The sequence below is a fragment of the Streptomyces sp. NPDC037421 genome (assembly GCF_055602105.1).
In genome coordinates this window covers 208,900-262,258 of sequence record NZ_JBVJWV010000003.1, presented here as the reverse complement: position 1 = coordinate 262,258, position 53,359 = coordinate 208,900, and the positions used below count along the sequence as shown (strand labels likewise).

At 74.0% G+C, this 53,359-nt stretch carries 48 protein-coding genes, 3 pseudogenes and 1 riboswitch; of the genes and pseudogenes, 28 read left to right on the top strand and 23 right to left on the bottom strand.

Annotated features, from left to right (window positions below):
* Positions 1–128 precede the first annotated feature (128 nt).
* The 4 genes from ACZ7IF_RS06660 to ACZ7IF_RS06645 all read right to left on the bottom strand — a co-directional run bounded on the left by ACZ7IF_RS06660 (position 129) and on the right by ACZ7IF_RS06645 (position 4,039).
* Positions 129–353: a DUF6213 family protein gene (locus ACZ7IF_RS06660; protein ID WP_470964090.1), complete on the bottom strand. Its 225-nt coding sequence runs from the start codon at positions 351–353 to the stop codon at positions 129–131.
* Between the two features lie 70 nt (positions 354–423).
* Complete coding sequence (locus ACZ7IF_RS06655) at positions 424–2,544, bottom strand: xanthine dehydrogenase family protein molybdopterin-binding subunit (protein WP_470964087.1); 2,121 nt, start codon at positions 2,542–2,544, stop codon at positions 424–426.
* A 17-nt stretch (positions 2,545–2,561) separates the two neighbouring features.
* Entirely contained in the window at positions 2,562–3,551 is a 990-nt protein-coding gene (locus ACZ7IF_RS06650; protein ID WP_470964084.1) for an FAD binding domain-containing protein, read from the bottom strand.
* Positions 3,548–4,039 carry a (2Fe-2S)-binding protein gene (locus ACZ7IF_RS06645; RefSeq protein ID WP_470964082.1) on the bottom strand — a complete coding sequence of 164 codons (492 nt, stop codon included), beginning with the start codon at positions 4,037–4,039 and terminating at the stop codon, positions 3,548–3,550. The genes ACZ7IF_RS06650 and ACZ7IF_RS06645 overlap by 4 nt, the downstream gene beginning before the upstream one ends.
* Positions 4,040–4,196: 157 nt before the next feature.
* On the opposite strand from ACZ7IF_RS06645, the gene ACZ7IF_RS06640 reads away from it, so the two are divergent.
* Complete coding sequence (locus ACZ7IF_RS06640) at positions 4,197–4,400, top strand: CsbD family protein (RefSeq protein WP_470964079.1); 204 nt, start codon at positions 4,197–4,199, stop codon at positions 4,398–4,400.
* Between the two features lie 101 nt (positions 4,401–4,501).
* Here ACZ7IF_RS06640 and ACZ7IF_RS06635 read toward each other — a convergent pair whose 3' ends face one another.
* Genes ACZ7IF_RS06635 through ACZ7IF_RS06615 form a run of 5 tightly spaced genes read right to left on the bottom strand, consistent with a single transcriptional unit; the run spans position 4,502 to position 11,841 of the window.
* Entirely contained in the window at positions 4,502–5,746 is a 1,245-nt protein-coding gene (locus ACZ7IF_RS06635; protein WP_470964076.1) for a type III PLP-dependent enzyme, read from the bottom strand.
* A complete protein-coding gene (locus ACZ7IF_RS06630; protein WP_470964074.1) occupies positions 5,743–7,548 on the bottom strand; it encodes an IucA/IucC family protein in 1,806 nt (601 codons plus the stop codon). The genes ACZ7IF_RS06635 and ACZ7IF_RS06630 overlap by 4 nt, the downstream gene beginning before the upstream one ends.
* Positions 7,548–8,867, bottom strand: coding sequence for an MFS transporter (locus ACZ7IF_RS06625; RefSeq protein WP_470964070.1), 1,320 nt, complete (start codon positions 8,865–8,867; stop codon positions 7,548–7,550). The genes ACZ7IF_RS06630 and ACZ7IF_RS06625 overlap by 1 nt, the downstream gene beginning before the upstream one ends.
* Positions 8,864–10,648, bottom strand: a complete 1,785-nt coding sequence (locus tag ACZ7IF_RS06620) for an IucA/IucC family protein (protein ID WP_470964067.1) — start codon at positions 10,646–10,648, stop codon at positions 8,864–8,866. Before ACZ7IF_RS06620 ends, ACZ7IF_RS06625 begins: the two co-directional genes overlap by 4 nt.
* Entirely contained in the window at positions 10,645–11,841 is a 1,197-nt protein-coding gene (locus tag ACZ7IF_RS06615) for an ATP-grasp domain-containing protein (protein WP_470964064.1), read from the bottom strand. The genes ACZ7IF_RS06620 and ACZ7IF_RS06615 overlap by 4 nt, the downstream gene beginning before the upstream one ends.
* A 248-nt stretch (positions 11,842–12,089) precedes the next feature.
* On the opposite strand from ACZ7IF_RS06615, the gene ACZ7IF_RS06610 reads away from it, so the two are divergent.
* A complete protein-coding gene (locus tag ACZ7IF_RS06610) occupies positions 12,090–12,950 on the top strand; it encodes a (2Fe-2S)-binding protein (RefSeq protein WP_470964061.1) in 861 nt (286 codons plus the stop codon).
* 134 nt (positions 12,951–13,084) lie between these two features.
* Here ACZ7IF_RS06610 and ACZ7IF_RS06605 read toward each other — a convergent pair whose 3' ends face one another.
* Positions 13,085–14,101: an ABC transporter substrate-binding protein gene (locus ACZ7IF_RS06605; RefSeq protein ID WP_470964058.1), complete on the bottom strand. Its 1,017-nt coding sequence runs from the start codon at positions 14,099–14,101 to the stop codon at positions 13,085–13,087.
* A 160-nt stretch (positions 14,102–14,261) separates the two neighbouring features.
* Between ACZ7IF_RS06605 and ACZ7IF_RS06600 the strand changes: the two genes are divergently transcribed.
* Genes ACZ7IF_RS06600 through ACZ7IF_RS06590 form a run of 3 tightly spaced genes read left to right on the top strand, consistent with a single transcriptional unit; the run spans position 14,262 to position 17,276 of the window.
* Entirely contained in the window at positions 14,262–15,326 is a 1,065-nt protein-coding gene (locus ACZ7IF_RS06600; protein WP_470964055.1) for a FecCD family ABC transporter permease, read from the top strand.
* Positions 15,323–16,435: a FecCD family ABC transporter permease gene (locus ACZ7IF_RS06595; protein WP_470964052.1), complete on the top strand. Its 1,113-nt coding sequence runs from the start codon at positions 15,323–15,325 to the stop codon at positions 16,433–16,435. The genes ACZ7IF_RS06600 and ACZ7IF_RS06595 overlap by 4 nt, the downstream gene beginning before the upstream one ends.
* A 1-nt stretch (position 16,436) precedes the next feature.
* The gene (locus tag ACZ7IF_RS06590; RefSeq protein ID WP_470964049.1) at positions 16,437–17,276 is read left to right on the top strand and encodes an ABC transporter ATP-binding protein; all 840 of its coding nucleotides are present in this window, start codon (positions 16,437–16,439) and stop codon (positions 17,274–17,276) included.
* Between the two features lie 52 nt (positions 17,277–17,328).
* Here ACZ7IF_RS06590 and ACZ7IF_RS06585 read toward each other — a convergent pair whose 3' ends face one another.
* Entirely contained in the window at positions 17,329–18,354 is a 1,026-nt protein-coding gene (locus tag ACZ7IF_RS06585; RefSeq protein ID WP_470964047.1) for a phytase, read from the bottom strand.
* Between the two features lie 341 nt (positions 18,355–18,695).
* Here ACZ7IF_RS06585 and katG point away from each other — a divergent pair, with 341 nt between their 5' ends.
* Entirely contained in the window at positions 18,696–20,885 is a 2,190-nt protein-coding gene (gene katG, locus ACZ7IF_RS06580; protein ID WP_470964044.1) for a catalase/peroxidase HPI, read from the top strand.
* Between the two features lie 162 nt (positions 20,886–21,047).
* Entirely contained in the window at positions 21,048–22,196 is a 1,149-nt protein-coding gene (locus ACZ7IF_RS06575; protein ID WP_470964041.1) for a baeRF2 domain-containing protein, read from the top strand.
* A gap of 70 nt (positions 22,197–22,266) precedes the next feature.
* Here ACZ7IF_RS06575 and ACZ7IF_RS06570 read toward each other — a convergent pair whose 3' ends face one another.
* Together ACZ7IF_RS06570 and ACZ7IF_RS06565 are read right to left on the bottom strand one after the other, a co-directional pair.
* A complete protein-coding gene (locus tag ACZ7IF_RS06570; protein WP_470964038.1) occupies positions 22,267–23,985 on the bottom strand; it encodes an acyl-CoA dehydrogenase family protein in 1,719 nt (572 codons plus the stop codon).
* A gap of 49 nt (positions 23,986–24,034) precedes the next feature.
* A complete protein-coding gene (locus ACZ7IF_RS06565) occupies positions 24,035–24,604 on the bottom strand; it encodes a PadR family transcriptional regulator (RefSeq protein ID WP_470964035.1) in 570 nt (189 codons plus the stop codon).
* 110 nt (positions 24,605–24,714) lie between these two features.
* Between ACZ7IF_RS06565 and ACZ7IF_RS06560 the strand changes: the two genes are divergently transcribed.
* A complete protein-coding gene (locus ACZ7IF_RS06560; RefSeq protein WP_470964032.1) occupies positions 24,715–25,284 on the top strand; it encodes a DinB family protein in 570 nt (189 codons plus the stop codon).
* A gap of 9 nt (positions 25,285–25,293) precedes the next feature.
* Here the strand turns inward: ACZ7IF_RS06560 and ACZ7IF_RS06555 are convergent, their stop codons facing one another.
* Positions 25,294–26,253 (bottom strand): DUF1648 domain-containing protein, encoded by a 960-nt coding sequence (locus ACZ7IF_RS06555; protein ID WP_470964029.1) that lies wholly within the window; start codon positions 26,251–26,253, stop codon positions 25,294–25,296.
* Positions 26,250–26,597 (bottom strand): GntR family transcriptional regulator, encoded by a 348-nt coding sequence (locus ACZ7IF_RS06550; RefSeq protein ID WP_470964026.1) that lies wholly within the window; start codon positions 26,595–26,597, stop codon positions 26,250–26,252. The genes ACZ7IF_RS06555 and ACZ7IF_RS06550 overlap by 4 nt, the downstream gene beginning before the upstream one ends.
* A gap of 74 nt (positions 26,598–26,671) precedes the next feature.
* Between ACZ7IF_RS06550 and ACZ7IF_RS06545 the strand changes: the two genes are divergently transcribed.
* The 16 genes from ACZ7IF_RS06545 (at position 26,672) to ACZ7IF_RS06470 (ending at position 40,673) form a co-directional block, all read left to right on the top strand.
* The gene (locus ACZ7IF_RS06545; protein WP_470964023.1) at positions 26,672–27,472 is read left to right on the top strand and encodes a crotonase/enoyl-CoA hydratase family protein; all 801 of its coding nucleotides are present in this window, start codon (positions 26,672–26,674) and stop codon (positions 27,470–27,472) included.
* 164 nt (positions 27,473–27,636) lie between these two features.
* On the top strand, positions 27,637–28,584 hold the full coding sequence (locus ACZ7IF_RS06540) for an NmrA/HSCARG family protein (RefSeq protein WP_470964020.1): 948 nt from the start codon (positions 27,637–27,639) through the stop codon (positions 28,582–28,584).
* Between the two features lie 195 nt (positions 28,585–28,779).
* Positions 28,780–29,148 (top strand): STAS domain-containing protein, encoded by a 369-nt coding sequence (locus ACZ7IF_RS06535; RefSeq protein WP_470964017.1) that lies wholly within the window; start codon positions 28,780–28,782, stop codon positions 29,146–29,148.
* Between the two features lie 150 nt (positions 29,149–29,298).
* Positions 29,299–30,066 (top strand): GntR family transcriptional regulator, encoded by a 768-nt coding sequence (locus tag ACZ7IF_RS06530; protein WP_470964014.1) that lies wholly within the window; start codon positions 29,299–29,301, stop codon positions 30,064–30,066.
* Between the two features lie 71 nt (positions 30,067–30,137).
* Positions 30,138–30,365, top strand: coding sequence for a 4Fe-4S dicluster domain-containing protein (locus tag ACZ7IF_RS06525; RefSeq protein ID WP_125741086.1), 228 nt, complete (start codon positions 30,138–30,140; stop codon positions 30,363–30,365).
* A 14-nt stretch (positions 30,366–30,379) separates the two neighbouring features.
* Positions 30,380–31,744 carry an ABC transporter substrate-binding protein gene (locus ACZ7IF_RS06520; RefSeq protein WP_470964011.1) on the top strand — a complete coding sequence of 455 codons (1,365 nt, stop codon included), beginning with the start codon at positions 30,380–30,382 and terminating at the stop codon, positions 31,742–31,744.
* Complete coding sequence (locus ACZ7IF_RS06515) at positions 31,741–32,616, top strand: ABC transporter permease (RefSeq protein WP_470964008.1); 876 nt, start codon at positions 31,741–31,743, stop codon at positions 32,614–32,616. The genes ACZ7IF_RS06520 and ACZ7IF_RS06515 overlap by 4 nt, the downstream gene beginning before the upstream one ends.
* Positions 32,613–33,371: an ABC transporter ATP-binding protein gene (locus ACZ7IF_RS06510; protein ID WP_470964005.1), complete on the top strand. Its 759-nt coding sequence runs from the start codon at positions 32,613–32,615 to the stop codon at positions 33,369–33,371. The genes ACZ7IF_RS06515 and ACZ7IF_RS06510 overlap by 4 nt, the downstream gene beginning before the upstream one ends.
* 10 nt (positions 33,372–33,381) lie before the next feature.
* Positions 33,382–36,207 carry a fumarate reductase/succinate dehydrogenase flavoprotein subunit gene (locus ACZ7IF_RS06505; RefSeq protein ID WP_470964002.1) on the top strand — a complete coding sequence of 942 codons (2,826 nt, stop codon included), beginning with the start codon at positions 33,382–33,384 and terminating at the stop codon, positions 36,205–36,207.
* A 70-nt stretch (positions 36,208–36,277) separates the two neighbouring features.
* Positions 36,278–37,072 carry a VOC family protein gene (locus ACZ7IF_RS06500; protein WP_470964000.1) on the top strand — a complete coding sequence of 265 codons (795 nt, stop codon included), beginning with the start codon at positions 36,278–36,280 and terminating at the stop codon, positions 37,070–37,072.
* A gap of 203 nt (positions 37,073–37,275) precedes the next feature.
* A complete protein-coding gene (locus tag ACZ7IF_RS06495) occupies positions 37,276–37,590 on the top strand; it encodes a hypothetical protein (protein ID WP_470963998.1) in 315 nt (104 codons plus the stop codon).
* 139 nt (positions 37,591–37,729) lie between these two features.
* Complete coding sequence (locus ACZ7IF_RS06490) at positions 37,730–38,017, top strand: hypothetical protein (protein ID WP_470963996.1); 288 nt, start codon at positions 37,730–37,732, stop codon at positions 38,015–38,017.
* 102 nt (positions 38,018–38,119) lie between these two features.
* The gene (locus ACZ7IF_RS06485) at positions 38,120–38,257 is read left to right on the top strand and encodes a carotenoid oxygenase family protein (RefSeq protein WP_470963994.1); all 138 of its coding nucleotides are present in this window, start codon (positions 38,120–38,122) and stop codon (positions 38,255–38,257) included.
* 86 nt (positions 38,258–38,343) lie between these two features.
* Positions 38,344–38,697 (top strand): VOC family protein, encoded by a 354-nt coding sequence (locus ACZ7IF_RS06480; RefSeq protein WP_470963992.1) that lies wholly within the window; start codon positions 38,344–38,346, stop codon positions 38,695–38,697.
* Between the two features lie 424 nt (positions 38,698–39,121).
* A complete protein-coding gene (locus ACZ7IF_RS06475; protein WP_470963989.1) occupies positions 39,122–40,336 on the top strand; it encodes a M4 family metallopeptidase in 1,215 nt (404 codons plus the stop codon).
* Between the two features lie 34 nt (positions 40,337–40,370).
* Entirely contained in the window at positions 40,371–40,673 is a 303-nt protein-coding gene (locus tag ACZ7IF_RS06470; protein WP_470963987.1) for a protealysin inhibitor emfourin, read from the top strand.
* 1 nt (position 40,674) lies between these two features.
* On the opposite strand, the gene xdhC is transcribed toward ACZ7IF_RS06470, so the two are convergent.
* From xdhC to ACZ7IF_RS06450, 4 genes are all read right to left on the bottom strand, one after another.
* The gene (gene xdhC / locus ACZ7IF_RS06465) at positions 40,675–41,484 is read right to left on the bottom strand and encodes a xanthine dehydrogenase accessory protein XdhC (protein ID WP_470964628.1); all 810 of its coding nucleotides are present in this window, start codon (positions 41,482–41,484) and stop codon (positions 40,675–40,677) included.
* A 1-nt stretch (position 41,485) separates the two neighbouring features.
* A complete protein-coding gene (xdhB, locus tag ACZ7IF_RS06460) occupies positions 41,486–43,867 on the bottom strand; it encodes a xanthine dehydrogenase molybdopterin binding subunit (protein WP_470963984.1) in 2,382 nt (793 codons plus the stop codon).
* Positions 43,864–45,327, bottom strand: coding sequence for a xanthine dehydrogenase small subunit (locus ACZ7IF_RS06455; protein WP_470963981.1), 1,464 nt, complete (start codon positions 45,325–45,327; stop codon positions 43,864–43,866). Before ACZ7IF_RS06455 ends, xdhB begins: the two co-directional genes overlap by 4 nt.
* 392 nt (positions 45,328–45,719) lie before the next feature.
* A complete protein-coding gene (locus ACZ7IF_RS06450; protein ID WP_470963978.1) occupies positions 45,720–45,986 on the bottom strand; it encodes a hypothetical protein in 267 nt (88 codons plus the stop codon).
* Between the two features lie 218 nt (positions 45,987–46,204).
* Between ACZ7IF_RS06450 and ACZ7IF_RS06445 the strand changes: the two genes are divergently transcribed.
* Entirely contained in the window at positions 46,205–47,632 is a 1,428-nt protein-coding gene (locus tag ACZ7IF_RS06445; RefSeq protein ID WP_470963975.1) for an amidohydrolase family protein, read from the top strand.
* A 106-nt stretch (positions 47,633–47,738) separates the two neighbouring features.
* Here ACZ7IF_RS06445 and ACZ7IF_RS06440 read toward each other — a convergent pair whose 3' ends face one another.
* A complete protein-coding gene (locus tag ACZ7IF_RS06440; protein ID WP_470964625.1) occupies positions 47,739–48,971 on the bottom strand; it encodes an FAD-dependent oxidoreductase in 1,233 nt (410 codons plus the stop codon).
* Between the two features lie 388 nt (positions 48,972–49,359).
* Here ACZ7IF_RS06440 and ACZ7IF_RS06435 point away from each other — a divergent pair, with 388 nt between their 5' ends.
* Entirely contained in the window at positions 49,360–49,581 is a 222-nt protein-coding gene (locus ACZ7IF_RS06435) for a hypothetical protein (RefSeq protein ID WP_470963972.1), read from the top strand.
* A gap of 98 nt (positions 49,582–49,679) precedes the next feature.
* On the opposite strand, the gene ACZ7IF_RS06430 is transcribed toward ACZ7IF_RS06435, so the two are convergent.
* Together ACZ7IF_RS06430 and ACZ7IF_RS06425 are read right to left on the bottom strand one after the other, a co-directional pair.
* Positions 49,680–50,423 (bottom strand): DJ-1/PfpI family protein, encoded by a 744-nt coding sequence (locus ACZ7IF_RS06430; protein WP_470963969.1) that lies wholly within the window; start codon positions 50,421–50,423, stop codon positions 49,680–49,682.
* Between the two features lie 113 nt (positions 50,424–50,536).
* A pseudogene (locus tag ACZ7IF_RS06425) lies at positions 50,537–50,980 on the bottom strand (substrate-binding domain-containing protein); the annotation flags it as partial.
* 9 nt (positions 50,981–50,989) lie between these two features.
* Here ACZ7IF_RS06425 and ACZ7IF_RS06420 point away from each other — a divergent pair.
* Positions 50,990–51,223, top strand: a pseudogene (locus ACZ7IF_RS06420) (nitrilase-related carbon-nitrogen hydrolase); the annotation flags it as partial.
* Here ACZ7IF_RS06420 and tsaD read toward each other — a convergent pair.
* Entirely contained in the window at positions 51,192–52,271 is a 1,080-nt protein-coding gene (gene tsaD / locus ACZ7IF_RS06415) for a tRNA (adenosine(37)-N6)-threonylcarbamoyltransferase complex transferase subunit TsaD (protein WP_470964622.1), read from the bottom strand. The pseudogene ACZ7IF_RS06420 and the gene tsaD overlap by 32 nt on opposite strands.
* A 137-nt stretch (positions 52,272–52,408) precedes the next feature.
* Positions 52,409–52,609, top strand: a riboswitch (cobalamin riboswitch).
* A 149-nt stretch (positions 52,610–52,758) separates the two neighbouring features.
* Between tsaD and ACZ7IF_RS06410 the strand changes: the two are divergent.
* Positions 52,759–53,181 (top strand): annotated as a pseudogene (locus tag ACZ7IF_RS06410) (acyl-CoA thioesterase); the annotation flags it as partial.
* Positions 53,182–53,359: the final 178 nt, after the last annotated feature.

The following is a 53,359-nucleotide window of genomic DNA, read 5'->3' as shown; positions in this document are numbered from 1 at the left end:
ACTGGGGTGTGGGTCCAAACCCGTGCGGTTCTTTTCAAGCTGTCTTCGAAGGGACGGGGGTCCCCGCTGAGCACACGGGGTGAGTGGAAGCAGCCGCCCCCCCCCCCCCCCCCCCCCGCTCCGTACGGCTACTCCGAGGCGCAGCCGATGCACTCGACGTCGATCTGATCGGCGAGCTCGGTCAGTACGTCGGCCAGTTCGGACACCGTCTCCCCGTCGGCCGGCAGCTCGCCCGTCTCGGTGGCGTGCACCCAGTCCTCGGCCAGGCGGCGCAGCAGCGCGGTGACGTGGGCGGCGGGGATCAGCAGACCGCCGTCGTCCGCGGGGAACAGCGGTATCGAGACCTGGATCATGGGACTTCCTCCCGGACGGCTCCTTGACTGCGGCTACCCGCGCTGCGCGAGGACAACCGTGGCCGGCCGCTCAGGTGCCGCCCGGGCCGCCGCCGGCCTCCAGGGCGGCGAGGACCCGGTCGGGGGTGAGGGGCAGTTCGCGGATGCGGACGCCGGTCGCCCGGGCGAAGGCGTTGCCGATGGCGGCGGCCGCGCCGACCGTGCCGATCTCACCGATCCCCTTGCTCCCCATCGGATCGAGGTGCTTGTCGTGCTCGTCGACCCAGTACGCCTCGATGCCGGGCACGTCCGCGTGCACCGGCACGTGGTACGAGGCCAGGTCCCGCGCGGTGAAGTCGCCGTACACCGGGTCCAGCGGGGCGTGCTCGGTGAGCGCCATCCCCAGGCCCATCACCATGCCGCCGACGAACTGGGAGCGGGCCGTCAGCGGGTTGAGGATGCGGCCGGCCGCGAAGACCCCCAGCATGCGCAGCACCCGCACCTCGCCGGACACCGGGTCGACCGACACCTCGGCGAACTGGGCGCCGAAGGCGTGCCGGGCGTACGGCGAGCGCTGCTTGGCGGCGGCCGTGGTGTCGGCGGAGGCACAGAGGCCGCCCTCGGGCACCTTCCCGTCGCGGCGTCCGAGTTTCAGCGCGAGCGCGCGGCAGGCCTCGTGCACCGCCCACCCCCAGGACGCGGTGCCGGAGGAGCCGCCCGCCACCGACGCCTGGGGCAGGCCGGAGTGCCCGACCACGCTCGTCACCCGGTCCGCGGGAACGCCCAGCGCGTCCGCCGCCACCAGGGCCAGGACGGTCCGCGCCCCGGTCCCGATGTCGGTGGCGGCCACCTCCACCCGGTAGGTGCCGTCCGGGAGGGCGTGCGCCAGCGCCTGGGAGGGGGCCACGTAGACCGGGTACGTGGACGCGGCCACGCCCGCGCCGGTCAGCAGGCCGTCCCGGGCCCGGGGCCCGCGGGCCTGCGGCCAGCCGAAGCGCCGCGCGCCCTCGCGCAGGCAGGCCACCAGGTTGCGGCTGCTGTACGGGCGTCCGCTGTCCGGCTCGGCGGCGGGCTCGTTGCGCACGCGCAGCTCGACGGGGTCCACGCCGACGGCGTCGGCGAGTTCGTCCATCGCCGATTCCAGCGCGTACATGCCGGGTGTCTCCCCCGGTGCCCGCATCCACGACGGGGTGGGCACGTCGAGCGGCACCACCCGGTGCGCGGTGAGCAGGTCCGGGGCCGCGTACATGACCCGCGCGGGGACGGCCGCCTGCTCGACGAACTCGCGGATGCGCGAGGTGTGGGTGGTGATCTCGTGCGCGAGGGCCGTGAGGGTGCCGTCGGGCCGGGCGCCGAGGCGCACCCGGTGCAGGGTCGGGGCGCGGTGGCCCACCACGGCGGGCAGGTGGGCGCGGGGCAGCACGAGCTTGACGGGTCTGCCGGTGCGCCGGGCCGCCATCACGGCGAGCACCACGTGCGGGCGGGGCGTGCCCTTGCAGCCGAAGCCGCCGCCCACGTGCTCCGAGTACACGGTGATCCGCTCCTCGGGCAGGCCGAAGAGGGAGGCCAGGACGGTGCGCACGAGCCCGGCCCCCTGGCTGGAGTCGTACACCGTCAGCCGTTCCTCGTCCGCGTCCCAGACGGCGGTGGCCGCGTGCGGCTCCATCGGGTGGTTGTGCAGCGGGGGCACCGTGTACCGGCAGTCGAGGCGGACCGGCGCAGCGGTGTACGCGGCGAGCGCGTCGCCCCGCTCGCGGCGTCCTGGGTAGCCGCCGTTGACCTGCTCGGGCGCGTAGGCGCCGGGGTGCTCCTCGTACAGCCGGACGTCGGGGGCCGCGCCCTCGGCGTCGTACGTCACGGACACGGCCTCCGCGGCGGCCCGGGCGCGTTCCGGCGTGTCCGCGACGGCCAGCGCCACGTACCAGCCGTGGTGGGGCACCCGGGAGTCCTGGAGGACCCGCAGCTCGGGGTCCTCGGCGGGTCCCAGCCGGGGCGCGTCGGCGGCGGTGATGACGGCGGCCACACCGGGCAGCGCCACGGCCGCGGCCGTGTCCACGCCGACCACCCGGCCGACGGCCACGGTGGCGGGCACCGGCCAGGCGTACAGGCAGCCGGGCGGGGTGTGGTCGGCGGCGTAGCGGGCGGCGCCGGTGACCTTCTGGGTGCCTTCCCGCCGGGTCGCGGGTGAGCCGAGCACGGGGGTGCCTTCCATGGTCCGTCCCTTCCTCCTCATCGCGCGGGCCCGGCGAGCCGGCCCAGCACGTCCCGGGCGAGGTTGCGGGCGAGGAGCACCTTGAAGGCGTTGTCGCGCAGCGGACGGGCCGCTTCGAGCTCGGCGTCCACGGCCGCGCGGACGGCTTCGGGCGCGGGGCGCGCGCCCAGCAGGCGCTCCTCGGCCACCCGGGCCCGCCACGGCCGGTGCGCCAGCCCGCCGAAGGCGAGCGCGATCCGGGACACCAGGCCGTCCCGGGTCTCCAGGACCGCCGCCACGGAGGCGAGCGCGAAGGCGTACGAGGCCCGGTCCCGGGCCTTGCGGTACGCGGAGGGCGCGCCGAAGGCTCCGGGCGGCAGCAGGACCGCGGTGACGAGCTCGCCGTGCCGCAGCGTCGTGTCCCGTTCGGGCAGCTCCCCGGGCAGCCGCAGGAAGCCGTCGAGCGGCACCGTGCGGACGCCGTCGGCGCCGGTGACCTCCACCTCGGCGTCCAGCGCGCTCAGCGCCACCGCGAGGTCGGAGGGGTGGGTGGCCACGCAGAGCGGGGAGTGCCCGAGCACGGCGTGTTCGCGGTTGGCGCCGTCGAGCGCCGCGCAGCCGCTGCCGGGGTCGCGTTTGTTGCAGGGCTTGGACACGTCCTGGAAGTAGCCGCAGCGGGTGCGCTGGAGCAGGTTGCCCCCGGTCGTCGCGGCGTTGCGCAGCTGTCCCGAGGCTCCGGACAGCAGGGCCTGGGCGAGGACCGGGCAGCGGGCCCCGGCGAGGGGGTGTGCGGCGAGGTCGGTGCCGCGGACCCCGGCGCCGACGCGCACGCCTCCCGAGGCGGTGGCCTCGACCCCGGCGGGGAGCAGGCGGGCGACGTCCACGAGGGTGTCGGGCCGTTCGACGCCGAGCTTCATCAGGTCGACGAGGTTGGTGCCGCCGGCCAGGTAGGCGGAGCCGGGCCGGCCGCCGTGGGCTTCGGCCGCCTCGGCGAGGCTCGCGGGGCGGACGTAGCGGAAGGGTTTCACGTGATCACGTCCCGTACGGCGTCCACGATCCGCGGGTAGGCGCCGCAGCGGCACAGATTGCCGCTGAGGCGCTCGGCGATGGCCTCGCGGGTCGCCTCCGCGCCCTCCGCCGCCAGCTCGGCGAGCATCCCGACCGCCGAGCAGAGCTGGCCGGGCGTGCAGTAGCCGCACTGGAGGGCGTCCCGGGCGACGAAGGCCTCCTGGAGCGGGTGCGGACGGCCGTCCTGGCCCGCGAGGCCCTCGACGGTGGTGATCCGCGCACCGTCCTGGGCGACGGCCAGCAGCAGGCAGCTGTTGAGGCGCCGGCCGTCGACGAGGACGGTGCAGGCCCCGCACTGACCGTGGTCGCAGCCCTTCTTCGCGCCGGTGAGGTCCAGCCGCTCGCGCAGCGCGTCGAGCAGGGTGGTGCGGTGGTCCAGGTCGAGGGCGTGCCGTTCGCCGTTGACGTGGAGCGTGACCTGCGAGTGCGTGGCCTCCTGGCCGTCCATTGACGAAGCGCCTGCCTCTCGTCGCGGTTCTCCCCATCCCTTGGCGTCTAACCGGCCGGGGGCGCTTCGCAACGCATCGCCGACCGGTTCCACCCGATCGGATTCGGACGGCGGAACCTGGGCAGGCGCCGGGCGAGGCTCTCGAAAGGAGTTCGCCATGGCTGAGAAGGCCAAGGGAAAGATGGACCAGGCCAAGGGAAAGGCGAAGGAGGCCGTCGGCAAGGTCGCCGGCAACGACCGCCTGAAGGCCGAGGGCAAGATGGACCAGGCCAAGGGCAAGGCCGAGGAAGCGATCGGCGAGGCCGACCAGCGCCTGCGCGGAGTCGGTGACTCCCTGCGCGGCCGCCGCCACGGAACCTGACCCCTGGCGCCCCGTACGGCGTGCCCCCGGCCGGTCCTCCGGCCGGGGGCACGTGTGCCTGCGCGGGCACTCCCCCCAGGCTGCCTGTGCGGGCACTCCCCCTAGGCCAGGTCGGCCTGCTCCGCCCGGTCGGACCCCAGGAAGTGGAAGCCGGGCCTCGGGTGCATCAGGAAGTCGTGGTGCGAGATGTTCCAGGCGTAGGCGCCGGCGAGGCCGAAGGCCACTCGGTCCCCCGCGCGCAGGCCGGGTGCCGGCACGTCGCGGGCGAGCAGGTCCTTCGGAGTGCACAGCTGGCCGGTGAGGGTGACCCGCTCCGCGCCGGCGGCGGGCCGGTGCCAGGGGTGGGGCCATCCGTCCACGGGGAGGACGGTGCAGGGCTGGTCGTGGCCCTTGGTGGCGGGGGTGCGCAGGTGGTGGGTGCCGCCGCGGACCACCGCGAACTCCTCGCCGTGGCTGCGCTTGACGTCCAGGACGTCGGTGGCGTACCAGCCGCAGTACGCGGTCAGCGCCCGGCCGGGCTCGATGCGCAGGGTCAGGCCCGGGTGGGCGTCCACGAGCCGGGCCAGGCCCTGGCCGTAGGCCGCCCAGTCGAAGCGGGATTCCGGGTCCGCGTAGTCGACGCTCATGCCGCCGCCCACGTTGACCTCCGTGAGCCCGGCCCCGTGGCGGGCGGCGAGGCCGGTCGCCCAGGTGAGTACGGACTCGGCGACCGCGAGCTGCTCGGGGGCGTCGAGTCCGCTGGCCAGGTGGGCGTGGACGCCCAGCAGGCGCAGCTGCGGGTAGGTGCCGTCGGTGAGCAGGCGCACGGCCGTGTCGGCGTCGGCGGGGTCCAGGCCGAAGGGGGTGGGGCGGCCGCCCATGGCGAGGGAGCTGCCTTCGAGGGAGGCGGCGGCGAGGGGCAGGTTGAAGCGGAGCAGCACTCCCGTGGGGGCCCCGCCGGGGGTGCCGGGGGCGGTGCGGGCGACCAGGTCGGCCAGCATGTGGAGCTCGTAGATGCTCTCCACGTGGAAGCGCTCCACGCCCAGTTCGAGGGCCGTCAGGATCTCGGCGGGGGTCTTGCCGGGGCCGCCGAAGGCCAGGGGGCGGCCCGGCACCGCCTTGGCGACGTGGGCGAGTTCGCCGCCGGAGGAGACCTCGTAGCCGTCGACGTACGGTTCGAGGGCGGCGAGGATCTCCGCCTCCGGGTTGGCCTTGGCCGCGTAGTACAGCTCGACGCGCTCGGGCAGGGCGGCCCGTACGGCGGCGGCGTGCTCGCGCAGGGCCGTCAGGTCGTACAGGTAGGCGGGCAGTTCCGTGGCCGGGAGGCCGAGGGCGCGCTCGCGCACGGCTGCGGTGGGGGCGGTCAACGGGTGCTCCGGGTGTCGTCGGCGTGGGCGTCTTCGGTGTGGCCGGACAGGACCTGCGACAGCACGTCCTCGGTGAGCGGGGAGGCCAGGCGGACGTATCCCGCGTCGCGGTCGGCCTTGCGCTCCCAGCGGGTGAGCAGGTTCGCCTTGGCGGGCAGCGGCACCCCGGCGAGCAGGGCGGCGAGGCGCGGCGGGCAGCCGTACCGGTCGGCGTGCTCCTGGACGGTGGCGCGGACCCGGTTCCACAGGGCGGCTTCGGTCTGCGGGTGCAGGTCGGCGAGGGCGGCGAGCATCTCGGCGACGTGGTTGACCAGGAGGCAGTAGACGACCCGGTCCCAGCCGCGCTGGGCGTCGTACGTCATGGGGCCGGCGACCTCGGGCGGGAGGGCGGCGAGGAGGTCCGCGTGGTGCTCGGGGACGAGCTTGGTTCCTTCGAGGTCGCGGAAGAGGACCTGGGCGGGCATGCCCTCGTCGTCGACGCAGACGACGACGTTCTGCAGGTGCGGCTCCAGGACCAGTCCGTGGTCGAAGTACGCGGACAGGACGGGCGGGACGAGGAGCTTCACGTACGCGGCCCACCAGTCGAGGGCGGCCTGCGGGTCGGTGGTGTCGACGAGGCGGGAGATGTGTCCGGGCCCGGTGGGGTACTCGTCGGCGACGGCGGCGGCCAGCAGCGGGGTGGTGCCGGGCATGAGCCGGGCGAGCAGGCCCTCGCGGACGATGACGCCGAAGCCTTCGAGGAGGGCCCGGTCCGGGGTGCCGTCGGGGCCGGGCAGCGCGATGCTGCGGTAGGCGGGCTCGCGGAGCATGGCGGTGCCGGGGAAACGGGTCTCCAGCTCCTCCAGCACCGGGGCCAGCAGGCGGGTCAGGGCGACCGCGCCCGACAGTTCGTAACTCGCGTTTTTACGCAGGCAGTTGGTGATGCGGACGTTGAGGCTGAACTTCAGGAAGGTGTTCCCGTCGTACAGCGTGCGGACCGAGGCGGTGGCGGCGAAGGGCTCGCCCCCCTCGCCGAGGTCGAGGATGTCGCCGCGTTCGAGCGCCGCCCGCAGCCCGGGGTGCCCGGCGAGCATCTCGTACTGCCAGGGGTGCGCGGGCAGCAGCCGGTAGCCCTCGGGGACCTCGTCGCGGAGGGCGTCGAGCGGCCGGGTCGCGCCGTCCTGGGCGGTCTCCTCGATGACCAGGTGCTCACGCACGGCGAGGTGGCGCAGCCGGAAGGAGGCACCGGTCTCGGGGGCGTACGCGAGCCAGGAGGCGGTGTCGCCGCTGCGGGCCTTGGGGGTGGGGTGGAAGCGGTGGCCGAGGACGAGGGACTGCTCGGACTCCAGGTAGGCGGCGAGCCCGTCGCCGTCGCCGACCGCGGTGTCCGGCGCCGGCCGGCCGGCGCGTACGGCGAGGGCGGCCGACACGGCCTCGTGGCTGGAGGCGATCTGGTCGAGGAACTCCTCGTTGTGCACGTCGGTGCGCAGCGCCAGTTCGTCCTGTACGTACTCGGCGAGGCGGCGCCAGTCGACCTCGGCCCAGCCGTCCTGCTGCCGCTCGCGCACCGGTCCGGTGAAGCGGTGGGCACCCAGCAGCGAGGTGCGGCGCAGCGCGGCGCGGAGCAGCACCCCGCGGCGGGGCAGCCACAGCAGCAGGTGGCCGTCGGCGACGGCGGTCTGGTGTTCCGGTCCGGACAGCTCGCGCAGCAGGCAGTTCAGGAGGGTGTGGGCGACCGCGTCGTCGGCCGTGGGCAGCCCGGCCGGGGAGACGGCGGCACGGGTGGCGACGGGGGCGGCACCGATTGCATCGGTCAGGGACATCAACGGCTCCAGCGGGTGCGGAGAGAGCGGAGGGAACGGTGGTCCAGGGCCGGGGCGGCGGTCGCGCAGACGGTGACCACGGCCACGGCGGTGCCGGTCAGGACGGGCGCGGAGGGCCCGTACAGGCTGTTGCCGGCGGCGGCGGCGAGGCCGGCTACGACGGCTCCGGCCTTGGAGAAGAACTCGATCGAGCCGAACAGTCCGCCGGGGGCGCGGCCCCTGGCGCAGTCGGAGGCCATCACGGAGAGGCAGACCAGGCCGAGGGTGAGGCCCGCGCCCAGCAGCAGGCGGACGGCCGCCAGGGTGGCGAGCGAGTGGGCCAGGCCGTGTCCGGCGAGGCCCAGGGCTATGCAGGCGAAGCCGAGCGCCACGCCGAGGCGGGGGCGCCGGTGGAAGGCCGAGTGGACCCACATCGCGGCGGCGAGGTAGCACAGGTGGGGCAGGGCGAAGAGGATGCCGGAGACCAGCGACGAGGTGCCGGGGATCCGCTCCTCGACGAGGGAGATCAGGTACGGGAAGGAGATGACCGTGGAGAAGACGAAGGCGAACTCCAGGGCGTAGAGGCCGTGCAGGGAGGTGGTGCGCCCGCGGCCGGCCTCCTCGGCGGCTCCCGCGTGCGCCTCCCCGGTGCCGGCCCCGCGTGCGGGCTCCCCGGCTGCGGCCCCGTCGTCCGCTCCGCCGGTGACGGCACCGCGGGGCTCCGCCCGCACGCCGCGGGATTCCGGCAGCGCGGCGATCAGCGCCGCGGCCGTCAGCGGGAGGACGGCGAGCAGGGCGTACTGGCGGTGCGGGGACAGCCAGGGCGAGAGGCTGCCGACGACGATGGGGGCGAAGACCAGGGCGGCGCGTGCGGCGCCCTGCATCAGGGTCAGGGCCTTGGACAGCTGCGGGCCCTCCAGGGCGGCGCCCAGGTAGCCGTTGGAGGCGGCGAAGGTGCCGCCGAGCACCCCCTGGAGTATCAGGGCGAGGGTGAAGGCGGCGATCGAGTCGGCCCAGCCGGCCAGCAGGAAGGACACCGCCAGGCCCAGCTGGGCGCGCAGCAGGAGCCGCTTGCGGCCGAACCGGTCGGCGAGCCGCCCCCAGAAGGGGGCGCCGACGGCGGCGAAGATGGTGGGGACGATGTAGAGCACGCCGGCCCAGCTCGCGTCGCGGTCGCCGAGTTCCGGGAGGATCTCGGTGAAGAAGGGCGGCAGGCCGAGCGCGGCGAAGGAGGCCACGAAGTAGCAGCCGGCCACCGCGTGCACCTGTCTGCGGCCGAGGGCGGGGCGGTGCTCGGGCCCGGCCGGCGCCGCCTCCCGCTGGTCGGTGACGATGCTCATCGCGAACCCTCCGTCCTCAGCAGGTAGTTGGGGCCGGTGGTGTAGTGCTTGTTGATGTCGGCGGCGCCCGAGCGCTCCTTGCTGAGCAGGGTGCCGGCGGTGACCATCGCCTTGACGGGCAGCTCCGGGGCGTCCAGGACGCGGGCGCGCAGTACGGCGCCCGGTTCGCCGGGGGCGGTGCCGAGCCGGCCGGCCGCCTCGGCGAGCCGGTCGCGTACGAGGTCCAGCAGGGCCCCGGCGCCGGCGCGGCCGTGCCGGGCGAGCCCGAACGCGTAGGAACCGGCGCACAGGTGCAGGGTGATGGTGGTGAACAGGTCGGTGAGCGGCCGGTCGTCCTCGCAGAAGGCGCGGGGGTCGTCGAAGCCGAGGGGGGCGTCGGCGCCGAGGGCCGCGCGGACGCGGGCCGCGTGGACGCGCGGGCCGTCGTCGTCCTTGAACAGCAGCCGCAGGCGGGTGTCGCCGGCCGGGTCCCGGTCGAGGACGAGGGAGATGTTCTGCTGGTGCGACTCCAGGGCGGCGCCGTAGCCGAAGAGGGTGGTCTGCCAGTCGAACAGCAGCCGCAGGTAGGCGTCGAGCAGGGCGACCGGGTCGCCGCCGTAGAACCGGTCGGCGAGGTGGTCGATCAGCAGCCGGCCGCCGGGGGCTTCGGCGAGCAGCGCGGCGAGCGGGGTGACGACGGCGTTTTCCAGGCCTGCCGGGTAGCGGCGGCAGAGCGCGGCGAGGAGCTCGTGTCCGGCATGGGCGTAGACGGTCTCGTCGGCGTGCAGGATGACGCCCCGGAACCGCGGTTCGCGTGCGACGACGGCTTCCACGAGGCGCTGGCCCGCGACCCCGTCGGCGAGGAAGCCGGGCCGGATGACGCGGCGGTTGCGCAGGCCCAGGGTGGCGGTGGCCATCGGGACCTTGACGTGCAGGGTGGGGTCCTCGGTGACGGCGACCGTGCGCATGGACAGCGTGGGGACGACGTCGAGGTACGGGCGCTCGGCGAGGACGGCGCGGCCTGCCAGGCCCGCGGCGCTCAGGGCCTCGTCCAGCGGGGCGCCGACGGTGAGCGGGTGGACGGGGAGGGCGAGGTGGCTGCCGTCGAGCCCGGGCAGGCCGAGCGCGGCCGGGGTGGGCCAGACGGAGGGCAGCGCGTCCCGGCCTCCGGCCACCGTGAGGGCGTCCTGCGGGACGGCGATCCAGCGCAGCGCGAACCGCGGGTGGAACTCCGGGGCGTAGGCGCGCAGCTGCTGCTCGTCGAGGCCGGAGCGGCCGCGTGCGGTGGGGTACACCGGGTGGTCGAGGCGTGCGGCGAGGGTGTCGTGGGCGAGCCCGCCCGTGAGGCCGGTCCAGTCGGCGGGGTCGGCGCCGTGGAGGGAGGTCAGGCGGGCGGCGGCCTCGTCGGCGGTGTCGGCGTGCAGCCGCATGGTGGCGAGGGTCTGGCGGCACTCTTCGGCGAAGGCGTCGAAGCCGCCGCGGTCGACGGGGTCGGCGAGCGCGGCGAGCGCTTCGAGGACCTCGTCGTGGGTGGTCAGCTCGCGGCCGTCCGACTCGCGGACGAGCTGCGGCAGCCGGGCGGCGTACGCGCTCTGGTAGCCGTCCTCGACGACCGGGAGGAGCAGGGCGTCGCCGTCCGCGGCGGGCAGCCGCAGCCAGGGGCCGTCGGCGCGGTCGACGGGGGTGGTGCGGGTGCGCAGGCCGACGACGTCCTCCCGCAGGAGGGCGCCGAGGACGCGGAGCAGGAGCTCCGCCTCGGTGGTGCCGGCGGAGGCCGGTGCGGCGGGGGTCGTGGTGGTCACGGGGTGATCTCCCAGCGCTGGGCGGCGAGGAAGTCGGCGACGACGCGGTCGACCGTCTCCTGGTCGGTGTCACGGCCGAGGGCGCGCAGCGCGCCGATGAAGTCGCGGTTGGTGTGGTGGAGCTCGTGCCGCTCCCCCACCGCGCGCAGCGGACGGTAGGTCAGTTCGACCCCGTCCACGACGAGGTCGGCGGCCCCGGGCGCCGCCGTGAGCGTGCCGGCGCTCTTGGCGCAGGGGTTGTCGACGAGGGCGACGCCGTCCGTGCGCGCGCCCAGGTCCTCGGGGAGCGGCTCTCCGAGGTGGGTGCGGAGGACGTGTTCGAACAGCGGGATGTCCAGCAGCTGGGCCAGCATCAGGTCGGCCTGGTCCCCGATGGCCCGGTAGTTCACCTCGATGATGCGGGCGCGGCCGTCGCTGACGACGAACTCGGTGTGGCAGATGCCGAACCCGACGCCGAGGGCGTCGAGCTGGGCGAGGATCTGCTCGACGACCGGCTCGGGGTGGGCGGCGACGAAGGTGCAGCGCTCCTCGATGAAGTAGGGGGGCGGGGACAGCCGGGTCCGGAAGCCGCCCAGGACGTGGCGGATCCGGCCGTCGCCGAGGGTCTCCAGGCTGCACAGGTCGCCGGCCAGGTACTCCTCCACGACCAGCGCGGCCTCCGGCCGGCGGGCCTGGATCGTCTTGCAGCGCAGGACGAGTTCCGCGGGCCCGTCCACCAGCACCACGTCCTCGCTGGCCACGCCTTCCCGGGGCTTGACCACGCAGGGGTAGGGCACGTCCAGGGCGGTGAGGCCGGCCGGGTCCTGGCCGGGGGGCAGTTCCGTGGACCAGACCGCGTCGAGCCCGCTCGCCGCGAGGTGGCGGCGCATCTGGGCCTTGTCCTTCACGCGCAGGGCCGCCCGCCAGTCCTTGGCCGGGAGGCCGAAGTAGTCGGCCGCGAGGGCCGCCTGGGTCTGGAGGTGGTCGCTGTTGGTGAAGACCGCGTGGGGCGCGTGGTGGGTCGATATCCGGGTGATGACGGCGCGGAAGTCGCGTACGTCGCACTCCAGGACCTCCACGTCCGGCGCCACCTCGTGGTGCGCGTCGGGCCGGTCGGTGAGGAGGGTGACCTCGAGGCCGAGTCGAGCGGCGGCGGGGAGGAAACCCTCGGTGACCGAGTCCGTCGGGTTGAGTGCGAGCAGGTACAACCGCATTGGGCTGGAGCCCCTTCCGAGTCCTGAGCTGTGGGCGTGCGTGCGGTGGCTGTTTTCAGGCATGCCGATGCACCGACGGCTTCCGCATCCGGCGGCAAGGTCAGCTTAGGTTAGCCAACCCTTAGCCTCAACTTGCCCTCGGGACACAAGGCCTGACGCGACAGCCATGATCATAAGGCACTGCGTTAAGGTAAGCCTTACCTATTGCCCTCGCACCGGAGCTCCGTGCCTCACATGATCGGGAACCGATGACCGCGCTCCCCCGCACCGTGACCGCCGCCCCGGGCGCCGCCGTCCTGCTCGCACGGACCTACGGGCGCCTCGCGGACCACTGCGCGGCACTCGACCTCCGCGTGGCCGCTGCGGCCACCGCCGCCGCTGGCCCCGGACGGCGCGTCAGCGGCGCCGAAATGGCGGAGGACCCCGACGCCCTGGAGGCCTTCGTCGCGGCCGAGGCCGCCCGCATCCGGGCCGGACACGGGCACGAACCACGGCCCGACGTCGCGGCCTCGCGCGCCCTGCACGACTACCTCTGGTCCGTCGGCCTGCTGATGAGCGGCGCCTGGTACCTGGAGCGGCGCGTCCCCCGGGTCCGCCCGCGCGAGGTGCGCGCGGACCTCGCGACGGGCGCGTTCGAGGTCGTACCGGGCTCCGGGTTCGCCTGCCTGCCGGGCGACCCGGCGGCGCGGCTCGCGGGCGTACGGGTCGTGGCGGACGAGGAGGCGCTGCGCGCCGAGCTGCGCGCGGCCGTCGCCGATCACATGCGGCCGCTGCTGGCGGCCTTCGGGCCGCGGGTGCGGCGCCGGGACCGGGCCCTGTGGGGCATGGCCGTCGACGACCTCGTCTCCGGGATCTGGTACCTGGGCAGCACCCTCGGCCAGGAGGAGCGGGCCGTACGGGAGGCGACCGAGCTGCTCCCGACCGCGATCGCACCCTTCCCCGGCGGCGCCGACTTCAGGCGGCTCACGACCCGTGACGGACGTACGCACCCGACGCGCACCCGGCTCGGCTGCTGCATGTACTACACGCTGGACTCGGCCTTGGCGTGCGCGACCTGTCCCCGGACCTGCGACGCGGAGCGGATCCGCCGCATCGAGGACACCGGCTGAGGCCGCATCGAGGACACCGGCCGAGAAGGACGCCGCCGGCCGGGAACGCCGGCCCGACGGGCGGAAGCCGGACGGCCCCGGCCGCGTACCGAAGTACGCGGCCGGGGCCGTCGGCGTCAGGGGGCCGGCTCCGCCTACTTGGCGGGGTCCACCTGGAAGGCCTTCGCCAGGTCGTCGAGGACGAGGTCCGCGCCCTGGAGGGAGACCGAGGTCATCCAGGTCGCGTCGTCGACCTCGTGGACCTGGTTCTTCTGGACCGCGTTCAGGCGCTGCCACAGCGGGTTGGCCGTGAACTTCTTCTTGCGCTCCTCGCCGCCCGAGAAGCTGGTCACGAAGATGTGGTCGGCGTCGGCCTGCTGGATCTGCTCTTCGCTGATCTCGATGTTGAACTTGGCCTCGTCGCGCTGGTTCTCGGGGCGCGTGAGACCCATGTCGTTCAGGATGATGCCGCTGAAGGTCTTGGGCAGGTAGATGCGCGTCGGGCCGTCGACGAAGCGGACCACCGAGAAGGTGGGCTTGCCGTTGGCGCCGCCGCCCTTGGCGTTGATCGCGTCACCGATCTTCTTGGCGCGCGTCTGGTAGGCCGTCAGCTTGGCCTGGGCCTTCTCCTCCTGACCCAGCGCCTGTCCGAGGAAGGTGACGTTCTCCTTCCAGATCGGGCCCGTGGTCTTGACGAACACGGTCGGCGCGATCTGGCTCAGGCGGTCGTAGAAGTCGGCGTGACGGACCGTCGCCGAGACGATGAGGTCGGGCTTCAGGGCCGCGATCGCCTCGAGGTTGGGGTTGTCGAGCGGGCCGACGTCCTTGGTGTCCTTCACCGCGTCACCGAGGTAGGCCGGGAAGCCCTTCTGGTCACGGTACGCCCCGATGCCGCCCACCAGCGGCGCGTCGAGGGCCACGACGGCCTCGACGAGACTGTTGTCCAGCGCCACCACGCGCTTGGGCTTGGTCTTGACCTCGGTCTTGCCCTTGTCGTGCGTGATGGTCCGCGGGAAGCCCGCCGACTCGGCGGCGGCGGGCTTGGACCCCTCGGCGGCCGGCTTTCCGTCCTCGCTGCCGCCGCCACAGGCGGCCAGCGAGAGGGCCATGGCCGCCGTGAGGACGGCGGCGGCGATCCGGCCCGGCCGGCGACGCTGAGTGAAGCTGTTCATCGGTTCTCAGTTCTCCAGAGGAAGCGCATGCTCAAAGGTGAGGCACTCTTAGGTAAGGCTTGCCTGAGTAAATGCGTGGTGAACAGTAGCGGCTCTTCGTGTCCAAATCCAGGCGGGGCCCGAGGCGCGAATACGGTTAGGCATCCCTTACCTTGTCCTAGTGTCTCTGAAGCCCGTCACCGCCGATGCCGCCGCGGTTCCCGCCCCAGCCGTTCCGCCGCCCCGACGATTTCCGTCCCGGACCCTCGTGCTCACGGTGCTGCTCGCGCTCGTGGCCGCCATGGTGTGCGCCTCGCTGGCGATCGGAACGAAGTCCGTGCCGCTCTCCGACGTCCTGGCCGCGATGGGCGGCAGCGAGGAGGGCGACGCCGTCGTCATCCGCGAACTGCGCATGCCCAGAACCTTCCTGGGGCTGCTGGTCGGCATCGCGCTGGGCGCCGCGGGCGCGGTGGCCCAGGACATCACCCGCAACCCGCTGGGCGATCCCGGCCTCATCGGCATCAGCGCCGGCGGCTCGTTCGCGGTCGCCGCGAGCATCGGCGTCCTGGGACTGACGAGTTCGTACCAGTACATCTGGTTCGCCTTCCTCGGCGGCGCGTTGGCCGGACTCATCGCCTACGCCGTCGGCGGCACCGGCTACGGCGGTGCCACCCCCGCCAAACTCGCCCTGGCCGGCGCGGCCGTGACCGTCCTGCTCGACGCGGGCACCAACACCCTGGTGCTGATGGACGTCCGCACCCTGGACCAGTACCGGTTCTGGGCGGTGGGCTCCCTGGCCGGCCGCGACGCCCAACTGGGGACGGAACTCCTTCCGTTCGTCGTCGTCGGACTCGCCCTCGCCCTCGGCCTGAGCGGCCGGCTCAACGCCCTTGCCCTCGGCGACGACCTGGCCAGCTCCCTCGGCACGCCGGTGAGGTCCACCCGCGCCCTGGGCGCGCTGGCGGTGGTCCTGCTGACCGGTGCGGCCGTCGCCGCCGCCGGTCCGGTGACCTTCGTCGGCCTCGTCGTCCCGCACGTCGTACGGGCCTTCACCGGGCCCGACGCCCGCTGGCTGGTGCCGTGTTCGGCGCTGGGCGGCGCCTCGCTGATGCTCGCCGCGGACGTGGTGGGCCGTATGGTCGCCCGGCCCGGCGAGCTGGAGGCGGGCGTGGTGACCGCGCTGCTCGGCGCGCCGTTCCTCGCGCTGCTGGTCAAGCGCGGCAAGCTCAAGGAGCACACCCGATGAGCGCGACGAGTACGGCCGCCGGCCCGGCGGCCGGGAAGGTCCGCCCGAAGTCCGCGCGCCGGCTGAGGTTCGAGGCCGGGCCCATCGGCGTGTCCGTGCGTCCCCGGGTCGCGCTCGTCGTCGTCGCCCTCGTGGTGACCGGCTTCGCGGGCCTGATCGCCTCCGTCTCGCTGGGCACCTTCGCGATCCCGGTCGGCGACGTACTGGCCGCCGTGCTGGGTACGGGCTCCGGCTCCGCCGACCTGATCGTCCACCAGCTGCGCCTGCCGCGCGCCCTGACGGCCCTGCTGGTGGGAGCCGCGTTCGGGCTGGCCGGGGCGGTGTTCCAGGCCGTCACCCGCAACCCGCTGGCCAGCCCCGACCTGATCGGCATCGCGGCCGGCTCCGGGGCGGGCGCGGTCAGCGCCATCCTCATCGGCGGGGTCACCGCGGCGGGCGCCGGCACCTTCGCGGCGGTCCCGTTCGGGGCACTCGCGGGCGCCCTGCTGACCGCGACGGCCATCTACCTGCTGGCGTACCGGGACGGCACCATCACCGGCTACCGCTTCGTGCTCGTCGGCCTCGCCGCGAACGGCGCCCTGATGGCGCTGACCCGCTGGATGCTGGCCCGCGCCGACATCGACCAGGCCTCCCGCGCCATGGTGTGGCTGACCGGCAGCCTCAACGGGCGCGGCTACGAGCACGTCCAGTGGGCCGGTCTGGCCCTGGCCGTACTGCTGCCGCTGACGCTCGCGCTGGCCCGCCCGTACCAGCTGCTCCAGTACGACGACGACACCGCGCGGAGCCTCGGCATCCCGCTGCGGCACTCGCGGATCGTGCTGCTGGTCCTCGCCACCTGCCTGACCGCGCTCGCCGCCTCGGCGGCCGGACCGATCGCCTTCATCGCGCTGGGCGCCCCGCAGATGGCCAGGCGGCTCGCCGGCACCGCCGGGATCCCGCTGATCACCAGCGCGCTGACCGGAGCCGTCCTGCTCATCCTGGCCGACCTCGGGGCGCGCACCGCCCTCGCCCCGACCGAGCTGCCCGTCGGCGTGCTCACCGGCGCCATCGGCGCCCCGTACCTGCTGCTGCTACTCGCCCGTACCAACCGGGCCGGAAAGGGAGGCTGACATGACCGCCCCGCTGACCGAGACCCAGCCGACCGGCACCGCTCCCGCCGCGCTCACCGCGGCCGGGCTGCGGCTGGGGTACGGCGAACGGATCGTCTCCGAGGACCTCGACCTCGACATCCCGGCCGGGAAGGTCACCGCCCTGGTCGGCCCGAACGCCTGCGGGAAGTCCACCGCCCTGCGGGCCCTGGCCCGGCTGCTCAAGCCGGCCGGGGGCGCCGTCCACCTGGACGGGGAGGACATCGCGGGCCTGTCCGCACGCGAGTTCGCCCTGCGGCTCGCGCTGCTGCCGCAGACCCCCAGCGCCCCGGACGGCATCTCCGTGCGCGACCTGGTGGCCCGGGGCCGCACCCCGCACCAGCGGTGGTGGCGGCAGTGGTCCTCGTCCGACGAGGCGGCGGTGGACGCGGCCCTGGCGGCGACGGGCTCGCTGGAACTGGCGGCCCGTTCCATCGACGAGCTGTCGGGCGGCCAGCGCCAGCGCGTGTGGATCGCGATGGCGCTGGCCCAGCAGACGCCGGTACTGCTGCTGGACGAGCCGACGACCTACCTGGACCTCGCCCACCAGGTCGACGTCCTGGAACTCGTCGCGGAGCTCAACCGCGCCGAGGGCCGCACGGTGGTCATGGTCCTGCACGAGCTCAACCTGGCGTGCCGCTACGCCGGGCACCTCGTCGCGATGCGCGACGGCCGGGTCGTGGCCGCCGGACCGCCGTCGCAGATCGTCACCCCGGACCTGGTGCACGAGGTCTTCGGCCTGCGCGCGGCCGTCATCGAGTGCCCCGTCGCCGGGACGCCGCTGGTCATCCCGGAGGGCGGGCGGCGCAGCGAGATCGTCTGACCCCGCCCCCGGGGGGGGCGGGCGCCGGCGGGGACGCCGGCGCCCGCTCCGGTCAGCCGACCTGGGCGGTGACGCGCTGGAGCGGGACGAACTTGAAGTTCTGGTTCCCGCTGCTGCCGGGGGCTCCGTTGGAGCCGTCCTGGCAGACGAAGACGCCCTGCGGGAAGGCCGGGCCCAGGTTGGCCGCGGTGGCGTCGATGCCGTCGGTGTCCTCGCAGTCGTCGGCGGCGGTGCCGTTCGCGACGGAGAAGCGGCCGAGGTAGGCCCGGGTGGTGCGGTCGTAGACGGTGAAGTCGTCGCTGCCCTGGGAGGACACGTAGATCCGGTTGCCGGCGGCCGTGATGCCCTCGGTGTCGGCGGTGATGTGGCCGCCCGGGCCGGTGGAGTCGAGCTTGGTGCGGCCGGTCCCGGCGGTGGGCTCCGCGCCGTACACCCACACGCCGACGTCCTCCTCGCCGAGGTAGAGCTTGCCGGTGGTCTCGTCGGCGTAGCAGCCCTCGACGGCGGAACCCGCGTCCCACAGGCGCACGGAGGTCGCCGTCACCGCGTCCCCGTTGACGGCGAGCTCCCACTGCTCGACGCGGCCGGAGGTGGAGTTGGGGAAGGCGTACAGCTTGCCGGAGGCGGGTGAGGCGTAGAGGCAGACGCCGTGCGCGGTGACCTCGGTGGGCACGTCCTTCAGCCACTTGAGCCGCCGGGTCGCGGGGTCTATGCGGTAGACGTGCATGGCCCCGTTGCCGCCCGCGGCCTCGTCGTCCGCCGAGACGACGATGTCGCCGCGCACGTCGACGTTGTTCCCGTAGTCGCCGCTGATCCGCTGGATCCGGGCGCCGGTCATGTCGTAGACCTCCAGCGCGCCCTTCTTGTCCGTGCCGACGACCACCGACTTGGCGGGGTCGGTCGGGTGGACCCAGATCGCGGGATCGTCCGCGGCGTCGCCGCTGTGCGAGACCGGGGCGGTTTCCACGGTGGCGGTGACGGACACGGCCGCCGCGTGCGCCGGAGAGGCCGGCAGGGCCAGGACGGCCAGGACCGCGGCGGGCAGTGCGACGGCGCGGACAGAGACGGTGGAGGACACCGGATTCCCCTCGGTCGGGTGATGGACAGGGGGAGGCTAGGGAGGCCCGGCGAGCAGCGCGTGAACGGGAGTTGAACCGGCCCGCCCGTTCGCGGGCCGGGGGCGACCGCTGCGGCTCCTCCACGGCCCGCGGACGGCGGGCCGCTCTCGTCCGCCCCGCGGTCGGGACCGCGGGGCGGCAGTCGCCTTCTGCCCGGCGGCCCGTCCCCCAAACCGGTGCCCGGATCGTGCGGATGTGCCCTGCGTGTTCTCTTAGCGGTGCGGACCACAGTGCGCGACCATACGGACGCCGAGAGCAACCAGCCGCAGGTGGAGACACCGAGACAGGAAGAAGGACAGACGTGTCCGGCAGCGAAAGCGAGAACCCCGCAATCCCCTCCCCGGCCGCCGCGCCGCCGCGCCCCAGGACGAACCGGGACTGGTGGCCGAACCAGCTGGACCTCCAGGTTCTCCACCAGCACTCGCCCCGGTCCAACCCGATGGGCGAGGACTTCGACTACGCGAAGGAATTCGCGGGCCTGGACGTCGAGGCCCTCAAGCGGGACGTCTTCGAGGTGATGACGGCCTCGCAGGACTGGTGGCCCGCCGACTACGGCCACTACGGCCCGCTCTTCATCCGGATGAGCTGGCACGCGGCGGGAACGTACCGGATCGCCGACGGCCGGGGCGGCGGCGGTTCCGGCGCGCAGCGCTTCGCCCCCCTCAACAGCTGGCCGGACAACGCGAGCCTCGACAAGGCGCGCCGCCTGCTGTGGCCGGTCAAGCAGAAGTACGGCCGGAAGGTCTCCTGGGCCGACCTCCTGGTCTTCGCCGGGAACTGCGCGATGGAATCCATGGGTTTCAAGACGTTCGGATTCGGATTCGGACGGGAGGACATCTGGGAGCCGGAGGAGATCTTCTGGGGTCCCGAGGACACCTGGCTCGGGGACGAGCGCTACAGCGGTGACAGGGAACTCACCGGCCCGTTCGGCGCCGTGCAGATGGGGCTCATCTACGTCAATCCGGAGGGGCCGAACGGAAATCCGGATCCCGTCGCCGCCGCCAAGGACATTCGCGAGACGTTCGGGCGCATGGCGATGAACGACGAGGAGACGGTCGCCCTGATCGTGGGCGGGCACACCTTCGGAAAGTGCCACGGCGCGGTCGATCCCGAGTACGTCGGTCCGGAGCCCGAGGCCTGCCCGATCGAGCAGCAGGGCCTCGGATGGACGAACTCGTGCGGCTCCGGCAAGGGCGTCGACACCATCACCAGCGGGCTCGAAGGCGCGTGGACGACCGAGCCGACCAAGTGGGACAACGGCTATCTGGACAACCTCTTCCGCTACGACTGGGAACTGACGACGAGCCCGGCCGGCGCCAGGCAGTGGACCCCGAAGGACCCCGCGGCCCAGGGCACGGTGCCCGACGCCCACGACCCGTCGAAGCGGCACGCGCCGATGATGCTGACGACGGACCTCTCGCTGAAGGTGGACCCCGTCTACGCGCCGATCGCGAAGAGCTTCCACGAGAACCCGGCCAAGCTCGCGGACGCCTTCGCCCGTGCCTGGTACAAGCTGCTGCACCGCGACATGGGGCCCGTCTCGCGCTACCTCGGTCCCTGGATCCCCGAGCCGCAGCTGTGGCAGGACCCGGTCCCCGCCGTCGATCACGAGCTGGTCGGGGACGCGGAGATCGCCGACCTCAAGGCCCGGGTCCTCGGCTCGGGGCTGTCCGTCTCCCGGCTGGCCGCCGCCGCCTGGGCCGCGGCCGCGTCCTTCCGCGGCACCGACATGCGGGGCGGCGCCAACGGCGGCCGGATCCGGCTCGCGCCGCAGAAGGACTGGGAGGTCAACGCCGGGGCCGAGGTGGCCGAGACGGTGGCGGCCCTCGACCGGATCCGGCAGGACTTCAATGCCGCGCAGACCGGCGGGAAGAAGGTGTCCCTCGCCGACCTGATCGTCCTGGGCGGCTGCGCGGCCGTCGAGAAGGCCGCCAAGGACGCCGGGCACACGGTCGCGGTCCCGTTCGCGCCGGGGCGTACGGACGCCTCCCAGGAGCAGACCGACGTGGAGTCCTTCTCGGTGCTCGAACCCAGGGCGGACGGGTTCCGCAACTACCTCCGGGCGGGCGAGAAGCTGCCGCCGGAGACCCTCCTGCTGGACCGGGCCAACCTGCTGACGCTGACCGCGCCGGAGATGACGGTGCTGACGGGCGGCATGCGGGCCCTGAACGCCGGATTCAAGGGGTCCCCGCACGGGGTCCTCACCAGCCGGCCGCAGACGCTGACCACCGACTTCTTCGTGAACCTGCTGGACATGGGAACGGAGTGGACGGCCTCGGCCTCGGACGAGAACGTGTTCGAAGGCCGGGACCGCGCCACGGGCAAGGTCAGGTGGACCGCGACCGCGGTCGACCTCGTCTTCGGCTCGCACTCCCAGCTGCGGGCCCTGTGCGAGGTCTACGCGTCGCAGGACGCGGGCGAGAAGTTCGTACGCGACTTCGTGGCGGCGTGGGACAAGGTCATGACCCTCGACCGGTTCGACCTCGCGTGACCGAGGGCCCGGCCGCGTGACCGACCGGCCGGCCGTCCGACCCCGCCGTCCCGGCCGGCCCCAGCCGGCCGGCCGGGACCCGGGCCGGCGGGCATGCGCCCGGCGGGCGGCGCATCCTGGAGGAGGACCTCGCAGGCCTTCCTGAACCCCTTGGGGGACGTCATGGAACTCGGCTTCCTCAAACCCCTCTTCTCCCGCCCCGGCCCCTGGGCCTCGGTGTACGTCGAGGGCACCCGCGCGACCGAGGACGCGCAGCGGATCCGGGCACTGCGCGAGCGTGCCGTCGCCGCACAGCTGATCGACGCGGGCGCCGACGCCTACACCGTCCGGGCCGTGGTGAACCGGCTCCTCGGCGAGCCGGTCAGCGGGGCGCCGCCCGGCCGGGCGCTGTTCGCCTCAGGCGCCGAGGTCCTCCTGGACGTCCCGCTCGCAAGGGCACCGGCGGCCACCGAGGCGACCTGGTCGGTGCTGCCGCACATCGCCCCGCTGGCCGGGCTGCGCGGCGAGGAGCCGGCCTGCCTGGTGGCGTACGTCGACCGCGCCGGCGCCGATCTGGAGCTGCGCGACGGCCCCCGCCGTCAAGCCCTGGGCCGGACGGCGGGCAGCCAGGAGCAGGACCACGGGCACCGCGGCGTGCCGGCGGACCGGTACGAGTGGCACTACCGGAACCGGGTCGAGAACGCCTGGAACGAGACGGCCGACGCCATCGCCGCCGAGCTGTCCCGGCAGTGGCCCGGGAGCGGCGCCGGTCTGCTGGTGCTCGCCGGCGATGCCCGGGAGCGCCGGGCCGTCCACGCCCGGCTGCCCGAGCGGATGCGGGCGGTGGCCGTCGAGGCCGACGCCGGCGGGCGCTCGCCGGGGGCCTCCCGGGACGCCCTCGACCGCGAGATCGCGCGGGTGTGCGAGGGCTTCGCCCGCGAGCGGCTGGAAGCCGCCCTGGAACGGTTCCGCATCGGCCGGGGCCGCCCCGGCGAGCACCGGGAGTCCACGGTGGACACCGGCCCGGGCCAGGCGGCCGAGGGCATGCCGGCGGTGGTGGACGCCGTACGCAGCCACCAGGCGGCGACGCTGCTGCTGGGGCCGGAGGGCTCCGACGCGGGGCGCGAGGTGTGGATCGGTCCCGGCGTGGACCAGGTCGCGGTGCAGCGCGGCCAGGCGCAGGCGATGGGCGTCGACAAGCCCGTACGGGCGCGCGCGGACGACGCGCTGCTGCGCTCCGCGGCGGCGGCCGGCTGCGAGGTGCTCGCCGTACCGGCGGGCATGCCGGGCCCGGCGGGCGGGCTGGGGGCGGTGCTGCGCTGGACGGTGTGAGGGGCGGGGGCAGCCGCCGCCCGCGGCCGGACCGGCCGGCCGCGGGCGGGCCCCGGTCGGGGCGCGGTGGTTACGGCGCCATCTCGTACGACCCGGACAGCGCCTCGACGCGCTGCCAGATCCGCGCCGCGCGGGCCTCGTCGACGACCGGACGGCGTACGGCACCCAGGGCCCAGGCCTGCTGCGCCTCGGTGGCGGAGTCCTTGCCGTGCAGTTCGACGGCGTGGCCGGAGAAGTCGCGGACGAGGACGGAGAACAGCTCGTCGAGGACGTCCGGGTCCAGGTCCGTCAGGCGGGCCTGCTCCAGGATCAGCTGGGCGTGCACCACCAGGGCGAAGAGCTGGCCGACGGAGAGGAGGAAGTCGAGGTCGCGGCTCTGTGCCTCGTCGGGGGCGATGGTGGCGACGAACTCGCACAGGGCGTCGGCCTGCTCGCGGAACCGGGCCACGTTCGCCACCTCGGCGTACGCGTCGAACGCGGGCCGCCAGTCGTGGAAGCGTACGGAGCCCAGGCCGCGGGCCGGGCCCTGCCGGAAGAGGAAGTCGTCGTCGGCCGCGTCGAGGCGGGTGGGCACGGCCGGGTAGTCGACCGGCTCCAGCAGGTGGTTGCGCATGAACTTGAGGATCAGCGCGAGGTTGACGTGGACGGTGCCTTCGAGCTTGGGCAGGCTGCGGATCTCGACGGCCGCCTCGGCGAAGTAGGTGTCCTTCTCGAAGCCCTTGGCGGCGATGACGTCCCACATGAGGTCGACGACCTTCTCGCCCTCGGTGGTCACCTTCATCTTCGTCATCGGGTTGAAGAGCAGGTAGCGGCGGTCGTCGGGGCCGGCGGAGCGGAAGTAGTCGACGGCGCGGTCGCTGAAGAGCTTCATGCCGACGAGGCGGACGTAGGCGTCGGCCAGTTCGCGGCGCACGTGCGGGAAGGCGGTGACGGGGCGGCCGTAGAGGATGCGGTTCTGCGCGTGGGTGACGGCCTCGTACATCGCGTGCTCGCAGATGCCGATCGAGGCGGTGCAGAGGTTGAACTTGCCGACGTTGACGGTGTTGAGGGCGGCGTCGAAGGCGGCGCGGCCGGTGTGCAGGACGTCCTCGGGGGACACCGGGTAGGCGTCGAGGCGGAACTCGCTGACGTACTTGGAGGAGTCGACGACGTTCTGCACCAGGTGGTAGGCCGGGTGGCGGCTGTCGGCGGCGAAGAAGACGTACCCGTCCGGGCCCTCGACGTCGGTGCGGCGGCCGAAGACGGAGACGAGCCCGGCGGCGTTGCCGTTGCCGATGTAGTACTTGGAGCCGCTCGCGAGGAAGCCGCCGTCGCCGTCGGGCTCCAGCAGCATGTCGGTGGAGTAGATGTCGGCGCCGTGGGTCCGCTCGGACAGGCCGAACGCGAACACCTCGCCCTGGTCGAGGAGTTCGGCGGCACGGGCACGGGCGTCGGCGTTCTCGCTCTGCCAGACCGGGCCGAGGCCGAGGATGGTGACCTGCCAGGCGTACCAGTAGTCGAGGCCGTAGAAGCCGAGGATCTCGTTGAGGGCGGCGATCCGGGCGGTGTCCCAGCGCCGGCCCTCCCGTCCGGCGGCGGAGGCCGGGGTCAGGAAGGTGGCGAACAGGCCCTCCTTGGCGGCGAAGGCGAGGAACTCCCCGAGCCAGGCGCGGGAGCGGTAGTCCTCGATCAGCTTGCGCTTGCCGCGCTCCTCGAACCAGTCGACGGTGGCGCGCAGCAGCCTGCGGGTCTCGGGGTCGAAGTGCGCGGGGTCGTAGGTGCGCGGGTTGAAGAGCAGGGAGTCGGCCATGAGGGGTCGCCTTCCGTGGAGTGGATGGTGGGTGGTGCGTGGTGCGTGTTCAGGCGGACGCGGGCGGGGTCGGGCCGAGGCGGTGGAGGGTGGCGAGGACGTCGTCCAGCCAGGCGATCGTCATCCGCTCGTACGCGATGCCGCCGCGCAGCACGGCGTGCTGGAGCTCCTGTCCGGCGTCGAGCGGTGCGGGGGCCTCGGGGCCGGTGAAGTCGCGCAGTTCCCCGGCGAGGTAGTGCGCGAGCCGCTCGCCGTGCACCCGGTGGTGCCGTTCGACCTCGCGGACCAGGGCGGCCGGGTCGTCGAAGGCGGCTCCGCGGATCTTCACGGCGAGGTCGTGGCGCATGCTCTCGGGCTCGATCGGCTCGTGCAGCCACCGGGAGAGGGCCGCGCGGCCGGGGTCGGCGACGGAGTACTCCTTCTTGTCCGGCCGGCCCTGCTGCGCCACCGTGCGGGCGGTGAGCAGCCCCTCGCGCTCCATACGGCCCAGTACGCGGTAGATCTGCTGGTGGGTGGCGGTCCAGAAGTAGCCGATGGACCGGTCGAACCGCCGGGCCAGTTCGTATCCGGAGCCGGGCATCTCCAGCAGGGAGACGAGGATCGCGTGGTCGAGCGCCATGCCCCCGATCCTCTTATGCAACTCGTTGCATAGACAAGTGCCGGGGCTCCGGTGAGACGCGGCTCACCCGCCGATAACCCGGTGGCGGTCCGGCGACGGCACCCGCGATCATGGGCCGCATGGATGATCAGCCCGCGCGATGGACCCAGGCGACCGTGTACCCCGACATGTGGGCGGACCCGGACGACGACCCCCGAAACAAGAACTGCAACAGTCCGGACGGCGAACTGGAGACGCTGCTGGACTTCCTGACGGGCTACCGCCTGACCCTGCGGATGAAGTGCGAGGGCCTGGATCCCGAGCAGCTGGCCCGCCGGTCGGTGCCGCCGTCGACGATGTCGCTGCTCGGCCTGGTCCGGCACCTCGCCGAGGTGGAGCGGGACTGGCGCAACTGGATCACCGACGCCGAACCGCTGCCGAAGCTGTACGGCGCCCGCGACGCGGACTTCCACGGGGCGGTCGCCGACCAGGCCGTCGTGGACGCCGCGTACGCCGACCTGGAGCGGGAACAGGCCGCGATGGACGCCGCGCTGGCCGCGTTCCCGGACCTGGGCGCACGCGTGGGGAAGGACGGCATCGCGATCCGGGAACTGATGGTGCACCGGATCGACGAGTACGCCCGCCACTGCGGCCACGCCGACCTGCTGCGCGAGTGCGTGGACGGACGCGTCGGCCAGTGAGCCGAGCCCCTAAGGGGTGTCGCGTGCGATCAGCGAGTTCAGCAGGGCGGCGCCGCGCTCGGCGTCCCCGACGCTGACGGCGAAGTCGGCGCCCCCGCGTGGGCGGATGACCAGGCATTCGCCCGCCCGGAGCATCACCGTGGTCCCCTTGCCGCTGAGCCGGTACCCCCAGCCGCCCACCTGCGCGGGGGTCCGGTGCTCCGCGCGCGCCGACTCGATGTCCGCGGCACGCCAGCGGCGCACCGGCAGGCCCAGCGGGCCGAAGGCCACTTCGAGGCCCCGCTCGCTGACGCGCGCACGTACCGAGGAGCAGGCCAGCACCACCACGGACGTGATCGCCAGGGGCGCGATGAGCGCCCACGGCGGCGCCACCAGACCCGCCACGGCGGCCAGCGCGGCGGCGAGCGCGCCGAGTCCGGTCAGGGCCGCGGTCGCCCGGAGCCAGGGGTTCGCCGTACGGGAGAGCCATACGAGCGTCTCGCCGGCCGGTATCTCCATGCTCGGCACGGTCCCCGCCGGCCGGGGCGCCGGGGTGGAGCCGCTCCGGGACGCCAGCCGGCCGACCAGTCCCGTGACGGCCGCCACCACGACCGTCACGGCGACCCCGAGGCTCACCGGCCGCGCCTGGTGCCAGTCCGTACGGTCCAGGTTCGCCCGGACGATCCAGGCCTGCCCGCCGACGAGGAAGACGGCTCCGGCCGGCAGGGCGGCGTACGCCCCCGCACCCCCGCGCCACCGCGCGACGCCGACGGTCAGCAGCACGAGGGCCGTCCAGACGAGCGCCGGGAACAGCGCGGCGGCCCACAGCGGCATCGAGCCGTCGGGAACGCCGGAGGCCCCGCTCCAGTGGGTGGCCAGCCGCTCCGGCAGCCGGCCGCTCGCGGCCCAGGGCAGTGCGACGAGCACGGCGGACGGCCCCGCCGCCCACAGCGCCGCGCCCCGGCCTTCCGTTCCCTTCACGCCGTTCACGGCAACCCCCTGATCATTTCGATGAGATCCGACCTGCTGTACCCCAGGTGCGCGGCGTCGCCCACGAGTTCGCGCACCCGGTCGAGCAGCGCCGACCGCCGGTCCGCCCCCGCGGCCACGGTCACGCCCCGCCCCCGCCGGAACTCCAGCACCCCCTCGTCGCGCAGGGCCCGCAGGCCGCGCAGGACCGTGTTGGTGTTGACGCCCAACGCCTGGGAGAGGTCCCGTGCGGAGGGGAGGCGGTCCCCCGGACCGCACTCGCCGTCGGCGATGGCGCGCCGGACGGCGCCGGCCACCTGCTCGTGCAGCGGGCGGCTGTCCGCGGTGTTCAGTCTCAGCAGCATGGTGCCAATGAAGATAGCACCATTGGCTGTATTGGATCTGGCCCCGGGGCCTCCGGCCGCGTGAGAATGCCGCCATGACGAAGCCTTCCGCTGCCACCCCCGCCGCCCCCGCCGTCCGCGTGGAGCGCGACGGCCCCGTGACGACCGTGGTGCTGTCGCGGCCCGCCGCCCGCAACGCCGTGGACGGTCCGACCGCCACGCAACTGGCGGACGCCTTCCGGTCGTTCGAGGCCGATGACGGGGCGTCGGTCGCGGTGCTGTGGGGCGAGGGCGGGACCTTCTGCGCGGGCGCCGACCTCAAGGCCGTCGGCACCGAACGCGGGAACCGGGTGGAGCCCGGCGGCGACGGCCCGATGGGGCCGACCCAGCTGCGGCTGACCAAGCCGGTCATCGCGGCCGTCGCCGGGCATGCCGTGGCCGGAGGCCTGGAACTCGCCCTGTGGTGCGATCTGCGCGTGGCCGAGGAGGACGCGGTCTTCGGGGTGTTCTGCCGCCGGTGGGGGGTACCGCTGATCGACGGCGGCACGGTACGGCTGCCGCGGCTGATCGGCGAGAGCCGCGCGATGGACCTGATCCTGACCGGCCGCCCGGTGCCCGCCGCCGAGGCGTACGCGATGGGGCTCGCCAACCGCCTCGTACCGCCGGGACGGGCCCGGCGGGCGGCGGAGGAACTGGCCCGGGAGATCGCCGCGTTCCCCCAGCTGTGCCTGCGCCACGACCGGCTGTCCGTACGGGAGCAGCACGGGCTGCCCGAGCCCGAGGCGCTGGCCGCCGAGCTGCGGCACGGCATGGTGCCGCTGTCGGCGGGCGAGACCGGCGCCGGTGCCGCGCGCTTCGCCGCCGGGGCGGGACGGCACGGTTCCTTCACCGGCTGAGCACGGGGCGGCGTCCCGGCCCGCCGCCGTTCGCCCGGGTGCTGCCGCCATACGGGCGGGCCCGGCGTGTGGCGCCGGGGGTGTCCGGCCCGCCGCCCGTAGGTTTCGCAGCGGAAACGTCCTCACGAGGGGCGCGGAACGCGTACGGGAGTGGGTGGCCGGCGATGACCGGGAAGCGGACGATCACCGTATTCGGCGCGACCGGACAGCAGGGGGGCGCCCTGGCCAGGTCCGTCCTGGAGGACCGGGACGGCGACTTCACCGTGCGCGCCGTGACGCGCCGGCCCGACTCGGACCGGGCCAGGGAGCTTGCGCGGCTCGGGGCGGAGGTGGTGCGGGCCGATCTGGACGACGAGGCGAGCCTGGGCCCCGCCCTGGAAGGGGTGTACGGGGCGTTCCTGGTGACGAACTTCTGGGAGGACATGGACGCCGCGCACGAGAAGCGGCAGGCGGCGGCCCTCGCCCGGGCCGCCGGGCACGCCGGCGTGCAGCACGCGATCTGGTCCACCCTGGAGGACACGCGCCACTGCATCCCGGTCGACGACGACCGGATGCCGACGCTCCAGGGCGGGTACAAGGTTCCGCACTTCGACGGCAAGGCGGAGGCGGACCAGTACTTCCTCGACGCGGGCGTGCCGGTCACCTTCCTGCGGTCCGCCTTCTACTGGGAGAACCTGCTGGGCAGCTTCGCTCCCCAGGAGGCGGAGGACGGCGGCCTGGAGCTGATCTTCCCGATGGGTGAGAAGCGGCTCTCCGGAATCGCCGTCGACGACATCGGCAAGACCGCGCACGCCATCTTCAAGGGCGGTGCGGACTTCGTCGCGGCGACCATCAGCATCGCCGGAGAACACCTGCGGCTCGCCGACATGGCCGCGGCCCTGACCGAGTCCCTCGGCCGGCCGGTCCGCTACCGGCCCCTGACGCCGGACGCGTTCCGCGCCCTCGGGTTCCCCGGTGCCGACGAGGCCGGAAACATGTTCCAGTTCTACGCCGACTGCGAGGCCTCCTTCACCGGGGCCCGGGACCTGGACGCCGTCCGCCGCATCAACCCGGCCCTCCAGGACTTCGCCACCTGGCTGGCCGCCCACCGCGACCGGTTCCCGCCCGCCTGAGGGCGGCGGTACGCCCCCGGCGCGCGCCGGCACCGGGGTTCGCCGCTGCCGCGGCGCGCCTCGGACCGTCCTGAGCGAAACCTGACAAAACGCGACCGGGACGTCAGCGAGCCTCTTACCCGAGCCGCCCGGCACCACGCCAGGATGGGGCCCCGCGGGCCCGCCGCCCGCGCGGGTGATGGAAAGGGGAACGTATTGATCACCACGGACGTCCAGTACCGCGGCACCACCGTCCTGGTCAGCGCCAGCGGAGAGCTCGACGAGGAGTCGGGCGCGGCCCTGTGGCAGGCGCTGGATCACGTCACCGCCGGCGAGCGGGTCCTCATGGTCGATCTGCACGGAGTCCCGCTCATGACCGCGCGCGGCCTGCTGCACCTGCTGGACCTGCACCGGCGCGCGGAGGACCGGGGCCTGCGGGTCCTGGTCGTCGGCTGGCAGCCGCAGCCCCGGGAGCTGATGGCCCGGGAAGCGGGTTTCGCCGCCCCCGGCTCGGCGGCCGCGGAACGGTACGCACCGGCCTGCTTCCGGCGGCTGCTCGAAGCACGGTCACCGTTCGCATCCTGATCGGGGCCGGGTCCACATGGTGGGCGCCGTAGTGGCGGATCTCGCCACTCTTCCGAAGAAGTAGCAGGTCAGAGCCGTACACACGCGGCGTCAGGTGGCGCAATACTGCGGCAACACCACCTGGAGGGCTCTCCCGGTACGTTCCTCGCCATGCCAGCCGAACCCGCCCCCGCCGCCCGCCCGGTCGCCGCCGCGCGCCGCCGACGGCTGCGTGCGGACCAGGCCCGGCAGCTCGCCGACCTGCTGCGCCACCAGATCCTGGCGGGCGGCTTCCCGGGCGGGGTGCTGCCCCTGGAGGACGTCATCGCCGCCGACTACCGGGCCAGCCGCAACACCGTCCGGCAGGCCCTGGACCTGCTGCGCGGTGAGCAGCTCGTCGACCGGCAGCCCGGCGTCGGCACGGTGGTGGTGTGCGAGAAGTACCCGCACGGGCTGGACCGCCTCCAGGGCCTGGCCGAGACCCTGCACGAGCACGGCCGGGTCACCAACGAGGTCCGTACCGTCGGACCCGTGACCGCCCCCGGCCCGGTGGCCCACCGGCTGGGCCTGCCCGAGCACACCGACGTGCTCTGTATCGAGCGGCTGCGCCGGCTGAACGGACTGCCGCTGTCACTGGACCTCTCCTACCTGCCCATGGACATCGGCGGTGAACTGCTGGGGTGCGACCTGGAGAACACGGACGTGTTCCGGCTCCTGGAGTCGCTGACCGGCGGTCCGCTGGGCCATGCGGAGATCACCCTGGAGGCCGTCAACGCCGACGCGCACTCCGCCGCCGTGCTCCAGGCTCCGCGCGGGGCCGCCGTGCTGATGCTGGAGAGGCTGACGTGCCTGCCCGACGGCCGGCCGGTGGACCTGGAGTTCATCCGCTTCCGCGGTGACCGCATCACCATGAGCGGCGTGCTGCGCCGCTCCCTCTGAGCCCCTCCCCTTCCTCCTTCCTCCTTCCTCCCCTCCCCGTTCCCCCGCCCTCGCGGGCCCTTGGAGAAGCCATGCCTCTTGTCCCCCAGCGCGCCGACGTGCCCGTGACCATCGACGAGTCCAAGTGCATCGACGGCTGCACGCTCTGCGTCGACATGTGTCCGCTCGACTCGCTCGCGATCCGCGAGGACAACGGCAAGGCGTACATGCACGTGGACGAGTGCTGGTACTGCGGCCCGTGCGCCGCACGCTGTCCCACCGGCGCGGTGACCGTCAACATGCCCTACCTGCTCCGATGAAAGGCCCCGCCCCGATGAGCCGCAGATTCGCCGGTCCCGCCGTCCCGCTCGCCCTGCTCCTCCCCCTGGCCACCGCCTGCGGCGGCGGCAGCGGTGACGGCGGTGGTGCCGGCACGGCGGGCGGCAGCCCGTCGAAGACGGTCACCGTGACCGTCGGCTACCAGTCCAAGACCATCAACACGGTCACCGCGGGCACCCTGCTGCGCTCCCTCGGCTACTTCGAGGAGGAGCTCGCGGCGCGCGGCAGGCGGGAAGGGGTGACGTACAAGGTCGACTGGCAGGACTACGCGACGGGCGCCCCCATCACCGCGCAGATGACGGCGGGCAAGATCGACATCGGTTCGATGGGCGACTTCCCGCTGCTCCTCAACGCCGCCCGGGGAAAGGAGCTGAAGCAGCCGACCTCGCTGGTCGCCGTCACCGGCTACAACCTGCGCGGCGGCCTCAACACGGTGGTGACCGCGCCCGATTCGAAGCTGGAGTCGCTGGCGGACCTGCGCGGCGGAAAGGTGTCCACGAGCGTCGGCTCGGCCGCCGACGGGACCCTCGTCCGGGCCCTCCAGCGTGCCGGGATCGACCCCGACAAGGGCATCCAGAAACTCAACCAGCAGCCCAGCGTGGGCGCTTCGGCCCTCCAGGCCGGCAGCGTCGACGCGCTCTCGCAGTTCGTGGCCTGGCCCGGCCAGCTGGCCTTCGAGGGCCGGGCGAAGGCCCTGTACGACGGGGCCGAGCTGAACCTGCCGACCTTCCACGGGGTCACCGTCCGGCAGAAGTTCGCCGGTGAACGGCCGGGCGTGATCGACGACTTCCTCAAGGCGCAGCGCCGCGCCACCGACCACCTGCGCAAGCAGCCGGTGGCGGCCGCCGAGTCGGTGGGCAAGGAGACCGGGCTGCCGGCCGAGGTGGTCTACCTCTACAACGGCGCCAACGGCATCGCCACCTTCGACCCGGAGCTGCGCCCCGAGCTGATCGCCGCGCTGAAGGAGGACGTGCCGGTGCTGAAGGGCGCCGGGCTGGCGGGCGACGTCGACGTCGACGCGTTCGTCGACCCGGCGCCGCTGAAGCGGGCCGTGCAGGAACCGGGGTACCCGAAGGCGGGGGCCGCCAAGTCCGAGCTGTGGCTCAGGGGCCAGGCCACCACCGCCTCCTTCGACAGCCCCAAGGAGCTGCTGAAAGCCGCCAAGGGAGCCGACGTACGGGCCGCGTACGTACCGGACGCGGTGACCGGCACCCTGTGGTTCGCCGACAAGGCGGTGTGGGTCGCGGACGGCGCCGAGCTGCGCGCCTTCCTCACCCCGGCCGGCGCGAAGGCCTGGGCCGGGCAGCACCCGGGCGCCCGCGTCATCGGCTACGAGGACGCCGTGGGCCTGGCCTCGTGAGCGCGGGCCGCTGGCTGCTGCGGGCCGCCTCGCTGGCGGCGGCCCTCGGGCTGTGGCAGCTGCTGACCTCGCTGGACGTGAACCTGTGGCTGCGGTTCGAGCAGTTCCCGACGGTCGGCGAGGTGGCCTCCGCCTTCGCCGACCGGGTCGGGACCGGACCGTACTGGCAGGACCTGGGCCACAGCCTGCGCCGGATCGGGGCGGGCTTCGTCCTGGCCGCGGTGCTGGGGGTGGCGGCCGGCACGGCCATCGCCCGCTCGCGGTGGGCGGCGGACCTGCTGGGCCCGCTGGTGGAGGTGGTGCGCCCGGTGCCGGCCATCGCCCTGGTGCCGGTCGCCATCCTGCTGCTGCCGACCAACGAGCAGGGCATCGTGTTCATCACCTTCGCCGCCGCCTTCTTCCCGGTGGCCGTCTCGACCCGGCACGCGGTCCGGGCCCTCACCCCCGTCTGGGAGGAGGCCGTGCTGACCATGGGCGGCGGACGGACGCGGGTGCTGTTCTCGGTGGTGCTGCCCGGCGCCCTGCCGGGCATCTTCGGCGGCCTGTCGGTGGGCATCGGCGTCTCGTGGATCTGTGTGATCTCCGCGGAGATGATCTCCGGCGAGTACGGGGTGGGCTACCGCACCTGGCAGGACTACACGGTCGTCGACTACCCCGGCGTGTTCGTCGGCATGACCACCATCGGCGCCCTCGGCTGGCTCACCTCCACCGCCGTGGAGCTGCTCGGCCGCCGCGCCACCGCCTGGCTGCCCCGCCCGGCCGTCAGCGGACCCGCCGGACGGCGGCGGCCGGCGGCCGGCGCGGCCGGCAGCGCCACCGGCCGGGCGGCAGCGCCCCGTACCGCCGTTCCCCGGAAGGAGCCGGTCACATGAGCACCACCACCCTGCCCGCCGCCCCGCCCGCCCCGGCCGGCACCGAACTCGCCCTGGAGGACGTGCGGCTCGGCCACCCGGGCGGCGCGGTCCTGCCGGGCACCGTCACCCTGCGGATCCCGGCGGGCGAGCTGCTGACCGTGGTCGGGCCGTCCGGCTGCGGGAAGTCCACGCTGCTGCGCACCCTCGCCGGGCTGCTGCCCGCGCTCGACGGGCGGGTCACCCAGGGCGGCGAGCCCGTGACCCGGCCCGCCTCCGACCGGGCGCTGGTCTTCCAGCACGACGCACTGCTGCCCTGGCGCAGCGTACGCGCCAACGTGGAACTTCCCCTGGCCATCCGGCGGGTCCCCCGCGCCGAGCGGCGCCGGTCGGCGGCCGAGTGGCTGGAGCGGGTCGGGCTGTCCGAGCACGCCCACAAGCTGCCGCACCAGCTGTCCGGCGGGCAGCGCCAGCGGGTCCAGCTGGCCCGCGCACTGGCCGGCCGGCCGCGGGCGGTCCTGATGGACGAGCCCTTCGGGGCGCTCGACGCCCGCACCCGCGCCGGGATGCAGGACCTGCTGGTGGACATCCTGCGGGGCACCGGCGCGACCGTCGTCTTCGTCACCCACGACGTGGACGAGGCGCTGTACCTCGGCGACCGGGTCGCCCTGCTCGGCTCCGGCCGGGTTCTGGACGTACCGCACCCGCGTCAGCGCGACGCGCAGCACGCACCCGGCACGGCCGAACTGCGCCGCCGCATCCTCGAATTCCTCTGAAAGGCACCCCGTGGACACCCTGGTGGACGCCCCTCCGGCCATCCCCGCCCTCGCCGACGCGACCGAGCTGTCCTGTGACGTCCTCGTGATCGGCGGCGGTACCGCCGGCACGATGGCCGCGCTGACCGCCGCCGGACGCGGTGCGGACGTACTGCTGCTGGAGAAGGCGCACGTACGGCACTCCGGCGCCCTCGCCATGGGCATGGACGGGGTCAACAACGCGGTCGTCCCGGGCCGGGCGGAACCCGACGACTACGTCGCCGAGATCACCCGCGCCAACGACGGGATCGTCGACCAGTCCACGGTCCGGCAGACCGCGACCCGCGGCTTCGACATGGTCCGGCGCCTGGAGTCGTACGGGGTGAAGTTCGAGAAGGACGAGCACGGCGAGTACGCGGTCCGCCAGGTCCACCGGTCCGGCTCCTACGTGCTGCCGATGCCGGAGGGCAAGGACGTCAAGAAGGTCCTCTACCGGCAGCTGCGGCGGCGCGAGATGCGGGAGCGGATCCGGATCGAGAACCGGGTGATGCCGGTCCGGGTGCTCACCCACCCGGAGGACGGCCGGGCCGTCGGCGCGGCGGGGTTCAACACGCGCACCGGCGAGTTCGTCACCGTACGCGCGGGCGCGGTGATCCTGGCCACCGGGGCCTGCGGCAGACTCGGACTGCCCGCCTCCGGCTACTTGTACGGGACCTACGAGAACCCCACGAACGCGGGCGACGGCTACTCCATGGCCTACCACGCGGGGGCCGCCCTGACCGGGATCGAGTGCTTCCAGATCAACCCGCTGATCAAGGACTACAACGGGCCCGCCTGCGCCTACGTGGCGAACCCGTTCGGCGGCTACCAGGTCAACCGGCACGGTGAGCGGTTCGTGGAGTCGGACTACTGGTCGGGGCAGATGATGTCCGAGTTCGCGGCCGAACTCGCCTCCGACCGGGGCCCGGTGTACCTCAAGCTCAGCCATCTCCCGGAGGAGACCGTCTCCGCCGTCGAGTCGATCCTGCACAGTACGGAGCGGCCCACCCGCGGCACCTTCCACGAGGGCCGCGGCCACGACTACCGCACCCACGACATCGAGATGCACATCTCGGAGATCGGGCTGTGCGGCGGGCACTCCGCCTCGGGCGTACGGGTCGACGCGCACGCCCGCACCACCGTGCCCCGGCTGTACGCGGCCGGCGACCTGGCCTGCGTACCGCACAACTACATGATCGGCGCGTTCGTGTACGGGGACCTGGCCGGGGAGGACGCGTCCCGGTACCGGGCGTACGAGGGGGAGCTGCCGCAGGACCAGCTCGCCGCCGCCCACGAGCTGGTCTACCGGCCGCTGCGCAACCCGGACGGGCCGCCGCAGCCGCAGGTGGAGTACAAGCTGCGGCGGTTCGTCAACGACTACGTGGCACCGCCGAAGTCGGGGGCGAAGCTGTCCCTCGCCGTGGAGGCCTTCACCCGGATGTCCGGGGAGATCGCCGGGATGGGGGCGCGCACCGCGCACGAGCTGATGCGGTGCGCGGAGGTGGGATTCATCCGGGACTGCGCGGAGATGGCCGCCCGGGCCTCGCTGGCCCGCACCGAGTCCCGTTGGGGTCTCTACCACGAGCGGATGGACCACCCCGGACAGGACGACGCGGGCTGGCTGCACCACCTCGACCTGCGCAAGTCGGCCTCCGGGGCGATGGAGTTCACCGCGCGGCCGGTCGAGCCGTACACGGTGGCGGTCCCGGAGTTCACGCCGGTGGCGGGGCCGGAGCGGTGGCTCGGCGAGGTGGAGCTGGTCCCGGTGGCGACGGCCGGGCCGAGGGCCGCAGCTCCGGCGGCGCGTCCGGGGGCCGCGGCCGCGGGGCAGGCCTCGGATCCGCCCTCTGCTTCGGACCCGGATTCGGACCCGGCTTCGGACCCGGCTTCGGCCGTGCCGTCGGCCGCCGGCGCCGGGGGCGTCCGCACACCCAGCCCCGCCCTGCTGCGGCTGCTCGCCCTGGCCGAGGAGTCCCCCGGCCTGGAGGCCCTGCGCCCCTTCCTGGCGGATCCCGATCCCGGGGTGCGGGCGGCCGCCGTGGCCGTCCTCGGGGAAACCGTGCCGGACGGGGCCGGGCCCGCGCTGGCCGCGTGCCTGCGGGACCCCGCGCCGGGGGTCCGGGGCGCCGCCGCAGCCGCCCTGCGCGAGCTCGTCGAGGTGCTGCCCGCCGGGCCGGAGCTCGGGGCGGGGCTGCGGACGGCGCTGGAGGTCGCCGACCCGGCCGTCCGGGCCGCCGCGCTGGAGGTCCTGCGGACGCTGCGGCTGGGCGACGCCGGGGTGTACGCGCGGGTGTACGGCGCCGCCCTCGCGGACGCCGGCACCGAGGTCCGCGTCACCGCCGTACGGGCGCTGGTCTCGGTGGACGCCGTGCCGGAACTGGCGGCCGCCGCAGCCGACCCCGCCCGCGAGGTCCGGGTCGCGGTGGCCCGGGGCCTCGCGGCCGTCCACGACCCGGCGCCGGCGCCGCTCGACCCGCTGCTGGACGACGCCGACCCGCTGGTGCGGGGCGCGGCCCTGGCGGCGCTGGCCGCCACGGGCTGCCCGCCCGGGTACGCCTCCCTGGCCGGGGCGGCGCTCGGCGACCCCGCGTGGCAGGTGCGCGCCGGGGCCGCGACGGCCCTGCGGGCGGCCGCGACGGTGCGGGCCGTCCCCGCGCTGGCGAAGGCCCTGGCCGACGCCAACGCGGACGTCCGCAAGGCGGCCGTACTGTCCCTGCTCCGCCACCGGGAGGACCCCGACGCCCGTACCGCGCTGGCCGCCGCCACGGCCGACCCCGACGCGGACGTCCGCGCGTACGCCGCCCGCGCGGGGTCCTGACGGCCGACGGGCGCGGGCCGGGGTCGGGTGCCAGGCTGAGGTCACATCGGACCCGTGAAAGGCCGGCACCATGATCACCACCGACTACGTCCCCGGCTCCCCCTGCTGGCTCGACCTCGGCACCCCCGACGTCCCGTCCGCCGCGGCCTTCTACGGCGCCGTGTTCGGGTGGACGTACGAGTCCATGGGCGGCATGGAGGGCGGGATGTTCCGCAAGGACGGGAAGATCGTCGCCGGGCTCGGCAAGCTCACCGAGCAGGGCGCGCGCTCGGCGTGGATGATCTACTACAGCGTCGCCGACGCGGACGCCACCACCCGGGCCGTGGAGGGTGCGGGCGGTACGGTCAGGGTGGCTCCGATGACGCTGGACGACGCGGGCCGGATGGCACAGTACAGCGACCCCCAGGGCGGCCAGTTCGCCGTCTGGGAGCCGGGTACGGACAAGGGCGTCGAGCTGGTGGACGAGCCGGGCTCGCTGTGCTGGACCGAGCTGTTCACGAGCGACGCCGCGGCCGCGCGGGAGTTCTACGGCGGCGTCCTCGGCTGGCGGTTCAGCGACATGGAGCTGCCGGGCGGCGCGGGCGCGTACTCGCTGATCACCCCGGCGGGCCTGCCGGAGGAGCGCATGCACGGCGGGCTCATGCGCCTCGGCGAGGAACACCTCGGCCTCGCGCAGGGGCGGCCGTACTGGCACCCCGTGTTCGCCGTCGCCGACTGCGACGCGGCGGTGGCGGCGGTCGCCGGGAACGGCGGCAACACGCAGACGGGCCCGGAGGACGTGGAGGGCGTCGGCCGCCTCGCCGTCTGCCTCGACCCGTGGAACGCCGACTTCGTGGTCCTCACCCCGGCGGGCGCCGGCGCCTGAGCGGCCGGAAGACCGCCCGGGGCGGTGCGGGCGGAGCCCCGCCCGGAGGCGTTGCGCGGGGCGTTCGCCGCCGAGTGCGCCGTCTTCGAGGACTTCACGGCGCTGCTGCGCGAGCGGGGCGAGGTGAGAGCCGAGGCGGCCCGCCGCGGCTGGGGCCTGGCGGGCCCTGCCGTAGAGGCCGGCCGGCGGCGCCATTCGGGTCAGTGCCGGGCCGTGCCTGCCCGGTGCGCCGGGCGGCGCTGCGCATGCTGGGCGCGGGGCCGTCGCGCACCCGGCCCTCCCCCAGCGACAAGGAGTACGGGATGTCCTCGGACGTGGTGGAACGCTTCCTGGCCGCTCTCGACCCGGCCCACCGGAAGGCCGTGGGCGGGCTGCCGCGCGCGGAGCAGGAGCGGCTCGCCGCCGAGTGGGAACAGGAGCTGGAGCGGGACACCGACCTCGACACGCTGGACGAGCTGTCGCCGCCGGCCGCCGAGCACGAGGCGGCCCGCCGGGTGGTGGAGCGGCCCGCGGAATGACCGGCCCGGCGGCGGGGCCGCCACCCACGACGGAAAAATGAGGTGATATGCACGCATACATCTCATCCAGGCGGGGTATCACGCCAGCCCGCACCCACCCGTGTTCCCGTACCCGTACGGGACGGCTCCTGGAGGCCGGATGACCTGGGCATCATGGACCACCCGCGGCGTCTTCGCAGGACGCGGCGGCGTGAGGACCGTCGAGTCGGTCCTCCTCACCGGCGAGCTCGACGTCCACACGACCTGGACCGAGGCCGACGGGCTGGCGCACGTCGCCGTCCAGCACAGCGGCGCGACGGAGTGGCTCACCCTGGCGGGGAGCCCCGCCCCCTGTCCGAGCGAGGAGGCCAGCCGCGCCCTGCACGACGCCGTACTGCTGGCCGTACGCGAAGGGGGCGCGGCCACCCTGCCGGCGCGGACCGGCTGAGCCCGCCCCCGCCAGAGCCGGACACCGTCCTCTGGCCGCCGTCCGGGAAGTCCTGCCCCCAGCCGGCCAGGACCGGCGCGCCCGCGCCCGAAGGGGGCGGCGGTGGCCGCGCGGTCGAAGAGGGGCTCCTCGCCGCTCCTGGTCCTCGACGCGTCCGGCCTCGACCAGGTCGCCGCCGTCCGCCTGCCCCGCCGCGTCCCGGCCGGGATCCACGGCTCCCGGCTCCCCGACGCCGCCTGAGCCCCGGGGCCCTCCCGGGTCCGCAGGGGCGGGCCGACGTGCGTGGTTGGCGGCCCGTCAGGCCGCCGTCCTGGCAGGATGGCCGCATGGAACGCGTACTCGGCATCGGTGGATGCTTCCTGCGCGCCGACGACCCGGCCGCCCTGAGCTCGTGGTACCGCGACTGCCTGGGGCTGGACGCCGACGAGCACGGTCTGTGGCGCCAGGAACCGGGGCTGACCGTGTTCGCGGCCTTCGACTCCGGGACCGACTACTTCGGCTCCCGCGCCCAGCGCACCATGCTGAACTTCCGCGTCCGCGACCTGGACGCGATGCTCGCGCAGCTGCGCGCCAAGGGGGCGGACGTGGCCGGGGAGACCCAGGACATGGACGGTGTGGGCCGGTTCGGCTGGGTCACCGATCCCGAGGGCAACCGGATCGAGCTGTGGCAGCCCGCATGAGGCCCCGGACGGGCGGTGGACAGGGTTCCGGCCATGACGAGAAGGCTCCGTGGGCGGGCCGCCGCCGTGGCCGCGGGACGAGGCGTGGCCGGTGTGCACGGAGGCGCACGAGCATCCAGTAGGCGGATCGGCAAGGCGCGGGGGCGCTGTGCGTTTGCCAGTGGCCGCGGACGGCAGGAGACTTGTGGTATCAGCGTGGCCCGCCGCGGGATAGAGGGCTGGTCGGCGCCAACGCTTCCCCCGCCTCCCGCCCGGCCAGTGGGTGCTGTTGTTGCCCGCCGTGCCGCGCATCCGGTCTTCTCAGGGGCCTGCGGCAACGCCGTGTGCGGTCCGGTCAAGGAACTCTCTGCGCACTGCCACTTCAAATCCTGCGGCCGAAACGATGAACCGTCAACCGTTGGTCCTCTCACCCAGGAGGTGCCCCATGAGCAGGACCCGACCCATCAACTGCATCATCCCGCCGTACATCCTCGAAAAGCTCATGGAGAGCGAAGACGGTGCGGTGCGGCAGGCCGCTTTGGACACCCTGCTGACCACCGCCCGCCTGCGGGGCATGCGCGCCGTCCGGTCGGCGCTCTCCGGCCTGTCCGTCGTGCCCGGCAACGGCCGGCGCACCATCTTCGACTGCGAGCAGAGCGAAGACCTCTCCGACGCGGTCAGGGCCAGGTCGGAGGACGGACCGGAGTCTCCGGACGAGGCCGTCAACCAGGCGTTCGACTCACTCGGCCTGACCCGTGATTTCTACAAGGACGTGTTCCAACGCAATTCGATCGACGACCGCGGGATGCCTCTGCACGCGTTCATCCACTTCGGCAGGAAGATCAACAACGCGTTCTGGGACGGACAGCAGATGCTCTTCGGCGACGGCGACGGGGTGGAGTTCAGCGTCCTCACCGGATCCCTCGACGTGACCGGACACGAGTTGGCGCACGGCGTCACCGAACACACCTCGAACTTCGAGTACCACAACCAGTCCGGAGCCCTGAACGAGTCGATGTCGGACGTCTTCGGGTCGCTCGTCAAGCAGTGGTCGCTGAAGCAGACCGCCGAGGAGGCGGACTGGCTGATCGGTCCTGACATCTGGACGCCGGGGATCGAGGGCGACGCCCTGAGGTCGATGAAGGCACCGGGGACGGCGTACAACAACCCGCTGGTCGGCAAGGACCCCCAGCCCGACCGGATGAGCAAGTTCGTCCACCTGCCCGACACCCCGAGAGGGGACAACGGCGGGGTGCACTTCAACTCCGGCATTCCGAACAAGGCGTTCTTCCTGGCGGCCGTGGGCATCGGTGGATTCGCCTGGGAGGTCACGGGCAGGATCTGGTACGAGGCCCTCAAGGCGTCCGGCGCCCGGGACAAGTTCCAGGACTTCGCGGACACCACCTTCCAGAAGGCCGGCCAGCTGTTCGGCATCGGCGGCCCCGAGCAGGCCGCCGTGCTGGCGGCGTGGCAAGGGGTGGAAATCCAGATCACCGGAGTCCCGGCCGGGCTCACCCGGACACGGGCCTTCGCCACCAACGGGCACGGCGGCGCGGGCCGGGAGGCCGACCTCGCAGCCCTGACCCGGCAGATCTCCACGCTCAGCGACAAGGTGACGGGGCTGGCCAAGGAAGTGGCCACCCTGAAGGGCTCCAGGTGAACACCGGGAACGGCCGACCGGAAGGCCGGGCACGATGAAGGTGACCCTGGAGTCGTACGGCGGGCTGGCGGCGGCGGCCAACCTCCGCCGTCCGCCCGATGTGCTGGACTCGGCCGCCCTGCCCGAGAGCGCCGCGGCCGAGCTGGAACGGCTGGTGGCAGCGGCCGTGGCGGCGCCCGCGCCGGACGGTTCCGGCCGCGCCAGGGATGCGACGGGCTACGCGATCACGCTGGACGACGGCGGCCGCCCGACGGTCCTCGAACAGTCGGACGGTGCCATGTCCCCCGCCTTCGCAGCCCTGCTCAGATGGCTTCGGAGGCACTTCACGCAGCCGTGACTCACCCGCCGTCCCGCTCGAAGGTCCGCAGCAGGTCCGCCGCGACCCCGACCGCGATGACGGCGGGTTCCTTGCCGGTGATCCCGGTCATGCCGATCGGGGTCTTGATCCGGTCGATGGCGGCGGTGTCGTGGCCGCCCTCGGTCGCCAGGCGCTGGCGGAACCGAGCCCACTTGGCGGCCGAGCCGATCAGTCCGATCGAGCCGAGACCGGGGGTGCGCAGGGCGGCGTCGCACAGGGCGGCGTCCTCCGCGTGGTCGTGGGTCATGATCAGGACGTGCGTGCCGGGCGCCAGCTCCGCGAGCACGTCCTCCGGCAGCAGCGGGACGTGGTGCACGTGGATCTGCGCCACCGCGTCCGCGAGCACCGCGAGCCGTTCGTCGGTGAGCTGGTCGGGGCGGGTGTCGACCAGGTGCAGGTCGAGGTCGTGGCGGGCCAGGATCCGTGCCAGCTCCATGCCGACGTGCCCGACGCCGAAGACCGCCACCGCCGGGACCACCGGCAGCGGTTCGAGCAGAACGCTGACCGCCCCTCCGCAGCACTGGACGCCGTGCGGGCCGGTGACCTTGTCGTTGAGGGCGAAATCCATCAGCTCGGGCTCCGGATCCGGCGTGCCGATCACCTCGCGGGCCCGGTCGATCGCGACGGCCTCGATGTTGCCGCCGCCGATCGAGCCCCAGGTCCCGGTCCGTCCCACGACGAGTTTGGCGCCGGCCCGGCGGGGTGCGTGGCCGCGCACGGCCGCGACGGTCACGAGCGCGCCGGGTTCCCGGCGGGCCCGCAACCGCGCGACCGCGGCCACCCAGGTCATGTCAGACATTGCTCAAGACGCTCGTGTCGGCGGGGATCCCGCTGCCGCCGCGCGCGTCGCCGCGACGGGCGGACTCGATCGCCCAGTACACCGCCTCCGGCGTCGCGGGCGAGGCGAGTTCCACACCGGTTCCGGCGGGCCCGAACGCCGCGGCGGCCTGCCGCAGCGCCTCCCGTACCGAGAAGGCCAGCATCAGCGGGGGCTCACCGACCGCCTTGGACCCGTAGACCGCGCCCTCCTCGGTGGCGTTCGTCAGCAGGGTGACGTTGAACTCCTCGGGCATCTCCGAGAAGCTCGGCAGCTTGTAGGTGCTCGCGGCCTGGGTCAGCAGCCGGCCGCGGCCGGGCCCGTCACCGGTGTCCCAGCGCATGTCCTCCAGCGTCAGCCAGCCCGCGCCCTGGACGAAGCCGCCTTCGACCTGACCGATGTCGATCATCGGGGACAGGCTGTCGCCGACGTCGTGCACGATGTCCACCCGCCGGATGCGGTACGCGCCGGTGAAGCCGTCCACTTCCACCTCGGCCGCGGCGGCGCCGTGGGAGAAGTACTTGAACGGCGAACCCCGGAACGACTTCGCGTCCCAGTGCAGGCCCTCGGTCCGGTAGAAGCCGGCCGCCGACAGCTGGACCCGCTGGAAGTACGCGGTGCGCACCAGGTCGTCCCAGGCCAGCTCCTTGTCACCGCCGACGACGCGCGCGACTCCCTCGACGATGCGCACGTCCGAGGCGTTCGCGCCCAGCTGAGTGGCGGCGACCTGGAGCAGCCGCTCGCGCAGCTGCTCGCAGGCGTTCTTCACGGCCGCGCCGTTGAGGTCGGCGCCGGCACTGGCCGCGGTGGCCGAGGTGTTGGGCACCTTGTCGGTCCGCGTCGGCGCGAGGCGCACCTTGTGCAGCGGGATGCCGAGGGAGGTCGCGGCCACCTGGAGCATCTTGGTGTGCAGGCCCTGGCCCATCTCGGTGCCGCCGTGGTTGATCAGGACGGAGCCGTCCTTGTAGATCAGCACCAGTGCGCCGCCCTGGTTGAAGGCGGTGAGGTTGAACGAGATGCCGAACTTGACGCCGGTGAGCGCGATGGCCCGCTTGGTGTTCGGGTGCGCGGCGTTGAAGGCCGCGACCTCGCGTTCGCGGTCGGCGAGGCGGCCGTTCTCCTTGACCTGGTCCCAGACGGCGGAGATCCGTTCGGGCTGGATCACCTGCTGCCCGTAGGGGGTGGACTGGCCCGGCCGGTAGAAGTTGCGTTCGCGCAGTTCCTTCGGGTCGAGGCCGAGCAGCGGGGCGCAGCGGCCCATGATGTCCTCGATCACGAGCATGCCCTGCGGTCCGCCGAAGCCGCGGAAGGCGGTGTTGGAGACCTTGTTGGTCTTGGCGATGCGGCCGCGGACGTGCGCGTTGGGGATCCAGTAGGTGTTGTCGATGTGGCACAGCGCGCGGGCCACGACCGGTTCGGAGAGGTCCAGGCTCCAGCCGCCGTCCGCCGTCAGGGTGGCGTCCAGGGCCTGGATGCGGCCCTCGGCGTCGAAGCCGATCTTCCACTCGGCGTGGAACCCGTGCCGCTTGCCCGACATGGTCAGGTCCTGCGTCCGGTTGAGGCGCAGCCGCACCGGTCGGCCGGTCAGCTTGGCGCCGAGCGCGGCGACGGCCGCGAACCCGTGGGGCTGCATCTCCTTGCCGCCGAAGCCGCCGCCCATCCGCAGGCACTGTACGGTCACTTCGTGGCTGTGCAGGCCGAGTACGTGGGCGACGATCTCCTGCGTCTCCGACGGGTGCTGGGTGCTGCTCTGGACGAACACCTGCTCGGCCTCGTCGACATGGGCGAGCGCCGCGTGGGTCTCCAGGTAGAAGTGTTCCTGCTCGGAGAAGCGGAACTCACCGGTGAAGACGTGCGCGGAGTCGGCGAAGCCCGCTTCGACGTCGCCGGTCAGCATCTCGGGCCGGGCGCCGTGGAAGCTGCCGGCCGCGATCGCCTCCTCCAGGGTGACCACGGAGGGCTGTTCGTCGAGTTCCACCTCGACGGCCGCCGCGCCGAGCCGGGCCGCTTCCAGGGTCTCGCCGAGCACCCAGGCCACGGCGTGGCCGTGGAACATGACCTCGTCGGGGAAGAGCGGTTCGTCGTGCTTCATGCCGGCGTCGTTGACGCCGGGCACGTCCGCTGCGGTGAGTACGCGGACCACGCCGGGGACGGCGAGGGCGGGCCCGGTGCGCAGCGCGGTGATCCTGCCGCGGGCCTTCATGACCTGGACCGGGTGGGCGTGCAGCACGTCCTTGGTGCGGTGGACCAGGTCGTCGGTGTAGAGCGCGGCACCGGTGACGTGCAGGGCGGCGCTCTCGTGCGGCAGCGGGAGGCCGACCGCGGGCTTCTCGGGGCGTTCGGACAGATGGCTCATGACGGCACCGCCTCGGTGGTCTGTGCGTACAGCTTCAGCAGGCTCTGGCCGAGCATCGCGGAACGGTACTCGGCGCTGGCGCGGTGGTCGTCCATGGGGGTGCCCTGGGCGCGCAGGATCCCGGCGGCGGCCCGGGCGGTCTCCGCCGACCAGGGCCGGCCCTCCAGGGCCGCTTCGGTGGCGAGGGCGCGGACCGGGGTGGCGGCCACGCCGCCGAGGCCGATGCGCGCCTTGCGGACGATGCCGTCCTCGATGTCGAGCGCGAAGGCGACGGCCACGCTGGAGATGTCGTCGAAGCGCCGTTTGGCGATCTTGTGGAAGGCGGTGACGGGTGACAGCGGCAGCGGGACGCGCACCGCGCGGATCAGCTCGCCGGGCCGGCGGATGCTCTGCCGGTAGCCGGTGAAGTAGTCGGCGAGGGGGACCTCGCGCTCCCCGTCGGCGTCGGCGAGCAGCACCGAGGCCTCCAGCGCGAGCAGCACCGGCGGGCTGTCGCCGATGGGCGAGCCGGTGCCCAGGTTGCCGCCGAGGGTGGCGCTGTTGCGGATGAGGCGGGAGGCGAACTGCGGGAACAGTTCCGCGAGCAGTGGGACGCCGCCGTCGAGGCGGCGTTCGATCTCGGTGAGCGTCTGGGCCGCCCCGATCACGATGGAGTCGGATTCGACGCGCAGTTCACGCAGTTCGGGCAGCCGGTCGACGGCGACGACGCAATCGGCGCGGCGGGCGCGGATGTTCACCTCCACGCCCCAGTCGGTGCTGCCGGCGACCACGACGGCGTCGGGCCGGTCGCGCAGCAGCCGCAGCGTCTCGGCCAGGGTGCCCGGGCGCAGGAACGCTCTGTCGTCCCGGGTGTATTCGGTGGCGGCGGGGGCGGGCGGGGACTGCTCGCGGCGCAGGGCCAGCGGGTCGTCCTCGGCGGGGGTGCCGACGGCGTACGCGGCGTCGCGGATGGGCCGGTAGCCGGTACAGCGGCACAGGTTGCCGCTGAGCGAGTGCAGGTCGAAGCCGTTCGGACCGTGCTCGGAGCCGGCGTCGCCGGCCTGCTCGGCGTGTGCGCAGCGGCCGGGCCGGTAGTACTCGGCGGCCATGCTGCAGATGAACCCCGGTGTGCAGTAGCCGCATTGGGAGCCGCCGCGGACCGCCATCTCCTCCTGGACGGGGTGCAGCGTGGGCGGGGTGCCGGGGGCTCCGGCGGTGGCGAGGCCCTCGGAGGTGACGACCTCCTGTCCGTCGAGCGCCGCGACCGGGACCAGGCAGGCGTTGACCGCCACCCAGTCGGTGGGCTTGTCCACGCCGGGACGGGCCACGAGGACGGAGCAGGCGCCGCATTCGCCCTCGGCGCAGCCCTCCTTGGTGCCGGTGAGGCCGCGCTCGCGCAGGAAGTCGAGCACCGTGGTGTGGGGCGTGGCGGGCGCGATCGGTGTTTCCTTGCCGTTGACGGTGATCCGTGCCGCTACCACGGCCGGTCCTCGCTTCGGTGCGGGGTGGAGCTGATGGTCCTAGTCGCCATTTCAGGAGCCTTCTGTTTCGGTGGCGCGGCCGGAGAACCCGGAGGGCGCGCGTGAGCACGCGACGGCGTGCCTCAGGCGGTGACAGAAAATCGAAAAGGGAGCCGGGGCCGCAATCGGGCACGCCGGAAAGAGGGGCTGTTCAGCAGCCGTGTGCTACACGGCCCGGAGCCCAGGCGACCTGGTGAGCGAGGCGAAGCAGTGCGGAGATGGTCGACATCCGACTTCGCCTCCTTCCGTCAACTCACGAGCCGGTCCGGCAGAAGCTACGTTGCCGCAGGTCCATCGGTCAAGCCGCCGTATACGGACCCCGCGCCGACCCCTACTCGGCGTTCCCGGGGGGGTCAGTCGGCCAGTTGGGCGATCCAGCCGTACGGGAGTTCCTCGCCGTCCACGGTGACGGCCTCGACGGCCCGGCTCTCGGGGTCGATCTCGGCCTGGACCCCTTCGCCCTCGTAGCGGGGGTAGCCGGAGACGCCGGTGGCACCGGTGGCCTCGACGCGGGCGGTGCGCAGGACCGCGTCGTGGCCCTTGGCGTCCTGGGCGCCGGGCGGGCCGGGGCGCAGGACGACGGTGTACCGGTCGGGGGCGGGGCGGGCTGCGGGATTCATGGGGTCAGGCTAGTGACCGGGCCCGCCGCACGCCCAGAGGCGCGGCCGGGGTCCGGGTCCTCACCCGGGGGCGCGGTGGAAAAAGTTTTCCACCGACGTCTATCGAATGGCAGTTCGCTGGGAATGCTGCGGGTAACCTCCCGCCCCGGCCCGGCGTCCCGTCTCGGCGTCCCGCCCGGGCGGGCCTTCCGTTCTGAGTCCTCGGGAGGCAACACGCCATGCAGTCAGCCCCCACGAAGCCCTCGGCCCCCAGCCGCCGCGATCTCCTCGCCGGCCTCGGCCTGGCCGCCGCCGCCCCGCTCGTCCTCGGCGCCGCACCCCGCCGCGCACAGCGCGACCAGCCCTCCCGACCGGCCGTCCAAGGCGGCCGGACGGTCCTGCTCCGCGGGGCCTCCCTGGTGCTCACCATGGATCCGGCCATCGGCAGCGGCCCCCTCGGCGCCGTCGAGAACGCCGACGTGCTGATGCGGAACGGCGCCATCGACGCCATCGGCCCGGCACTGCGGACACCGCCCGGCACCTGGGTGGTGGAGGCCCCGGGCAAGCTGGTGATGCCCGGGTTCGTCGACACCCACAACCACCTCTGGCAGGCGGCGATCCGGGGCGGGTGTACCGACCGGGACTTATTCGGCTGGTTCCGGGGGTGTACCGACCCCCAGCGCGGCCGCCTGACGCCGACGGCCCTGCACAGCATCGTGCGGCTCGCCGCCCTGGACGCCGTCCAGTCGGGCGTGACGACGCTGGTGGACTGGGTGGACATCTTCTCGTACGACCTCATCGAGAGCTACGTACGGGCCCTGGCCGGCACCGGGCTGCGGTTCACCTACGCCATGTACCCGCCGGCACCCGACGCGGTACTGCTCACGAAGGTGAAGCGGGAGCTCGTCGACCCGGTGCCGCTCGGTTCCTTCCAGGTCGCCACGCACGCGGCGCGGGCCGTCGAGTCCCACAACCGCGCCCACTGGGAGGCCGCCCAGGAGCTGGGGGTCATGCTCAACTCCCATGTCCTGGAACGGCCCGAGCAGCGCGCCGACGACCCCGTCGGGGTCCTCACCGACATCGGCGCGATGGGGCCGCGGCTGCTGATCAACCACGCGATCCACCTGACGGACGCGGAGATCGCCGCCGTCGCCGAGCACGACGTGCGCGCGGCCCACTGCCCGCTCAGCAACATGCGGCTGGCCTCCGGCATCATGCGGCTGTCCGACCTGGCGAGCAGGGGCGTCAAGGTCGGACTCGGCCTGGACGGCGGGACCAACGACAGTTCGGACTTCCACGCGCTGATGAAGGCGGCCGTCGGCCTGCAACGCGTCCGCACGACGCGGGCCGGGGTCTTCCCCCAGGTGCCCGACGTGCTGCGGATGGCCACGCTGGGCGGAGCCGAGGCCCTCGGCGTCTCGGACCGGGTGGGCTCCCTGACCCCCGGCAAACGGGCCGACGTGGTGGTCGTCGACCCGGCCGCCCTGAACTTCGCCCCGCGCTTCGACTGGGTCGGCCAGATCGTCTTCAACGGGCGGCCCGAGAACGTCGACGCCGTGTTCGTGGACGGCCGCGCGCTGAAGCTCGGCGGCCGGCTGGTCGACGTCGACACGCAGCGCGTCGTACGGGAGGCCGAGGCGGCAGCCACCCGCCTGCGCACGGCCTGACCGGCGGGGCCGGCCGGGCGGCACCGGTGAAGTGCCGGACGACCGCCCGGCGACCCGGACGGCGAAGGCGCGGGCCGTGCCGTGCGGCCCGTGGCCGACGGGGTGGTCAGCGCAGGGATTCCCGCGGGGGCCGTTCGCGCAGGGCGCCGTAGCCGATGAAGTAGGCCGGGACGCGGTTCAGCCAGCGGGACTCCGTGATGAGTTCCGTCATGCGCTTCGCGCGGCGGGGGTCGCCGAAGGCGGTGCGGCCCGCCAGCAGGGGTTCGATGACCTGTGCGTGGGCCAGGCGCTGGAGGCCCTGGGTCATCACCGTGGTGGGCCAGCGGCGCAGTTGTACGCGGCGGACGTCGTGCAGCCCCACGGTGCCCGCGCGGAGCGGCCGCACCAGGTGGCGGGCCGCGGCCACCGCGTCCTGGACGGCCAGGTTGATGCCGATGCCGAAGACGGGCGACATGGCGTGGGCGGCGTCGCCGATGCACAGCAGCCCCGGGCGGTGCCAGCGGCGCAGCCGCTCCAGCCGTACGTCGAGCAGCTTGACCTCGTCCCATGAGGTGACGGCGCCGGCCCGGTCGGCCAGCCACGGCGCGGCGTCCGTGAAGCGGGTCATGAAGCGCTCCAGCCCTTCGGCGCGGCGTTCGGCGTCCGTGCCCTTGGGGATGAGCGCCGCGCACTGCCAGTAGTCGCCGCGGTCGATGAGGGCGGTGAAGAACCGGTCGCCCAGGCCGCCGACGAGCCCGCTGGGGTCGTCCTCGTGGCGCGGCAGGCGGAACCACCAGGCGTCCATGGGGCAGGGGAAGCCCTCCAGGCCGAGTTCCGGCAGGGCCCGGGCCAGTGAGCCGCGGCCGTCGCAGGCCACGGTCAGGGTGGCCCGCAGTTCGCCGGTGCGGCCGTCGGCGGTGCGGTAGCGGACGCCCGCGACCCGTCCGCGTTCCATGAGGAAGGAGGTCGCCCCGGTGTCCATGCGCAGCCGGAAGGAGGGTTCCCTGCGGGCTTCGTCGGCGAGCAGGTCGAGCAGGTCCCACTGGGGCACCATCGCGATGTAGTTGTACTTTCCGGGCAGTGCCGCGATGTTCCCGACGGTGACCAGGGACCGGTCCTCGCCGAGGGGCAACTGGACCGAGGACACCCGGCGCTGCGGCAGCCGGGCGAAGCGTTCGGCGAGGCCGATGTCGTCCAGGAGCGACAGGGTCGAGGGGTGCACGGTGTCGCCGCGGAAGTCGCGCAGGAAGTCCCCGTGCTTCTCCAGCACCGTCACCTCGACCCCGGCCCGGGCCAGCAGCAGCCCCAGGACCATGCCGGCCGGCCCGCCCCCCACCACACAGCACGTCGTGCGTTCCACAGCAGCCACAGCAGCACACCCCTTCGCGGGAATTCCGGCGGGCCCCAGGAGACGTATACCGCACGGCGGCGGCGGGGAACGGCAGCGGCGGGGCCGGTGGTGCGCGCCGCGTCCCGGTTCCCGAGGTGACGACCCGCACGCGGGTGACTAACATGGGCAGGAGACGGCCGCCATCGCGGGAACGGGCCTTTCGCCCGCGGTGATTCACACGGCCCCCTGAGAAAGTGCGATCCAGCCCCATGGTCCGCGGCTCGAACAGCCGCGTTGACGGCGGATGCGCACTCCACGCGTTCATCGGGCAAAGGCAGAACTCCGTGCTGTGGGCGGAAGGAGGCCGAAAGCACTCCGCGCCGTCCGATCGGCGCAGTTACGAGAAGGGTTTTGAACCATGCGAGCACTGAGAGTGAAGCGGCTCTTCGCGGCGTCCGCGATCGGAGTCCTGATGGCCGGCGGCGCCGCCATCGGAGCAGCGGGTACGGCCTCCGCGGCGGTGCCCACCCACTCGGTCGCCTACGTCAGCCACGGTGGCGGCGGTTGGGACGACGACCACGGCCACGGCTGGTACGACGACGATGACGACTGGGGCGGAGGGTACGGCGACGACTGCTGACGGGTGACCGTCCGCGGGGCTGTGCGGACCGCCGAGCCGACGGTCCGCGCAGTCCCTTGTCCGCGTGCCGCGAGGCCGCGGCCGGGCCGGAGGAGGCGCTACCGGGACCACACCGTGCCGCGGGCCTCGTATTCGAGCATGGCCTCGATGGCGGTGGCCGTGTCCGGGCCGAGTTCACGGCGTACGAGCCACAGGGCGAGCTCCAGTCCCGAGGTGATGCCCCCGGCGGTGACGAGGTCTCCGTCGTCGACGACGCGGGCGTTCTTCAGTACGCCGCCCTGCCGTTCGAGGTCCGGCCGTGCCTTGTGGTGGGTGGTGCAGGGCCGTCCGCGGGTCAGTCCCGCGGCGGAGAGCAGCATGACGCCCGTGCACAGGGCACTGACCGTCAGTCCGGTGCGGGGCGCCGCTCCCAGCGCGCGCGGGAGGGTGCCCCGGGAGATCTCGGCCCAGACCCCGGGTTCCTCGCGGCGGGCGTAGCCGCCGCCCGGCACGACGATGACGTCCGCCTCGTCCGGGGCCCAGCCGTGGTCGACACCGACCCGGGTGCCGTACGACGCCTGGACGAATCCCGGGCGGGAGGCGGTGACGTAGCGGACCTCGACGGCCCGGTCGGTGAAGAAGCGGGCCGCGGAGAAGACCTCGTACGGGGCGGCGAAGTCGAGCTCCTCGACCCCGTCGAACATGACGACGTGCACGCGCAGGGGACCGCTCCCTCTCCCGGCGGGCCGGCCGGCGGCAGCCGCCGCGGGAGCGGCCGCGGCCGCTCCCGCTCCGGTGAGTCCGGTGACGACGCCGGTGGCGCCGAGCGCGGTCGATGCCCTGAGGAGGTTCCTTCGGTTCATGCGGTGCTCCAGCTCGTGTGTGCCGTGCGGGTCGCGCCGTCGGGCCGGGGCCCGAGTGGCGTCTGGGAAGGCAGTCGGACGCCACGGCCCCCCGGTTCCCGCACCGCCCGCGGTCAGGTGCCGAGCCGGGTGGAGGCGCGGGTTTCGAGCACCCAGTCGTGCCGGCGGACGGTGTCGGCCGGGGTCCGCCCGGCGAGGACGTCGCACAGCAGGTCGGCACAGGACCTGCCGTACGCGGTGGGGCGCAGGTCGATCGCGGTGACGGGCGGGTCGCAGCCGCGGGCGGCGACGCCGTCCACGCAGGAGGCGAGCCGGAAGTCGCGACCGACGGTCCGGCCGAGGCCGGCCGCGGCGCGCAGCACCCCGGGGGCCGCGCCGTCGGGGGCGCAGATGACGGCGTCCACGGCCGGATCGGCGGCCAGCAGGGCGCCGTGCGCCGCGCTCCAGGACGCGGCGGCCGTCCGCAGCGCCTGGGCCCAGGCGGAGGTGGCCTCGGGTGGGAACAGGGCCGGCGCGTGGGCGCCGCGGCCGTGCACGTGGTCCAGGAGCGCGGTGAGCGAGGCGGCGTCGTGCCCAACCGCGTCGGCACCGAGGGCCGCTCCGTCTTCTACGGCTCCTCGTTCATCTCCGACCCCTACGGCCGGATGATGCTCCGCGCGCCGCGCCACGCCCCGGCCGTCCTCGTCGCCGACCTCGACCTCGACCAGCGCCGCGACTGGCTGGAGTTCGGCCTGATGCGCACCCGGCGCCCCGAGCTGTACGGACCCCTCACGGAGCGGATCGACCCGCGGGCGGTGTAGGGGCCGTCCGGCGGGCGGCGGGGTGCAGGGCCGCGTACTCCAGGGGGGCGGACGGGTCGATGGACACGTCCAGTCGTGCCGGGTCGGCACCGGCCCGTACGAGCAGGTCGCCGACGGCCGCGATCATCGCCCCGTTGTCGGTGCACAGGGTAAGCGGCGGCACCCTCAGTTCCACGCCGGCCGCCGCGCAGCGCTCCTCGGCCAGGGCCCGCACCCGCGAGTTGGCCGCCACCCCGCCCACGACCACGAGGGTGCGCACGCCGTGCTCCCGGCAGGCGGCCAGCGCCTTGCGGGTCAGCACGTCCGCGACGGCCTCCTGCAGCGAGGCGGCCCCGTCGGCCAGCGGGAGCTCCTCGCCGTTCTGCCGGTGCCGTTCGGCCCAGCGCGCGGCGGCGGTCTTCAGGCCGGAGAAGGAGAAGGCGTACGGGTCGTCGCGCGGCCCGCTCAGCGGGCGCGGGAAGGCCACCGCGCACGGGTCGCCCGCGCGGGCGGCGCGGTCGATCGCGGGCCCGCCGGGGTAGGGCAGCCCGAACGCCCGGGCCGCCTTGTCGAAGCACTCGCCGGCCGCGTCGTCGACGGTGTCGCCGAGGTGCAGGATCGGATCGCGCACGAGGTCCCGTACGAGCAGCAGCGAGGTGTGGCCGCCGGACACGATCAGCACCATGCACGGGTTGGGCAGCGGCCCGTGCTCCAGGGTGTCGGCGGCGACGTGCCCGGCCAGGTGGTGCACCCCGTACAGCGGCACGCCCGCCGCGTACGCGAGCGTCTTCGCCCCGGCGAGCCCCACCTGGAGCGCGCCCGAGAGGCCCGGCCCGGTCGTGACGGCTACGGCGTCGATGTCGCGCAGCCGCAACCCCGCCCGGTCCAGGGCCTCCTGGACGACCGGGGTGAACGCCTGGAGGTGCGCACGGGCGGCGATCTCCGGCACGACCCCGCCGAAGCGCGCGTGCTCGTCCATGCTGGACGCCACGACATGGGCGAGGAGCCGCCCGCCGGACACGATTCCGGCCCCGGTCTCGTCACACGAGGACTCGATGCCCAGCACCACCGGAGCACCCACGCCGGCCCCTCTCGCACATAGATTGTTTTTGCAACAGATATGCAACAACATACCGGCAAGGTGAGGTGCGGGTCACGTACGGGCCCCGCCCGCGCGGGCTGGGCCGTGGCCTAGGGTGGCCGGTGCAGCTGGTTCGCCCCGTCCGCCAGGCGGGATGCGTCGTAAGAGGGAACCCGGTGGGAATCCGGGACTGCCCCGCAGCGGTGAGCGGGAACGACCGCCGTCATACGCACTGGGACCGCAGAGCGGTCCTGGGAAGCGACGGCCAGTAGGTGCCCGCCGGGAGACCGGCAGGCGTGCCCGCGAGTCCGAAGACCTGCCCGTTGCCCGTACGCGGACCACTCCGCGTACGGACATCCCGGTGACCCCGTGGGCGGGCCGGCGGCAGCGGGCGCCTCGCGCGGCCCGCCGCTCCTCCGCGTCCGCGACCCGCCCACCGGGACCGCACCCGCCACGACTCGCGAAGGAGAGCTCCGTGACCACGGACACCACCGCAGGGGCCCGGGCCCACAAGGCGCCGGCCGATTCCCGTGTGACCCTCGCCCACATCATGAGCGACCACGACACCAACCTCTACGGGACCATTCACGGCGGCGTCGTCATGAAGCTGATCGACGACGCGGCCGCCGCGGCCGCGGGACGTCATGCCGACGGCCCCGCCGTCACGGTCTCGGTCGACCGGATGACCTTCCGCTCCCCCGCCCGCGCCGGCGACCTCCTCACCGTCCACGCCACCCTGGAGCGCGCCGGGCGGACCTCCATGACGGTCGCCGTACGGGTCACCGCGGAGCGCTGGAACGCGAACACCCCCGCCACCGAAGTAGCCGGCGCCCGTCTGACCTTCGTCGCCATCGACGCCGACGGGCGCCCGCGCCCGGTCCCGGGCCTGCTGGAGGAATAGCCGCGCGCGGCTCCTCCGGCGTCAGCCCTGGCCGCACCGGCTCGGCCGAGCAGCACGGCGGGGGGGGGGGGGGGGGGGGGGGGGGCGGCCCCCCCCCCCCCCCCCACCCCCCCCCCTCCCCCCCCCCCCCCCCCCCCCCCCCCCCCCCCCCCTCCCCCCCCCTGTCTGTGGGCAC

Bases quoted from the DNA above. Each gene is read 5' to 3' on its own strand.
- ACZ7IF_RS06660 (WP_470964090.1), bottom strand. From the start codon at position 353: ATGATCCAGGTCTCGATACCGCTGTTCCCCGCGGACGACGGCGGTCTG.
- ACZ7IF_RS06655 (WP_470964087.1), bottom strand. From the start codon at position 2,544: ATGGAAGGCACCCCCGTGCTCGGCTCACCCGCGACCCGGCGGGAAGGC.
- ACZ7IF_RS06645 (WP_470964082.1), bottom strand. From the start codon at position 4,039: ATGGACGGCCAGGAGGCCACGCACTCGCAGGTCACGCTCCACGTCAAC.
- ACZ7IF_RS06640 (WP_470964079.1), top strand. From the start codon at position 4,197: ATGGCTGAGAAGGCCAAGGGAAAGATGGACCAGGCCAAGGGAAAGGCG.
- ACZ7IF_RS06630 (WP_470964074.1), bottom strand. From the start codon at position 7,548: ATGTCCCTGACCGATGCAATCGGTGCCGCCCCCGTCGCCACCCGTGCC.
- ACZ7IF_RS06625 (WP_470964070.1), bottom strand. From the start codon at position 8,867: ATGAGCATCGTCACCGACCAGCGGGAGGCGGCGCCGGCCGGGCCCGAG.
- ACZ7IF_RS06615 (WP_470964064.1), bottom strand. From the start codon at position 11,841: ATGCGGTTGTACCTGCTCGCACTCAACCCGACGGACTCGGTCACCGAG.
- ACZ7IF_RS06610 (WP_470964061.1), top strand. From the start codon at position 12,090: ATGACCGCGCTCCCCCGCACCGTGACCGCCGCCCCGGGCGCCGCCGTC.
- ACZ7IF_RS06605 (WP_470964058.1), bottom strand. From the start codon at position 14,101: ATGAACAGCTTCACTCAGCGTCGCCGGCCGGGCCGGATCGCCGCCGCC.
- ACZ7IF_RS06595 (WP_470964052.1), top strand. From the start codon at position 15,323: ATGAGCGCGACGAGTACGGCCGCCGGCCCGGCGGCCGGGAAGGTCCGC.
- ACZ7IF_RS06590 (WP_470964049.1), top strand. From the start codon at position 16,437: ATGACCGCCCCGCTGACCGAGACCCAGCCGACCGGCACCGCTCCCGCC.
- ACZ7IF_RS06575 (WP_470964041.1), top strand. From the start codon at position 21,048: ATGGAACTCGGCTTCCTCAAACCCCTCTTCTCCCGCCCCGGCCCCTGG.
- ACZ7IF_RS06570 (WP_470964038.1), bottom strand. From the start codon at position 23,985: ATGGCCGACTCCCTGCTCTTCAACCCGCGCACCTACGACCCCGCGCAC.
- ACZ7IF_RS06565 (WP_470964035.1), bottom strand. From the start codon at position 24,604: ATGGCGCTCGACCACGCGATCCTCGTCTCCCTGCTGGAGATGCCCGGC.
- ACZ7IF_RS06560 (WP_470964032.1), top strand. From the start codon at position 24,715: ATGGGCCGCATGGATGATCAGCCCGCGCGATGGACCCAGGCGACCGTG.
- ACZ7IF_RS06550 (WP_470964026.1), bottom strand. From the start codon at position 26,597: ATGCTGCTGAGACTGAACACCGCGGACAGCCGCCCGCTGCACGAGCAG.
- ACZ7IF_RS06545 (WP_470964023.1), top strand. From the start codon at position 26,672: ATGACGAAGCCTTCCGCTGCCACCCCCGCCGCCCCCGCCGTCCGCGTG.
- ACZ7IF_RS06540 (WP_470964020.1), top strand. From the start codon at position 27,637: ATGACCGGGAAGCGGACGATCACCGTATTCGGCGCGACCGGACAGCAG.
- ACZ7IF_RS06530 (WP_470964014.1), top strand. From the start codon at position 29,299: ATGCCAGCCGAACCCGCCCCCGCCGCCCGCCCGGTCGCCGCCGCGCGC.
- ACZ7IF_RS06525 (WP_125741086.1), top strand. From the start codon at position 30,138: ATGCCTCTTGTCCCCCAGCGCGCCGACGTGCCCGTGACCATCGACGAG.
- ACZ7IF_RS06520 (WP_470964011.1), top strand. From the start codon at position 30,380: ATGAGCCGCAGATTCGCCGGTCCCGCCGTCCCGCTCGCCCTGCTCCTC.
- ACZ7IF_RS06510 (WP_470964005.1), top strand. From the start codon at position 32,613: ATGAGCACCACCACCCTGCCCGCCGCCCCGCCCGCCCCGGCCGGCACC.
- ACZ7IF_RS06500 (WP_470964000.1), top strand. From the start codon at position 36,278: ATGATCACCACCGACTACGTCCCCGGCTCCCCCTGCTGGCTCGACCTC.
- ACZ7IF_RS06490 (WP_470963996.1), top strand. From the start codon at position 37,730: ATGACCTGGGCATCATGGACCACCCGCGGCGTCTTCGCAGGACGCGGC.
- ACZ7IF_RS06480 (WP_470963992.1), top strand. From the start codon at position 38,344: ATGGAACGCGTACTCGGCATCGGTGGATGCTTCCTGCGCGCCGACGAC.
- ACZ7IF_RS06475 (WP_470963989.1), top strand. From the start codon at position 39,122: ATGAGCAGGACCCGACCCATCAACTGCATCATCCCGCCGTACATCCTC.
- ACZ7IF_RS06470 (WP_470963987.1), top strand. From the start codon at position 40,371: ATGAAGGTGACCCTGGAGTCGTACGGCGGGCTGGCGGCGGCGGCCAAC.
- xdhC (WP_470964628.1), bottom strand. From the start codon at position 41,484: ATGACCTGGGTGGCCGCGGTCGCGCGGTTGCGGGCCCGCCGGGAACCC.
- xdhB (WP_470963984.1), bottom strand. From the start codon at position 43,867: ATGAGCCATCTGTCCGAACGCCCCGAGAAGCCCGCGGTCGGCCTCCCG.
- ACZ7IF_RS06450 (WP_470963978.1), bottom strand. From the start codon at position 45,986: ATGAATCCCGCAGCCCGCCCCGCCCCCGACCGGTACACCGTCGTCCTG.
- ACZ7IF_RS06445 (WP_470963975.1), top strand. From the start codon at position 46,205: ATGCAGTCAGCCCCCACGAAGCCCTCGGCCCCCAGCCGCCGCGATCTC.
- ACZ7IF_RS06435 (WP_470963972.1), top strand. From the start codon at position 49,360: ATGCGAGCACTGAGAGTGAAGCGGCTCTTCGCGGCGTCCGCGATCGGA.
- ACZ7IF_RS06430 (WP_470963969.1), bottom strand. From the start codon at position 50,423: ATGAACCGAAGGAACCTCCTCAGGGCATCGACCGCGCTCGGCGCCACC.